This is a genomic window from Sphingobacterium sp. (genome assembly GCF_039596235.1).
Taxonomy (GTDB): Bacteria; Bacteroidota; Bacteroidia; order Sphingobacteriales; family Sphingobacteriaceae; genus Sphingobacterium.
Genome location: NZ_JBCNKE010000011.1, coordinates 230,686 through 288,356, shown reverse-complemented (window position 1 = coordinate 288,356; position 57,671 = coordinate 230,686). Strand labels below are relative to the sequence as shown.

53 protein-coding genes (2 of these 53 only partly in view) are annotated in these 57,671 nt (G+C 40.6%); 18 read left to right on the top strand and 35 right to left on the bottom strand.

The genetic code is table 11. The annotated features are described in order from the left end of the window. Positions 1–686: the 5' portion of an ABC-F family ATP-binding cassette domain-containing protein gene (locus tag ABDW32_RS21590; protein WP_343565908.1), read on the bottom strand. 1,234 nt of this gene lie to the left of the window's left edge; 686 of the gene's 1,920 nt are visible here — the first part of the coding sequence; its start codon is at positions 684–686; its stop codon lies off the left edge, out of view. 60 nt (positions 687–746) lie between these two features. Here ABDW32_RS21590 and ABDW32_RS21585 point away from each other — a divergent pair, with 60 nt between their 5' ends. Continuing rightward, positions 747–1,781 (top strand): quinone-dependent dihydroorotate dehydrogenase, encoded by a 1,035-nt coding sequence (locus ABDW32_RS21585; RefSeq protein WP_343565907.1) that lies wholly within the window; start codon positions 747–749, stop codon positions 1,779–1,781. Between the two features lie 7 nt (positions 1,782–1,788). Continuing rightward, entirely contained in the window at positions 1,789–2,568 is a 780-nt protein-coding gene (locus ABDW32_RS21580; protein WP_343565906.1) for a TIGR02757 family protein, read from the top strand. 439 nt (positions 2,569–3,007) lie between these two features. On the opposite strand, the gene gap is transcribed toward ABDW32_RS21580, so the two are convergent. From gap to ABDW32_RS21550, 6 genes are all read right to left on the bottom strand, one after another. Beyond that, positions 3,008–4,015: a type I glyceraldehyde-3-phosphate dehydrogenase gene (gene gap / locus ABDW32_RS21575; protein ID WP_343565905.1), complete on the bottom strand. Its 1,008-nt coding sequence runs from the start codon at positions 4,013–4,015 to the stop codon at positions 3,008–3,010. Positions 4,016–4,021: 6 nt separating this feature from the next. Beyond that, positions 4,022–4,642, bottom strand: coding sequence for a redoxin domain-containing protein (locus ABDW32_RS21570; protein WP_343565904.1), 621 nt, complete (start codon positions 4,640–4,642; stop codon positions 4,022–4,024). A gap of 235 nt (positions 4,643–4,877) precedes the next feature. Next, complete coding sequence (locus ABDW32_RS21565) at positions 4,878–5,972, bottom strand: AI-2E family transporter (protein ID WP_343565903.1); 1,095 nt, start codon at positions 5,970–5,972, stop codon at positions 4,878–4,880. 282 nt (positions 5,973–6,254) lie between these two features. Further along, positions 6,255–6,452 (bottom strand): hypothetical protein, encoded by a 198-nt coding sequence (locus tag ABDW32_RS21560; protein ID WP_343565902.1) that lies wholly within the window; start codon positions 6,450–6,452, stop codon positions 6,255–6,257. An 84-nt stretch (positions 6,453–6,536) separates the two neighbouring features. Continuing rightward, positions 6,537–9,575, bottom strand: a complete 3,039-nt coding sequence (locus tag ABDW32_RS21555; protein ID WP_343565901.1) for an SMC family ATPase — start codon at positions 9,573–9,575, stop codon at positions 6,537–6,539. Positions 9,576–9,579: 4 nt separating this feature from the next. Then, positions 9,580–10,785 (bottom strand): exonuclease SbcCD subunit D, encoded by a 1,206-nt coding sequence (locus ABDW32_RS21550; protein ID WP_343565900.1) that lies wholly within the window; start codon positions 10,783–10,785, stop codon positions 9,580–9,582. A 221-nt stretch (positions 10,786–11,006) separates the two neighbouring features. Here ABDW32_RS21550 and ABDW32_RS21545 point away from each other — a divergent pair, with 221 nt between their 5' ends. Further along, the gene (locus ABDW32_RS21545) at positions 11,007–11,705 is read left to right on the top strand and encodes a prolyl oligopeptidase family serine peptidase (RefSeq protein WP_077434274.1); all 699 of its coding nucleotides are present in this window, start codon (positions 11,007–11,009) and stop codon (positions 11,703–11,705) included. An 88-nt stretch (positions 11,706–11,793) separates the two neighbouring features. Here the strand turns inward: ABDW32_RS21545 and ABDW32_RS21540 are convergent, their stop codons facing one another. Beyond that, complete coding sequence (locus ABDW32_RS21540) at positions 11,794–12,555, bottom strand: murein L,D-transpeptidase catalytic domain family protein (RefSeq protein ID WP_343565899.1); 762 nt, start codon at positions 12,553–12,555, stop codon at positions 11,794–11,796. A gap of 82 nt (positions 12,556–12,637) precedes the next feature. Next, positions 12,638–13,657 (bottom strand): L,D-transpeptidase, encoded by a 1,020-nt coding sequence (locus tag ABDW32_RS21535; RefSeq protein ID WP_343565898.1) that lies wholly within the window; start codon positions 13,655–13,657, stop codon positions 12,638–12,640. A 102-nt stretch (positions 13,658–13,759) separates the two neighbouring features. Between ABDW32_RS21535 and ABDW32_RS21530 the strand changes: the two genes are divergently transcribed. Both ABDW32_RS21530 and ABDW32_RS21525 read left to right on the top strand, forming a co-directional pair. Beyond that, the gene (locus ABDW32_RS21530; protein WP_343565897.1) at positions 13,760–14,167 is read left to right on the top strand and encodes an NUDIX domain-containing protein; all 408 of its coding nucleotides are present in this window, start codon (positions 13,760–13,762) and stop codon (positions 14,165–14,167) included. 77 nt (positions 14,168–14,244) lie between these two features. Then, positions 14,245–15,621: an OmpA family protein gene (locus ABDW32_RS21525; protein WP_343565896.1), complete on the top strand. Its 1,377-nt coding sequence runs from the start codon at positions 14,245–14,247 to the stop codon at positions 15,619–15,621. Positions 15,622–15,826: 205 nt separating this feature from the next. Here the strand turns inward: ABDW32_RS21525 and ABDW32_RS21520 are convergent, their stop codons facing one another. Further along, the gene (locus tag ABDW32_RS21520; protein WP_343565895.1) at positions 15,827–16,879 is read right to left on the bottom strand and encodes an outer membrane beta-barrel protein; all 1,053 of its coding nucleotides are present in this window, start codon (positions 16,877–16,879) and stop codon (positions 15,827–15,829) included. A gap of 250 nt (positions 16,880–17,129) precedes the next feature. Between ABDW32_RS21520 and ABDW32_RS21515 the strand changes: the two genes are divergently transcribed. Beyond that, positions 17,130–18,434, top strand: a complete 1,305-nt coding sequence (locus tag ABDW32_RS21515; protein WP_343565894.1) for an ammonium transporter — start codon at positions 17,130–17,132, stop codon at positions 18,432–18,434. 114 nt (positions 18,435–18,548) lie between these two features. Continuing rightward, entirely contained in the window at positions 18,549–18,854 is a 306-nt protein-coding gene (locus tag ABDW32_RS21510; RefSeq protein ID WP_343565893.1) for a hypothetical protein, read from the top strand. Here ABDW32_RS21510 and ABDW32_RS21505 read toward each other — a convergent pair. Then, entirely contained in the window at positions 18,851–19,387 is a 537-nt protein-coding gene (locus ABDW32_RS21505) for a lipocalin family protein (protein WP_343565892.1), read from the bottom strand. The two genes, ABDW32_RS21510 and ABDW32_RS21505, sit on opposite strands and share 4 nt — an antisense overlap. Positions 19,388–19,487: 100 nt before the next feature. On the opposite strand from ABDW32_RS21505, the gene ABDW32_RS21500 reads away from it, so the two are divergent. From ABDW32_RS21500 to ABDW32_RS21490, 3 genes are all read left to right on the top strand, one after another. Next, positions 19,488–19,949, top strand: coding sequence for a DUF4268 domain-containing protein (locus ABDW32_RS21500; protein ID WP_343565891.1), 462 nt, complete (start codon positions 19,488–19,490; stop codon positions 19,947–19,949). A 22-nt stretch (positions 19,950–19,971) separates the two neighbouring features. Next, the gene (locus ABDW32_RS21495; protein ID WP_343565890.1) at positions 19,972–20,766 is read left to right on the top strand and encodes a S1/P1 nuclease; all 795 of its coding nucleotides are present in this window, start codon (positions 19,972–19,974) and stop codon (positions 20,764–20,766) included. Positions 20,767–20,926: 160 nt separating this feature from the next. Further along, entirely contained in the window at positions 20,927–22,717 is a 1,791-nt protein-coding gene (locus tag ABDW32_RS21490) for an ABC transporter ATP-binding protein (RefSeq protein WP_343565889.1), read from the top strand. Positions 22,718–22,736: 19 nt separating this feature from the next. On the opposite strand, the gene ABDW32_RS21485 is transcribed toward ABDW32_RS21490, so the two are convergent. Beyond that, complete coding sequence (locus tag ABDW32_RS21485; RefSeq protein ID WP_343565888.1) at positions 22,737–23,675, bottom strand: multidrug resistance efflux transporter family protein; 939 nt, start codon at positions 23,673–23,675, stop codon at positions 22,737–22,739. Between the two features lie 161 nt (positions 23,676–23,836). On the opposite strand from ABDW32_RS21485, the gene fabV reads away from it, so the two are divergent. Next, complete coding sequence (gene fabV / locus ABDW32_RS21480) at positions 23,837–25,039, top strand: enoyl-ACP reductase FabV (protein WP_343565887.1); 1,203 nt, start codon at positions 23,837–23,839, stop codon at positions 25,037–25,039. 121 nt (positions 25,040–25,160) lie between these two features. Here the strand turns inward: fabV and ABDW32_RS21475 are convergent, their stop codons facing one another. Beyond that, a complete protein-coding gene (locus tag ABDW32_RS21475) occupies positions 25,161–26,345 on the bottom strand; it encodes an MFS transporter (protein WP_343565886.1) in 1,185 nt (394 codons plus the stop codon). Positions 26,346–26,397: 52 nt separating this feature from the next. After that, complete coding sequence (locus tag ABDW32_RS21470; protein ID WP_343565885.1) at positions 26,398–26,646, bottom strand: hypothetical protein; 249 nt, start codon at positions 26,644–26,646, stop codon at positions 26,398–26,400. 195 nt (positions 26,647–26,841) lie between these two features. Between ABDW32_RS21470 and ABDW32_RS21465 the strand changes: the two genes are divergently transcribed. Continuing rightward, positions 26,842–27,252: an OsmC family protein gene (locus ABDW32_RS21465; protein ID WP_343565884.1), complete on the top strand. Its 411-nt coding sequence runs from the start codon at positions 26,842–26,844 to the stop codon at positions 27,250–27,252. Between the two features lie 155 nt (positions 27,253–27,407). Further along, entirely contained in the window at positions 27,408–27,899 is a 492-nt protein-coding gene (locus ABDW32_RS21460) for an FKBP-type peptidyl-prolyl cis-trans isomerase (protein ID WP_343565883.1), read from the top strand. Positions 27,900–28,027: 128 nt separating this feature from the next. Here ABDW32_RS21460 and ABDW32_RS21455 read toward each other — a convergent pair whose 3' ends face one another. The 4 genes from ABDW32_RS21455 to ABDW32_RS21440 form a co-directional block, all read right to left on the bottom strand. Next, on the bottom strand, positions 28,028–29,200 hold the full coding sequence (locus tag ABDW32_RS21455; RefSeq protein ID WP_343565882.1) for a tetratricopeptide repeat protein: 1,173 nt from the start codon (positions 29,198–29,200) through the stop codon (positions 28,028–28,030). A 2-nt stretch (positions 29,201–29,202) separates the two neighbouring features. Beyond that, on the bottom strand, positions 29,203–30,303 hold the full coding sequence (locus ABDW32_RS21450) for a tetratricopeptide repeat protein (RefSeq protein ID WP_343565881.1): 1,101 nt from the start codon (positions 30,301–30,303) through the stop codon (positions 29,203–29,205). A 5-nt stretch (positions 30,304–30,308) separates the two neighbouring features. Continuing rightward, positions 30,309–32,879 (bottom strand): DNA gyrase subunit A, encoded by a 2,571-nt coding sequence (gene gyrA, locus ABDW32_RS21445; RefSeq protein WP_343565880.1) that lies wholly within the window; start codon positions 32,877–32,879, stop codon positions 30,309–30,311. A gap of 163 nt (positions 32,880–33,042) precedes the next feature. After that, entirely contained in the window at positions 33,043–35,142 is a 2,100-nt protein-coding gene (locus ABDW32_RS21440) for a cation-translocating P-type ATPase (protein WP_343565879.1), read from the bottom strand. Between the two features lie 176 nt (positions 35,143–35,318). On the opposite strand from ABDW32_RS21440, the gene ABDW32_RS21435 reads away from it, so the two are divergent. Next, a complete protein-coding gene (locus ABDW32_RS21435) occupies positions 35,319–36,167 on the top strand; it encodes a mechanosensitive ion channel domain-containing protein (protein WP_343565878.1) in 849 nt (282 codons plus the stop codon). Here ABDW32_RS21435 and coaA read toward each other — a convergent pair. The 6 genes from coaA to lysS form a co-directional block, all read right to left on the bottom strand. Further along, positions 36,164–37,123 carry a type I pantothenate kinase gene (gene coaA / locus ABDW32_RS21430; protein WP_343565877.1) on the bottom strand — a complete coding sequence of 320 codons (960 nt, stop codon included), beginning with the start codon at positions 37,121–37,123 and terminating at the stop codon, positions 36,164–36,166. The two genes, ABDW32_RS21435 and coaA, sit on opposite strands and share 4 nt — an antisense overlap. 193 nt (positions 37,124–37,316) lie before the next feature. Further along, positions 37,317–37,718, bottom strand: coding sequence for an OsmC family protein (locus ABDW32_RS21425; RefSeq protein WP_343565876.1), 402 nt, complete (start codon positions 37,716–37,718; stop codon positions 37,317–37,319). Between the two features lie 24 nt (positions 37,719–37,742). Next, positions 37,743–38,123, bottom strand: a complete 381-nt coding sequence (locus ABDW32_RS21420; protein ID WP_343565875.1) for a methylglyoxal synthase — start codon at positions 38,121–38,123, stop codon at positions 37,743–37,745. A 175-nt stretch (positions 38,124–38,298) separates the two neighbouring features. Beyond that, complete coding sequence (locus tag ABDW32_RS21415) at positions 38,299–39,531, bottom strand: nucleoside recognition domain-containing protein (protein ID WP_343565874.1); 1,233 nt, start codon at positions 39,529–39,531, stop codon at positions 38,299–38,301. Positions 39,532–39,562: 31 nt separating this feature from the next. Beyond that, positions 39,563–40,618 carry a patatin-like phospholipase family protein gene (locus ABDW32_RS21410; RefSeq protein ID WP_343565873.1) on the bottom strand — a complete coding sequence of 352 codons (1,056 nt, stop codon included), beginning with the start codon at positions 40,616–40,618 and terminating at the stop codon, positions 39,563–39,565. 390 nt (positions 40,619–41,008) lie between these two features. Beyond that, positions 41,009–42,727, bottom strand: a complete 1,719-nt coding sequence (gene lysS, locus ABDW32_RS21405; RefSeq protein ID WP_343565872.1) for a lysine--tRNA ligase — start codon at positions 42,725–42,727, stop codon at positions 41,009–41,011. 226 nt (positions 42,728–42,953) lie between these two features. Here lysS and ABDW32_RS21400 point away from each other — a divergent pair, with 226 nt between their 5' ends. Together ABDW32_RS21400 and ABDW32_RS21395 are read left to right on the top strand one after the other, a co-directional pair. Next, positions 42,954–43,559, top strand: a complete 606-nt coding sequence (locus ABDW32_RS21400) for an RNA polymerase sigma factor (RefSeq protein ID WP_343565871.1) — start codon at positions 42,954–42,956, stop codon at positions 43,557–43,559. 13 nt (positions 43,560–43,572) lie between these two features. Next, the gene (locus ABDW32_RS21395; RefSeq protein WP_343565870.1) at positions 43,573–44,961 is read left to right on the top strand and encodes a hypothetical protein; all 1,389 of its coding nucleotides are present in this window, start codon (positions 43,573–43,575) and stop codon (positions 44,959–44,961) included. Between the two features lie 126 nt (positions 44,962–45,087). Here the strand turns inward: ABDW32_RS21395 and ABDW32_RS21390 are convergent, their stop codons facing one another. The 9 genes from ABDW32_RS21390 to ABDW32_RS21350 all read right to left on the bottom strand — a co-directional run bounded on the left by ABDW32_RS21390 (position 45,088) and on the right by ABDW32_RS21350 (position 54,490). Next, positions 45,088–45,699 (bottom strand): HAD-IA family hydrolase, encoded by a 612-nt coding sequence (locus tag ABDW32_RS21390; protein WP_343565869.1) that lies wholly within the window; start codon positions 45,697–45,699, stop codon positions 45,088–45,090. Positions 45,700–45,836: 137 nt separating this feature from the next. Beyond that, positions 45,837–49,007: a multidrug efflux RND transporter permease subunit gene (locus ABDW32_RS21385; protein ID WP_343565868.1), complete on the bottom strand. Its 3,171-nt coding sequence runs from the start codon at positions 49,005–49,007 to the stop codon at positions 45,837–45,839. Between the two features lie 38 nt (positions 49,008–49,045). Beyond that, positions 49,046–50,203: an efflux RND transporter periplasmic adaptor subunit gene (locus ABDW32_RS21380; RefSeq protein WP_343565867.1), complete on the bottom strand. Its 1,158-nt coding sequence runs from the start codon at positions 50,201–50,203 to the stop codon at positions 49,046–49,048. A 26-nt stretch (positions 50,204–50,229) separates the two neighbouring features. After that, positions 50,230–51,555 carry a TolC family protein gene (locus tag ABDW32_RS21375; protein ID WP_343565866.1) on the bottom strand — a complete coding sequence of 442 codons (1,326 nt, stop codon included), beginning with the start codon at positions 51,553–51,555 and terminating at the stop codon, positions 50,230–50,232. A gap of 8 nt (positions 51,556–51,563) precedes the next feature. After that, positions 51,564–52,151, bottom strand: a complete 588-nt coding sequence (locus ABDW32_RS21370; RefSeq protein ID WP_343565865.1) for a TetR/AcrR family transcriptional regulator — start codon at positions 52,149–52,151, stop codon at positions 51,564–51,566. Positions 52,152–52,385: 234 nt separating this feature from the next. After that, the gene (locus tag ABDW32_RS21365; protein WP_343565864.1) at positions 52,386–52,805 is read right to left on the bottom strand and encodes a cytochrome c; all 420 of its coding nucleotides are present in this window, start codon (positions 52,803–52,805) and stop codon (positions 52,386–52,388) included. A gap of 1 nt (position 52,806) precedes the next feature. Next, entirely contained in the window at positions 52,807–53,454 is a 648-nt protein-coding gene (locus tag ABDW32_RS21360) for an SCO family protein (protein WP_343565863.1), read from the bottom strand. A gap of 82 nt (positions 53,455–53,536) precedes the next feature. Continuing rightward, positions 53,537–53,953 carry a transposase gene (locus ABDW32_RS21355; protein ID WP_343565862.1) on the bottom strand — a complete coding sequence of 139 codons (417 nt, stop codon included), beginning with the start codon at positions 53,951–53,953 and terminating at the stop codon, positions 53,537–53,539. Between the two features lie 39 nt (positions 53,954–53,992). Continuing rightward, positions 53,993–54,490 (bottom strand): DUF4442 domain-containing protein, encoded by a 498-nt coding sequence (locus ABDW32_RS21350; RefSeq protein WP_343565861.1) that lies wholly within the window; start codon positions 54,488–54,490, stop codon positions 53,993–53,995. A 92-nt stretch (positions 54,491–54,582) separates the two neighbouring features. Here ABDW32_RS21350 and ABDW32_RS21345 point away from each other — a divergent pair, with 92 nt between their 5' ends. Continuing rightward, the gene (locus tag ABDW32_RS21345; protein ID WP_343565860.1) at positions 54,583–55,818 is read left to right on the top strand and encodes an MFS transporter; all 1,236 of its coding nucleotides are present in this window, start codon (positions 54,583–54,585) and stop codon (positions 55,816–55,818) included. A gap of 253 nt (positions 55,819–56,071) precedes the next feature. Here ABDW32_RS21345 and purN read toward each other — a convergent pair whose 3' ends face one another. Beyond that, entirely contained in the window at positions 56,072–56,644 is a 573-nt protein-coding gene (gene purN / locus ABDW32_RS21340) for a phosphoribosylglycinamide formyltransferase (protein ID WP_343565859.1), read from the bottom strand. Between the two features lie 157 nt (positions 56,645–56,801). Between purN and ABDW32_RS21335 the strand changes: the two genes are divergently transcribed. Continuing rightward, complete coding sequence (locus ABDW32_RS21335) at positions 56,802–57,296, top strand: redoxin domain-containing protein (protein WP_343565858.1); 495 nt, start codon at positions 56,802–56,804, stop codon at positions 57,294–57,296. A gap of 101 nt (positions 57,297–57,397) precedes the next feature. On the opposite strand, the gene clpB is transcribed toward ABDW32_RS21335, so the two are convergent. Beyond that, positions 57,398–57,671, bottom strand: partial view of an ATP-dependent chaperone ClpB gene (clpB, locus tag ABDW32_RS21330; RefSeq protein ID WP_343565857.1) — the end only. Its footprint extends 2,327 nt past the window's final position; only the last 274 of its 2,601 coding nucleotides appear in the window; the start codon falls outside the window, past its right edge; its stop codon occupies positions 57,398–57,400.

Here is a 57,671-nt window from a genome sequence, read left to right as displayed (position 1 = left end):
CGCGATTCCACGGTCTTTTTGATGATCCGGTCCAGAAAATATCTATCATGTGATACAATAACGATTGCTCCGTCAAATGCCTGCAAATAATTCTCAAGCCATTTGATAGATGGTAAGTCCATATGGTTGGTAGGCTCATCCAATAATAGAATATCTGGTGTCTGCAACAAGATTTTAGCAAGCATCACGCGCATACGCCAGCCTCCCGAGAATGTGGCCAATGGTCTTTTTTGTTCTTCTTCGGAAAAACCTAGACCAGCGAGGATCTCGTGTGCTTTGAATTCAAGATTATAACCATCCAGCGCTTCAAATTCCAGTTGTTTATCGCTTAGTTTATTAAGAATATCGTCCGAATAATCTGTTTCTAATTTCGCAAGTAAGTCTTCGATTTCGGCATGTAGTTGATTTTGGCGTTCGAACGCTTCCATAGCGACGTATAGAATACTTTTGTCCGAATGGTAGGATAATAAGTCCTGGTTTAAGTAACCGATCTTAAGATCCTTTGCCATGGAAATTGTACCCGAAGTTGGGGCATATTGTCCAACGATCAAACGCAATAAAGTCGATTTTCCAGCTCCATTGGCGCCAATTAAACCTACCTTATCACCTGGTTTGATGTGCCAGTTTGCCTCATCGTACAACGCTCGGGATCCTATTTCAAATGTTAAATTATTTATTGATATCATTTCAAATGCAAAAGTACAAAAGTAATGAATATTTCTTCTTGTTTGACTAACTTTGCGATTATGTATAAATTAGTCAAACCTATATTCTTTACAATGAATCCGGAGATGGCTCACCATAAGGTGACCAGCGGATTGAATGTCTTCTCAAAAATCTGGGGTGCCAAGCAACTATTGAACGCTATTTTTACGGTAGAAGATCCTCGCTTGGAACGTGAGGTCTTTGGGCTTAAATTTAAAAATCCCGTAGGGCTGGCGGCAGGCTTCGATAAAAATGCCGAATATATAGCGGATATGACTAATTTAGGTTTCGGTTTTATTGAAATCGGAACAGTTACACCAAAGCCTCAGCCCGGAAATGATAAACCCCGGATGTTTCGTCTGGTACCGGATGAAGCCCTGATCAACCGTATGGGGTTTAATAATCAGGGGGCGGATGTCGCTGCTAATCGTCTGAAGAACCTAAAAGACCGAAAAGGGCTTCTAATCGGGGGGAATATTGGAAAGAACAAGCTTACTCCGAATGAAGAAGCGGTAAATGACTATATCTACTGTTTCAATGCCCTTTTTGAGTATGTGGATTACTTTGTTGTCAATGTCAGTTCACCCAATACACCGGGCTTAAGGGATCTGCAGGAAAAGGAACCGCTAAAAAATATATTGCATACACTACAGGAGCTGAATAAAACGAAGTCAGCCCCCAAACCTATTTTGCTTAAGATTGCACCTGATCTCACCGATAGCCAACTGGATGATATTGTAGAAATCGTGATGGAGACACAAATTGCTGGGGTCATCGCAACAAACACGACGATTTCGAGAGAAGGGTTAAAGAGTCAACAGGAATTGATCCAGGAAGCAGGAGGGGTGAGTGGACGACCATTGACCAAGCGTTCAACAGAGGTAATCCGTTACCTAAGCCAGAAATCAAATAAAGCATTTCCGATCATTGGTGTCGGCGGTATTCATTCCGCGAAAGATGCGATTGAGAAACTGGATGCCGGGGCTAGCCTTATTCAGGTCTATACCGGATTTATATACGAGGGACCAGGGTTGATATCAAATATCTGTAAAGGGATATTACAGACAGGACGGTAGTAAAGCCATGGCTGTAGATTTTAATTTGAAAGATTTTTTGGATAAAAAGGTTGATGAATATAATCAACCTAATTTTATCCCCCATGATCCCATATCCATACCACATCAATTCTCGTCCAAAAATGATATTGAGATTACAGGCTTTCTAGCCGCAATTATGGCTTGGGGGCAACGTAAAACCATTATCAATAAATGTAATGAATTGATCAATAGAATGGACGGTGCTCCTTATGATTATATCATGAATCATAGTGACCAGGACCTCAAGAGCCTGCTTGGTTTTAAACACCGTACATTCAATGACACCGATATACTTTATTTCGTCACTTTTTTTCGGCATCATTACAGCCACTTCGCGTCTTTAGAAGATGCATTTTTGGTCGGACAGGAAAACCTAGTGGAGGTGGATCTGGAACAGGCACTCAATGCTTTTAAAACCTATTTCTTTTCTCTGCCGGATTATCCACAGCGAACGCGTAAACACATCAGTAGTCCCGCGCAAAAATCCACGGTAAAGCGCATCAATATGTTTTTACGCTGGATGGTTCGCAAAGATAATAGCGGAGTTGATTTTGGCATCTGGAACCGCCTGTCACCAAAAGATCTGATCTGTCCATGTGATGTCCATGTCGAACGGGTAGCGCGAAAATTTGGGTTGATTACCTTGGAAAAGGTCAACTGGAAGACTGCACAGGAGCTAACGGCCAATCTTAGATTGCTGGATTCCAATGATCCCGTAAAATATGATTTTGCGCTTTTTGGCTTGGGGGTAGAAGGGGAGCTCTAAAGTCCCTTCAAGTCCGTTAAACTCGGCTCAAGTCCCTTCAACTACCTTAGCCCGGCACAGACCTCACACCGATAACGCACGCATTCGGTGATATTATCCCACCAACGGCGCACAGGGCCAACGGGTATACCAACTAGCTGCAGCCTTGATACCATACCCATATCGTAGGTATCTAGGGGCGCTATCCTTACTGTGAGGCCTACGGCCTACGGATATGGTAGAGAGAGCACTGCAGGTTTAAAGGTTTTGGCAAGCCGAAAGAAACTGCAGTAAGACCGTAATGATTGACTGATATAGCACAAAGCGAAAGGTGCTTTTGAGGTGCCTCATCTGTGCTTCGTGCCTGTTGGTATATTTTCAGCAATGACGGTCAAAAGAGCAATAAAAAAGCCTGTATGCTAAAATACAGGCTTTTTCAATATTTTTGGCTACTGTAGCATTAGACGAGCTTGTCAATCTTGATCAAAAGGTCCACCAAGCGATTGGAATAGCCAAACTCATTGTCATACCAGCCTACAACTTTCACTAATCCACCCACAACCGAAGTCAATTGCGCATCAAAAACACAAGAGTAGGGATTGTTTATTATATCAACAGACACAATAGGGTCTTCGGTATAAAACAATACCTCCTTTAATTCATTTTCGGCTGCAGCTTTAAAGGCTTGATTGATTTCTTGGACCGTTGTTTCCTTTTCCAAAGTACAGGTAAAATCTGTTAAGGAACCATTCAGCACAGGAACGCGTATGCCTGCTCCACCCAATTTATTCTGTAAATGGGGAAAGACATTGGTAATCGCTTTGGCAGCACCTGTGGTCGTCGGTATGATTGCCGAGGAGGCCGCACGTGCCCGTCGCAGATCCTTGTGTGGTGCGTCATGCAGGTTTTGATCGCCGGTCATAGAGTGTACCGTGGTGATATATCCATCCTTTATCCCCCAATTGTCATCTAAGATTTTGACCAAAGGGGCGACATTGTTGGTCGTGCAGGAGGCATTGGACAAGATGGAAGCCGAGAGATCGACAGCACGATCGTTGATACCAAGTACAACCGTTGGAATATCTTTGTCCGTTGGCGGAGCAGAGATAATTACTTTTTTTGCACCTGCCGTCAGATGAAGGGCTGCTTTTTCACGGTTCGTAAAATGTCCCGTAGATTCAATGACAACATCGATATGTAAAGATTCCCAGGGCAGTAAAGACGGATCTTTTTCATTGCTCACCAAAATGGAATGGCCATTTACGATAATATGCTGTTCATCGTGCTTCACCGTTCCAGAGAAAGGACCGTGGACCGAATCATACTTAAATAAATGGGCCAAAGTCTTGGTGTCTGCCAGGTCATTGATAGCGACGACCTGCAATTGATCAAAAGCATTACGAAGAAAAATATTACGCAATGTGTTTCTTCCGATACGTCCAAATCCGTTTATCGCAATATTGAGCATTTCAGCTTATTTATGAAATTGACTTATCACCTCATTGATGTTTTTCTCACCTTCCCAATGTGCTTTGAGTTTTCCGTCACCTCCGTAGACATAATTTGCCGGGAACTGTGCTGGAACATGTATGTTTTGGATAAAGTTTTGATCCTTATCAATTAAGACTTCCACATTAGAAGATTTGGATAATTTTGGCGCAAAGCTATCAAAGAATCCTAATACCAGAGCCGGATCATTCATGGAAATATAGAAGATATTGACATCTTTTAGGCGATCAATATTTTTCTCAAGTTCGGTTGCTTCATGCTGACAATGGCTACATCCTGGATCAAATAGAATAAAAACCGTATTTTTATCTTTCGCAAGATTTTCATTGCTTACACGTATGCCTGATCGAAGCTGATAAAAAGTGAAATTAGGAAGAATTGCAGCAGGCCCAGAAGCTGGTGCAGGAGTAGTTTGGGCGTGATCATGGCCTGCGTGGTCGTGCCCGGCATGGTCATGATTTTCGGCCGTATTTTCCGTTGCGGTATTCTCTGTTTCAGCTGTCTTTTGATTGCCGTTGTTATTACATGAATAAAGCATGCCCGCTGTTAGCATTGCAGTTACTCCTAAAATTATTTTTTTGTTCATAAACTACCTTTGATTTTTAAACCAGTTTTAGTGATTTCCTATTCTTCTTTTGCGCCATGAAAGAATGGATATATGCCATCCAGCTTTAACTGGATATAGATCATTCCACAAGCTCGCCATTGAAGAGTCAAAACTATAAAAAAAAAGGGATTATACAGTGTCCAAACTCAAGTTATGACAGTTTGCTGGTTATACGCTATAAAGTTGGCCATGCTATTTGTCCTTCAATTTTTTACTATTCCGTTGTATCTGTTGTATTGCTTGGACTATTTGGTTCTATCAATGAGGTAGATTGTATAATTTCCGGCGTACTGCGACCAAACTCATTGCTATATACTTTGAGTAGAACTCCCACACAGGATAGGATAAGCGGACCAAATATTAGCCCCAACATACCAAAGAGATTTAAACCCAGCAACACTCCAAAAACAGTGATTAAGGGGTGGACATCTCCGAGTTTTTTCAAAATTGTAAACCGAAGAATATTGTCGATACTTCCGATGATAATGATGCCGTAAAGCGCTAGTCCGATCGCATTTCCGGACTGCCCATTCGCAAGAAGGAACACCGCGGCAGGAAGATAAACGACCATGGTACCTAAAATGGGGATTATGGTGGACACAGCAGTCAGAATACCCAAAAAAATAGGGCTTTCCAGACCAAAAAACCAATAACCCAGCCCTGCAACAACACCTTGACACATCGCAAGGATCGGAATGCCGATGGCATTGGATTTAACCATCATGTCAAATTCTTGCCATAACTCAGCCTTACTCGTTTTTGAGAACGGAATGGCATTATATAATGTTTTTTCTAATTCTTTGCTGCTGACCAGCATAAAGTAAAGTACAAATAACGCAACCAGTACATTGACACCCACCTCAGCCACGGAATTCAGAATATTGGGAATAAACTTAGCCGCTCGTTGGAGAGCACCCATCAATGCGCTATCGGATAGATCGATGTTGCTAAGATAGGGGCTGTCTTTGAAATAGGTTTTAATGGAATCGAATTTTTCCATAATCTCCTCTTTGTTATTAATCGCCTCAGTCACTTGTGGTACCATATAATTGATCAATAAATAGAGGGGACCGACTAAAAACACAATGGTAACAAGGATCAATAAAAGACTGGCAATAGATTTCTTCCATCCCCTTTCTTCTGTCAGTTTAAAATTGATCTTGCGAAATAGGACGTAGAGCGTGATAGCCCCCAAAAAGCCGGGGAGATAATAGAATAAGTTTGTAAAGATCAAAATGCATATCAACAAAATAATGATGATAAGCATAATCTGGTTAATGGAATTGTTGTTTATTTGTTTGTATTTCATGTGTCTTGAATATGTGCCGCTTTAATTTCTATTTACCAAATGACAATATTTTTTTTAAAATGTTTTATATTGTTAAATTAAACTTACTTTTTTGGAATTTCAATGATTTTTTTAATTTCTTTTTTTGGAGATAACCGTGGAAAATAGCGCTGTGAAAATCAATGGAGTAATAGGAAGCTGAGGTATATATGGCCTGATCAGAAATTTCAGGTAGGGAGATAGACATACACCGCTTCCCCGATGCGAATCGGAAAAGATTGTACTAAGGGGAGGATGCAAAAATTAATTTTGGTTCTGCGGCATTAATATCTCCTTTAAGATAGTCATGATATCATATTGCTTGATAAAGAGCATGGATGATGTCGTCCTAGCTGTTGTGGATTGATTGGTATTTGCTGTGGTCAATTGCGCTGATTTAGCTGATTTATGAAAAAAAGGATGAGACCCTTTTCCTTTTCTATTATTTGAAAATAAGCCCATAATCTTTTGTTTTTTGGTTATAGCGACAGCTTTTTTGACTTCTGTCGCTATAACTAATCTACTAATTTACTTTGGGATTTACAATTAATTTACAAAAATTTGGCTTCCATGTTCTTCATTCTTTTCGATCGAAAGCGATATTGGAATCCGTTCTTTCAATTCTTCAACATGTGAAATTATACCAACTATGCGATTTTCTTTCTGTAGGTCTAGCAAAGTTTCGAAGACGATATTGACCGAGGTGATGTCCTGGGTACCAAAGCCTTCATCAATAAAAAAGAAGTTTTTTGCAGCCTTGGTATTGGACTGTACGCTTTCGGCCAAGGCCAGCGCCAGACTTAATGATACCTGAAACGCCTGCCCCCCAGACAGCGTTTTAACACTTCTGCTTTTACCTTCATTCAGATAGTCTATAATTTCAAACTCATTATTCTCATTAATCTGTAAGCTCAGCTGGTTCCGTGTCATCCGGTGAAAGCGGATATTGGCATGGTCACAGAGCTGCCGTAAATAGATGGATGAAACGTACTGGACAAATCCCGCCCCCTTAAACAGGTTAAAGAGCTGTTTAAGATCATCGTTACGCAGGTTTAGCTTCGCCTGTTGTTGAAGTAAAACTTCTTTTTTTGCATAGGCAGTCTCCAATTGGTTTAACTCCTGTTCATATTTAGCGACGTTCTCAGTCAGAGTTTTTAACTGATGGGAACTTTCCGCTAAAGCTGCTTCCTGTAGTAGAAAAGCTGCTTCATCGTAGACTTTATCTGCTAACTTTTTGTCGAGTTGTGTGATTTGTGCTTTCAACGTCTCAAACTGGATCTGAAATTGTTCCAGTTCCGCCCGGATTTTCTGAACGGGCAAATTCTCCGCCAAGGTATCCCTTACCTCATCTATTGTCTCAAAGGGGGAACTATGGAGCAGTTGTGCGATCGTTGTTTCAGTTTGTAGGATTTCAGCCTGTATGCTATTGATGCGGTTGTGGATAGATTGAACTAGACTTTCCTGGGCTGCAAACTGGCTGTTTAATCCATGGAGCTGTTCTGTCAACGTTGTATAGTTTTGTTCTATCCGTAGGTTCTCAGCTTTTAATGTCTTATACTCGATTTCAATAGCTGCCTGGTCCGAAGATTGATAATCTGCCCACTTCAAATGTTTTAAATGACCTATGTTCTGATTGATTTGCGTTTGTTTGCGCGCTTCCTCGAGCTCAAGTTCATTTAGCCTTCTGTTTGCTTTATCCAGCTTTTTCTCAATCTCAATCAATAGCAGCTGTTCATTGCTTAAAAGTTGTTCCAACGCTGTGATCTGGCTTTCGATACTGGAAAGGGCTGCTTTCTTCTGTGTATAGATTGATTCGTCGGTGCTGCTGTAATTAGCCCATGTAAATTGACTCAGGTGACTGGATTTGTGCGATTGGTTAAGCTGTATTTTCGCTGTCAGATCCTTTTTTTGCGTGTTCAGGGTCTGTAGTTGGAGCATGAGTTTCTCGATCTCAAATTTTTGATCGGTCCTGAATTTAATACGTGAATGAATTGCCGCAATTGATTCTTGGTTGTCTGCGAGTTCCTGGCTAATATCCGTTCCTTCGGCAATAGCCGGATGTTCCAGTGCTCCGCATAGGGGGCAGGGAGAACCCTCGTCCAAATTTGCGGCAAACTGTGTGAGCTTTTGCTGTAACAACAGATGTGCTTTCTCGTCATTTAATTTAGCAAGTTTGGTTTCAAGCTCCAGCAATTCGCTGGCATAATCGGCGTCAAATTCAGCCGCATCAAAGTTGTAATGTTTTAGGTCAAGTTGTAAGGCGCTTATTGCGGAGTTTAATGCCAAAAGCTGTTGTTGGAGCTCATTCTCCTGTTGTTGTATAACTTGCTGTCTCGTGTACCATTGCCCTAGTTCCATCAGTTCATTTGCGGATGGTTTTGATTGCTTAAGCTGCTGCAGCGAAGCTTCTGTTTTTTGGATTCTGATTTTACCTTGTGCCTGTTGTTCCTTCGTTTCCTCCACAAAAAGCCGTCCTTTTTGAGCACTTTCATTTACACGCTTTATCTCTATCGTAAACGTGATCAACTGCAAAATTAGCTCCAGATCCAATTCACTTGTTCGTCGTTGGGTTAAACGTTCGTATTGCGGTCTAATCTGCTGCAGCTGTAAGGACAACTGTTGTGTCATCTGCTGTATTTCGGTGGATTTTTCTTTTTCCCGCTGTAACCGCTCTTGTTCCTGCGAATTTTCCTGTTTCGACTTTTCCTGTACCTGGAGGATATGATAGAAGTTTGCATACGCTTCTTCAAAGCGGATCAAACGTTGGCGTATTTGCTCTTTCTCCTGCTGCTGTTTCGACAGATCCTGAAAAAGGGACTTCATTTTGTGCAATTCCAGAAAATCCTCTTTCAGATTTTTCAGTTCCTGAAATTTCTCCTGGAGCAGCTTGTTGGCATCCTGGGCCTTAAAGAAAAATTCACGTTCCGCCATCAGCTTTTCCCGTACTGTTTGAATACGCTCGGTGCTAATCTCTTCAAACCCCATTAATTGGCCATTGAGCTGATCCAGCTCGGACTGATTTTTTTTATAAAGCGCGGTAACCTTATCCTGTAGATCGAAACGATGGAGCTGAAAAATTTCCTTCATCATATCCGTACGCTCTTTCGCTCCCAGTTCAATGAACTCTTTAAATTGCCCTTGTGGGATAATAATTGTTCTTTTAAAGTTTTCGTAGCTTAAACCGATGATAGGTTGTGTGTTACTGCTTTCCTGCGGAAGCCATTGTTCATCTATTTTTTCATATAAGACAACCGTTGGTGATTTGACGTCCTCAAAATTTTTGGAGTTTCGTTTAAATTCCCGGGTGACCCTAAACGTTCGGTTTTCAAAATTGATGAAATCCAGTTCGATATACGAGCGGTTTGATTTCAGATTCATCATATTATAAGCACGTCTGTCCCGCGCATTTAACCTTTCGGTTTCTCCATACAAGACATAAGTGATTGCTTCGAGTATAGAGGATTTACCTGATCCTACCGTACCAAAAATGCCAAAAAGTCCTGCTTCTGTCAGTGCCGTAAAATCTATTGTCTGCCGTTCCTTATAGGAATATATGCCTTCTACAGTTAGCTTTAAAGGGATCATGGATTTAAGAATTTAGTATTTCGCGAAAAAGGTTGAGAATATCATCGTTGGGTGCCTGATTGGCATTTTTGGATTTAAAATATTCACTGAAAAGTGTAGAAATATCTTGGGTCAGATTAATTTCTTTTGTATCCATGATATCTTCATTGTCCTGTTGAACGACAGGGATTAAATAAACGATGCCGGAGTGAGTCTGATAAATCAATTTACGGTCTTCGGCTTTCAGGAATGTGTCGGACTTGAGGGTTAATTCCACCAACGTGTCGGGATTTTCAGAAAGCCAGGCAATACAGGGGTCAATAGCTGCAAAAGATTTTCGGACCAATGGCTTTCCCTGACGCAGTGGGACGCGTTCGAATGTGGCATGTGCATCCGGTAGGGTATTGACAATATTGACATATTTGGTTTGACCGGCTTCAGCAAAACTATAGCAAAGGGGAGAGGAGGCATAGACCACAGGTTGTTCTGGGGAGCCAATATTTTTGAAACCATGAATATGTCCCAAAGCGGTATATTGAATCTGTGCTGGGATAGATTCCGAATAGATCAGGTCAGCATTACCGATTTTAATCGGCTTTTCACCATCCGGTTCCTCAATTAGCGGTGAGCCAATCTTATTCATATACAGGTGTGCGGTCAAGATGTTGACACCTTTACTGTCGCAATAGGTTTCAGCCAATCTTCGCCAATTTTCCGCAAGGGCCTTGTTGAGTTGGACTTCTTTGTCCTCGCCGAGGTACTGCTTGAGCCGGATTTCATTGGCATAGGCCGTGTGGAGTATCCGGATCGGATAATCATATCCTTGAAGGCTCAACTCGATAAATCCATTGTCGGAACGCAGGACGGAGAAACCCTCGGTTGAAAATGGGGTAACAAGTGCATTGGGATGACCGATGAGAATTATGCCAGAAGCGCGGGCCAAAGGGTCCGGAGCATCGATTAAATTGGGTGAATCGTGGTTTCCAGCTATAGCGATAACTGGTCGCATGCCATTTTTTGCCAGTCGTTTGATGGTTTTGTAAAATAGTTCAATGGCCTCAACACCCGGATTGAATGAGTCAAAAAGATCACCAGCGATCAATACCAGGTCAACCTCCTGTTGGTCGGCGACCTGAATAATCTCCTCCATGACCAATTGCTGTTCATCCATTCGGGAAAAGCTGTCCAATCGTTTCCCTAAATGCCAGTCAGCAGTATGCAGTATTTTCATGATGAGCCCTCGTTTTTTTGCTTATAGTACAAACTAAGACAAATTTGGTCTGATATGCAATTATAATTACATATCGGACCAAATTCGAGCTGTGTAAGTTTAGATAGCAGCTAAGCGTCCGTCTAAATGTTAAAAGTTGTTAAATGCGACATACCAAAATCATATAGTTGTATTTTTAGTCCTCCAAAATTAAGCTAAGTATATCGATATAATTTAAATTTATGCGTAAAGTATATCTCTGTCTGTGTGCTATCTTTCTGTTTTTGATGAAGATAAATGCACAGGAAATAAAAGCAATCAAAGGGGAAACGGCTTATCCTTTTTTATTGAAAGATGTTGATCATGAAACCACGGAATCTGAAAAGCAACCTGTTTTCGTATTTTTGCATGGTCGCAGTTTATCGGGGACGAATCTGGACAGAGTGAAACGTTATGGTGTGTTGTATGCCATTAATAAAGGGCAGGAGGTGCCAGGAATTATTGTTGCTCCTCAATCCCGTGGGGGTTGGGATCCCGACAAAGTGATCGAGATCGTGGACTATGTTATCGCGCATTATGATGCTGATCCTGACCGTGTATACGTATGTGGGATGAGTATGGGCGGTTACGGTACCATGGATGTTGCTGGCAAATATCCGGAACGGATTGCAGCAGCAGTAGCGATTTGTGGCGGTGGATCAAGTCAATATGCTTCCAACCTCACGCAGGTTCCAATTTGGCTGCATCATGGGACAAGAGATCGTGCAGTGCCCATTTCAGAGTCGAGAAAAATTATGAATGCCATAAAGAAGGCAGACCCTGATGCTGAGGTACGTTTAAATGTCATAAAAGGTGGGACGCATGGTAGTGTAGAACGCCTATTTCATGACGATGCAATCTATGACTGGATGCTAAAATTTAAGAAAAAACAAAAATCATAAGGTTTAAAAAAAGATTTCGATAGATAGTCCGGTTTGGGATACCGAACATTATAAAAAATAAAAAGGCTGATACAATCAGCCTTTTTTGTTAACCTTCATTTGTACTTTCAAGTTGCTGTTTTCGGTTGAATTGTGCCATCAATACACTTGGCTGATGGATCAAATGCGTTTTCGCAAGATAATCCTGATTGTCTGCGTAAATAAACAGTAGTGTTCCATCCTTAATGGTATTGATTATAGGGACAGCATATTCCCGGGGCACTGCGGGGCAGCCATAGCTTTTGCCGAGTCTTCCCAAGCTTGATATGGTTCCTGTGCTGCAATAATCGGCACCGTGCATGACTACATACCGTGCTTTGGCATTGTCGTTTATTCCCTCCTCGAGGCCATTCAATACCAAAGAGTAACCATTCTCTCCATTATAGGTATTTTCGGTAACAAAAAATCCCAAAGAGCTCTTTAAAGACTCCTGCTGATTTGAGAAATGTGTCGCGTAGTTTTCACCGCTATTTTTACCATGCGACACTAAAGTGTTAAAAAGCACCTTTTTGTGTTCGAGGTCAAGCACAACAAGTCGTTTTTCCGTGGAAGCCAAGGAAAAATCAATGATCGTCATAATGTCTTTGTTGTGCGAGGAAAGCTGTTTTCTGCCTTCCATTGCTTGTCGGAATGCCTCGTATTTCAATACTGGACTTAGATTCATTTCATCATATAAAGAATCAACTTCTGTACGTTGACGTTCTACATTTATATGATGGGTACCGGTTTGTTGATCTAATGTTTTTAAATCCTCTTTTGATGATAATGCCGTGTTGAGTGCCATCAAAAGAAACATAAAAGTATTTCCCATTCTCCTCCCTTTTCTGTGTAGATGTTTACAAAAATAATAATTAAAGTTAATACATATTTGATTTACAGAATGTTAAATATTGTTAATCAATAACGATTACCAATGAAGAGAGGTCTTTTGACCGTTTATAAACAAATTGGGCATGAGATGACGCATTTCTGACACACATATGGGACTTTGGTGTTGTGCCTAAACTTTCGCTATATTCGATGATTTTGCCGTTCGGATTATTGACCGGTACGCCGTGAAGATAGGCGCCGGCGGTAAATCGGGTGGCGTAAGGAGCAAAGCCACCATAGGTTCGTGTTCCGTCTTCAAAATAGAACATCTTTGATTTGTGTTCCTGAACGACAAAAAGACCGGTTGGTGTTTCCTGGGCATGTGGTGGTTTGTGCCGGCCACTGGTGATGGGATTCATGCTACGTATAAGCCATTCTTTCCCTACTTTTTCCAGTGTACAGATGTTTTGGTTCCTAACGTCAACAACGTTAATAATGTTAAATTGCACCGTATCGCTTATTAGGCGCAGATAGCGCTTAGGGACGGTATACTCGCCTTCAAATGAAACACCTGCAATAGGTACTCTGGCTAGGGTGTCTGGGCCCTTTACACGGACCAGCCACCCATCCCGTCCATAGCGGACAGGCTTGTTTGTTGTGGGGTCGTATAAAGGTGCGGCCTGATAGCGCGCCACATTAAAACTATCGGCTACACGTTTGTATGAATCCCGTTTGAAATCTTTAATGGTGGGTGCTTCACCTTTTTCATTTTGATAATTCTGAAGAACAGCATATGGTGAAGGTGTCTGCTGAAAATTTTCGACATAAGCCAGACGTTCCTTTATTTTGTCCCATTGAAACCCACGGGTGGTATCCTTATAAGGATAAGAATCTTCCAATGTGTATTTTTTGTAAAGCAGATCTTTTCTGATGACAATATCATCAGCGGTAAATACTTTTGGCTTTTCTTGCTGTTTTTTAGGTGGAACAGCTTCCTGACGTTTAATTGGCTGTTCCTTTTGTGCTGTACTTTTTTTTTCCTGTTGGCATCCCAACGTCAGAAATAATAGGCTAAATAAGAGGCATGTCAATCTATTATTCATATATGGACTATATAAATTATTGTTTTATTTTCTAAATATAAGAATAAAACACATTTTTTAAATAATGAACAAAAGGTAGTTTTGTAATTTCAAGAAAAAAATATGCATAAGATTGTAATTTGTTCAGCAATGATGATCGCTCCTGGGGGAGCTTTATTAATGGTTAGAAAAAAAGGATCTCCCTATTTTCAATTGCCTGGAGGTAAGATAGCCGCAGGAGAAAGCGATCTGGAAGCTTTGGTCCGGGAGCTGAGGGAAGAACTGCAGTTTGATGCAGATGATAAGACTTTTGAGTTTCTTGGCCAGCACGAGACGCTGGCTGTGAACGAGCCGGATACCTTAGTGGAAGGACATATTTATTTGATAAAACTCAGTGAAGAGCGTTGTTTTTCGGCAGAAGCTGAATTGGAGGAAGTGCAGTGGATCACAAGAGATAACTGGCAAAATTATCAACTGGCACATCTTGCCGAAGAGTTTGTTATTCCGAAATGGCTTTCGGGAACGATTTGATCCCAGTGTGCTTGATGTGAACATTTTAAGCCTTTGTTTGTTAATGTTTTATATATAAACAAAAATAAACTAAGGTTATGGAAAATCAGCTTTTAAAATCAGCTAAAGATTTTTTTGATCAAGAGGCGCTTACTCGGGTGGGAGAAACAGTAAACCAGGATAGCGAACAGGTAAAGCAGGGCTTAAATGTTGTTGTCCCCGCTATGTTTTTGGGCTTAAGTCAACAGGCGGATACAAACGGGGGGATTGCTACCATTTTGGAGCAGGCGAAGCAGCGTTTTTCGAATTTTGATCTTAGCCAATTGCTGGGTGGACAGACAAGGGCTGTAGATTCGGAAGCCCAGCAGGCATCGCCCGAAAGCCCTGGAGAGGGTAATATGCTAAGTTCAATATTTGGCGGTGGTCTGGAAACTGTACTTGGTACCGTTGCGGGCTATCTAGGTTTTAGCGCCGATTCGGTGCGTAAGCTGATGGGGCTGTCCTTACCAGCTATATTTTCGAGCTTAACGGATAAAGGTAAGCATTGGGATTTAAATACCATCAGCCAAACATTAAAAGACAATAAGACTGCATTTGCAGCAGCTATCCCTGCAGGTCTTGGTTTGGGAGCTTTTGGTAAGCTATTTGACGGAGGCCATTTTTCCGCTCCAGAGGAAGCTGCAGCCCCGTTGGAAGAAGCTGCAGAAAACAAGGAAATGCATCAAAGTATTCCTGTCATCAATCCCGCTTCCGAACTTGAGGCGCACAAGGAACCTTTGGCATTACCCCGGGTGGAGCAGGCGAAAGCTGCCGCCGTGCCAGCAAGTTCCTCGGGTGGGAACTGGTGGAAGATTTTAATTGTGTTGATTGTTATTGCACTGCTTTGGTTTTTGTTTGGAAAAGGCTGTAGTGGCAGTAAAAATGGTAGCGCTACGGATACAAGTGTCAATCCGGTCGAGATTGATTCAGGAAATGCAATTGGGGGTAATGGGACCGGTGCAATAGACCGGGAACGCTTGGATGTGCCATTGCCCAATGGAGGAAAGCTTGCGGCCTTTAAAAGCGGGATAGAAGATCAGCTCGTACAATTTTTAAAATCTGACTATAAGTCTTTGGGCGAAGATTCGTTGAAAAACACCTGGTTTGATTTTGATAACCTGAATTTTGAAACCGGTACGGCGAAAGTTTTGCCCGAAAGCCAGGTGCAGCTTAGTAATCTAGCGGAGATTTTAAAAGCTTTTCCTGAAGCTAATGTAAAAATTGGCGGATATACCGATAAAACTGGCAATGAGGATTTCAATAAAAAGCTATCATTAGATCGCGCAAATGCGGTAAAGGACTATCTGGATAAAGCAGGTTTGTCTAAGCAGGTTGTAGGGGCAGAGGGCTATGGTTCCCAATTTGCGAAGTTTCCGGCCGATGCGCCAGAAGCTGACCGTATTTTAGACCGTCACGTTGCGGTTAGCGTCCGATAATTGTGTTTTGAGAGAAGCAAAGGGGTGTGGAAATGGTGATTTGGGTTTAAAGAACTTCAGTGTTAAATTAGGAATAATAAAATAGAAAAGCGGATCCTGTGGATCCGCTTTTCGTTTAACGGGCTTTTTTAGTCATTCTAGTGATTTTAGGCTGCTTGAAATCATTTTGTAGTTTTTGCTGTTGGAACAATACTGCATAGCGTATCTAGAAACTATATACACAGGCCAATAGGAATTGTCCTGCTGATTTTGTTGGAGAAAGATCGTTCTTGATGAACTTTTCGGTATTGCTTTTATCAATTCTTATTTCGGGAATAAATTTGAAGCCGTGATAATTATATTCGGCAGTCAATGTTGTTGCTAATATATTGGAGCTTGGGGTACCATTGGTTTCTTCTTTGTGGGTTTGGAAGAACTCTTCACGCAGGCCTATGCCAAAATGTTCTGAGAGATGAACTCTTGGATATAGTGCTATCCCAGTATATCCACCTTCGGCTCTTCGCTTATAATGCGTAGCATTCACACCAAGGAAGAATTGGGGCGTGAAGTCGTAATTGCCTACAAAATCTACTAACGTTCCTGAGCTGTAATTTGATTTGCCGCCGGCGGAAGAGCCTGTCAGAAAGTTGAGGTAAAAGCTGCCTTTTTCGTTAGGTCTGTAAGTTAGTTGGGAGCCAAGGTGCGACACACCATTTATATCCTGATATACATTCCAGTCATTAAATATACCGACCATCAGCGCAAATTTATCCGAGAAACTATAGGTTGCTTTCAATCCGGCATCTTGAAAGGGACCAGCGCCGAATAAATAAGAGGTTGAATAGTGGAAATTATAGGTAGGTGAGATAACCTCAAACCCAACAAATGTGCCCATAAACCCGGCAGTAAGATTGAGTTTATCGGTCAGATTATAACCTACGTACAAGTTTTGAATATGAAAGCTGTTCTTGTCATCGCCAGGTTGGCCGTCTCCGTTTACAATAGATTTATATTGTCCCCGCGGTCCGAAAGACAATTCTCCGACAAAGGATGCTTTTTTAAAGTTCTTCTTTAGCGCCAGATCGACCATACCAATGGAAACTGAGTTGTTGTCTTCCGTAAAATAAGTATTAATGTTTGGCTTGTTTTGGAAGTCATATTTCCAATATGTGTCGACTGATCCTGATATTTCTACTGTTTTTTCTTTGTTTTCTTCCTGTGATTTTGATTTGTTGATGAAAAATATTGAAAAAATGAATATTGTTATGATTTTTTTCATGTTTTTGAGGTTTTAAGTTTGATTTGTTTGAGTTTTTAGCTGATTTTTAAATAGGTTTTTGTGGTTTTGATTTTGTTTTATGTGAAATTATGTAAAAAAAATTATAAAAAATAATATTTGATAGTAATTTTTTAATAAAAACACTTTATATTTGTCAAAACAATAAGAATAAATAGGGTTTTGTTTTGTTTTTTTGTATTCTATTTAACAATTTATTGATGTATTAATAAACACTAATCAGTTTAAACAAATGAAAAAAATTATTCCACTCTTTGTTCTGGTACTTTTGGGCGTATTGGGACTAGTATTTCCATCTATAGATTTGTCTGCATTGGACAAAGCAGAATTTGATACCGGAGATACGGCCTGGTTATTGACTTCTTCAGCGCTAGTGTTGATTATGACGCCCGGCCTTGCATTTTTTTATGGCGGAATGGTCAGTAAAAAGAATGTGATTTCGACGATGATGCAAAGTTTTATCTGTATGTGTTTGATGACAATCCTTTGGGTGATCGTCGGATTTAGCCTAGCCTTTGGTGACGATATCGGTGGGATTATAGGTGATCCACGTACCTTCTTTATGATGAAAGGAACCTTGGGTAATATTGCCTGGGGGGCATTGCCAACCATTCCGTTGGTCTTATTCGCAATGTTTCAGTTGAAATTTGCGATCATTACACCGGCATTGATTACGGGCGCTTTTGCCGAACGTATCCGATTCAATTCTTATATGCTGTTTATTATCCTGTTCGGTATCTTTATCTACATGCCATTGGCTCACGCGACATGGCATCCAGAAGGGATTCTGGCAAAATTTGGTGTACTTGATTTTGCTGGTGGTACCGTTGTACATATGTCAGCAGGTTGGGCAGCTCTAGCAGCAGCAATTTATTTGAAAGGCCGAAAATCTCAGACACATAATCCAGCTCGTATAAGTTATGTGATCTTGGGTACAGCTTTATTATGGTTTGGGTGGTTTGGATTTAATGCGGGTTCGGCTGGAGGTGCCAATACACTGGCAGCTTACGCATTTGCTACGACAACGACCGCTTCAGCGATGGCGGCAATGGCTTGGATTTTTGTCGATATTATCCGCGGCAAAAAGCCATCAGCAATGGGTGCGTGTATCGGTGCGGTAGTGGGATTGGTCGCGATCACACCAGCGGCAGGTTTTGTCAGTATTCCGCATGCCATGATTATTGGTTTGGTTGCTGCATTGATCAGTAATCTAGTTGTGTACTTGAGAAGTAAAACAAGTATCGATGATACCTTGGATGTATTCCCTTGTCATGGCGTCGGCGGTATGGTAGGTATGGTGCTGACGGGTGTATTTGCTCATCATAATGTTAATCCTCTAGTTGTTGACAATGGCTTGTTCTTTGGAGAAACTAAATTATTCTTTGTGCATACTGTTGCCCTCTTTGCGGTGTCTTTCTTTGCCTTTGTTGGCTCTTTGGTACTCTTAAAAGTAACGGATCTGATTTCTCCACTTCGTGTAGAGGAAACTGATGAGGAACTTGGTCTGGATGTGTCTCAACACGCGGAGGCTCTTTAATCCGATAGATCAGAAAATACCATCCCAAACAATGCTTTTCCTTACAGCATTGTTTGGGATTTTTTTTGCACCTTTGCCAAAGGTTAAATAGACTGAAATATTTGAGTTTATACTATGAAAGATACTACAAAAGATACCTTACGTTCGGATTTTGAGAAAATGATGCGCTATTCCTTACAAAAAAATGGCGATTTTGGCTTTAATATATTTGGCGATTATGCCACATCTGTTCTCAATTTCTATGTTGGAAGTTCTATCTTAGCACTAACTGAAAAGCGTGATGCTGCGTTATTTCTTGCAAATCTATACAATGCGGGGATCAAACATGCTATCGATCAACAGGATCTTCAGGAGATTGCTGATGTTCTAGCGCAGGATCCCACCCTCAATTATCAGGTACTGGCACCTATTTTCGACTAATGTTTTGTCCATACAAGGTTGCCTGTTTCATATCCGCATTGCAATGCATACGTTAGAAACTCATTTCTGACCTTTTCGGGAATAGCTGTATCCCTACCCAAAATCCACATATAATCTAGATTGTCTCCGAATATAAGGGCATATTTATAATCCGGGGTTATTTTCACAATATTATAACCATTGTAAAATGGACCGAAGAAGGATACTTTCAACGCGCCTTCGTGCGGGCCATTGACAAATTTGGCTTTTCCAATAGACTGTTTCCATTGTTCTTTTTCTTCTGAATAGCCTTGGTTATTCACACGGATCGTTCCATTTTTATTTTTACTGTATTCCGCCGAAACCTGACTGAGCCCTCGTTCCCAACGGAAGTCCAGCCGGGCGATTTCAAACCACTTTCCAAGGTATTTATCTAAGTCAAAAGGGTCCACTACATCTGGGCGCGATATCACCGGTTTTAATGCATTGTATGCCACAGTTCCCAAAGCCACAGCGGCCAGCAGTAAGAGCGATTTTTTCTTGTCTATATTCATCTTTTGAATTTATTTGTTGATAAAACAACAATTTTAATACCAATATGGTTTAGGCATACCGAGCTATTTTCTTAATTTTGTTGACTTAAAAATTGTATTTGTGTATTCTAGAGAAGAGGTCAAACAATTAAAACAGCTATTCTGGACCAAGTTTGGACAATTCATGTCCCTGCATTCATCTGCTGATGGCGACAAGGTAAATTGGGTCAACTATAAAACAGGGATCAAACACCTGTATTTCAAAATGGATGCCGATAAGAAGTCTGCAAAAATTGCGATCATCTGGTCGCATACAGATGCGGGGATCCGTGCACTGATGGCAGAGCAATTTCTGCAGTATAAAAGTTTGCTTCATGATATTTTAGGTGAGGAGTGGGACTGGGATATGGATGGATACGATGAGTATGGCAAGCCGATCTGTCAAATCTACAAAACATTGGAAGGCCACAGTATTTTTAAGGAAGAAGCGTGGGGAGAGCTGATCGCTTTCTTTAAACCACGAATGGTCGCCCTCGACGAGTTTTGGTCCTCCGCAAAATATGCATTCGATATTTTTAAATAATTATAATTAAATAAATACAACAATGAAAAAAATGATTAAGGGTTTGCTGGCTGTGGCTTTGTGTTTTCAACTTTCATCGGTATTTGCCTGGGGAACTATTGGGCATCGCGTTGTCGCAGAGATAGCCGAACGTCATTTGAGCAAGAAAGCGAAAAAGAATATTGGAAAAATCATTGGACAGCAAAAGTTGGCGTATTGGGCAAACTGGGGGGACTTTATCAAGTCGGATCCTAATCCGGACTTTAAGAAGCTAGGTAATTCCCATTTTATAAATTTAAATTCAAATCTGCCTTGGGCTGAATTTCAACAGGGACTTGAAAATTCGGATGATGAAAATTTGTACAAAACAGCAATCCGTATTGAGCAATCTTTTGCAGATAAAAATATTTCACTGGATCAAAAGAAGCAGAACCTTTATTTCTTGATCCATATCTTGGGGGATGCACATCAACCAATGCATGTCAGCCGTGCAGAAGATCAGGGTGGAAATAAAATAGAAGTGAGTTGGTTTGGAAAAAAATCGAATATTCACCGCGTATGGGACAGTGATCTAGTAGATAATGAGAAGTATAGTTATACAGAATATGCAACGGTCTTAGACGTCAATGGTAAGAAGGAAAACGAACAATTGGCTGCTGGTGAATTGTCTAACTGGTTGTATGAGTCGAATCAGCTTGCCGAAAAGATTTATGCCGATGTAGCTAATAATGCGAATCTATCTTATTCCTATGTTTATCAAAATAAAGATACCATGGAGCAATGTCTGCTAAAAGGCGGTCTGCGTCTGGCAAAAGTGTTGAACCGTATTTTTGGATAAGCTATTTTTAGTATTTTATAGTAAGTCGTATCATATCCTATGGTACGATTTTTTTTGTCTTGATAATTTAATTTTGCTGGATAGAATTTATATAATTTTCTATTTACTTTTAAACAAAGCGTACTGCTTACTTGTTCCATGCGTATCATAAACTTTCTCCATGACTATTCCACAGCTGTTTAAAAAAATTGTTCCCTTTGCGCGGCCTTATCGAAAGCTAATTGTATACACTTTACTTTTGACCGTGGTGGGGTCATTTGCTGCTCAAATCAACGCATTTATTCTGCGGTATACAGTAGATACCATCAATGCTATGATGGTGGCCAATGAGCCATTGTCTAAGGGGCTGTATATCGTCGGGATCATCAGTGCGGTATTGTTGCTGAAAGAAATTATCTATGCCTTGGTGCAGTTTGGCCAAAAATTCTATGGGGAAAAACTCCGAATTTATATTGCACGTGATTTTTCGCAGTCTATTGTGAGCCGCATTTTGACTTATAAACTTGCTTTTTATACTTCAGCAGATAATGAAAGTGGAAAATTAGCTACGCGTATCGATGCAGGCATCAGCTCACTTACACGTTTGGTGCAAAATTTTTTCATTGATATTTTGCCCTTATTTGCCAACGCAGTCATTGCGTTGGTCTGTATGTTCTATGCCAATATATACGTTGGGCTGGTGGGAGTTGCTGTTATTCCGCTATACCTCTACATCAGCCAGACGCAGGCTTCAAAACTAACAGGCTTTAGGCGACAAATGCGTAATTATCGTGAATCTAAAAATAATCGAATTATCAGTCTTATTGAATCAATACTCGTGATCAAATCGTTTGTGCGGGAGCCTGAAGAAGCAAAACGACATGAGAAGATTCAATTTGAGATGACTGAGAATCAGATGGAAACCCGAAAGACGAGCTTCTTTTACGATAGCATAAAGAATTTTGTGGAACAGATTGCAGTTGTTATCATTATTGTATTGACAGCTTATTTGGTGCTATCTGGACAAATTACAATTGGGGCCATTATGTTCCATATCATGCTGTTTAACAATGTCTCGGCACCAATTCGCCAATTGCACCGCATTTATGATGAGGTCAATGATGCCCTGATCTATTCAGAGTCTTTTTTTGAGATCCTGGAATCGGATGATCAGATTGAATCAAAAGGAATTTATCGGCCGGAAAAAATTCAGGGTCATTTGGAATTGCGTCAGGTTTCCTTTGCGTATCCCAATGGGACACAAGCCCTAAAAGATGTCAGTTTTGCTATTAAACCCAATGAAATTACAGCCTTGGTTGGATTAAGTGGTGCCGGGAAAAGTACAATTATCAACTTGTTGGATAAATTCTATGAACCGACAGGTGGGCAGATTTTATTGGATGGTGTTGATTTGGCAGATTATGATACTGCATTCCTCCGGCAACATATTGGTATGGTGCTGCAGCGTAACCATATTTTTAAAGGGACAATATTTGAGAATATTGAATATGGCAAGATGGGAAGTTCACGGGAAGAAATCGTGGAAGCAGCAAAAAAAGCCTATATCCATCAACAGATTATGGAGTTGCCAAACGGTTACGATTCTGATGCACAATTACTTTCTGGTGGACAGCAGCAGCGTATTGCGATTGCACGATTGTTTCTGAAAAATCCGCCCATTATTTTTCTGGATGAGCCCACAGCAAATTTAGACGCCATTGCTACGGAGCAGATTAAAAATAGCCTTGATGCGATCAAGAAAGATCGTACTGTAATTATTGTATCACACAGCATCTCCCAGATTATTGATTCAAATGCAATTGTCGTTATGGAGAAAGGCCATGTTGTTGAGCAGGGACAACATGAGGAGCTTTATATGCATAAAGGTATTTATTATGAGATTTTTTCCGCTATGGCCAATAGCCTGAATTTAAGTAAGATCAGCAAGACCTTACAGGCGGATGAAAATTGATGTCCTATGCTTCCAATCCTTAATTGGCGCGACTATGGAGTATCATGCCAATAACAACGAGCGCAATCCCTACACAGGAGTAACTAGTTGGAAAAGTGGCTTGTAATAGTATTATTTCGCCCAATAATGTAAAGATCACTTCCATGGCTTGTGTTGCTTCTACCGCTGCGAGGGCCTTGTGGTCGGTGCGCACCAGATCTGTTGCTGTAAAGAAGAGGAGTGTGGCGATTACCCCCGAAAAGATCGCAATCATGAAGGTTTGCAACATTTGACCCTCTGTTGGTAATCCACTGTCCATATAGCCGAAGATGCTGATCAGAATCCAAAAAGGCATGCTGCATAAGGTCATGCCCAGTGTGCGTTGGAAGGCATCCAATTTACTTCCCGCTATTTGCATCATTTTACGATTTCCTAAAGGATAGGCAATGGCCCCGATTAATACGGGGACAGTTCCTAATAACATGGATTTGATGGAACTTGTACGTGCTTCGGAAATTTGCATCAATATGATGCCTAAAAAGATAATGATAGAGAACAGGAGTGAAGCTTTGGAAATTCCTTTACGATGTCCTTTTTTTTCCAGCAATGGGCCGATAAACATGCCTGCAATAATGGTAAATTCAAAGGTGCTGGCAACCAACCAAGAAGGGCCAAAACTAGCACCAAATGTAAGGCTAGCATAGAATATCCCAAAACCTATTGTACTCCATAGTATCCACTGCAATAGATTGGATTTAATGGCTTGAAAGAGCGGCGATAAATTACCTCTAACGCCTACGATAACAAACAGGATAGGAAGCATCCAGAGGAAACGTAGGGATGCTGTCCATTGCCAGCTTCCGCCAGAGACAGCCATAACCCGGTTGAGGACAAAGGTACTTGCGAAAAATAATGCAGCAACCATTCCTAAAAAAAGTGCCGTATTTTTATTGTTTTTTATTGTAAATTGGCCTGGCATAAATAAAATAAATGTGCGGTTTATTTAATACAGTGAAAGTAAGGAAATGGCCGTTTAATCGGAAATGAAACAAAAAGTAATTGATTTTTATGGCGATTTTCTCATTTAAAATTCCTTATTTTGCCTAATCAATAAAACAAGTAGTAAGAAAATTCATCAAGATGATTATACAACCAAGAACTAGAGGTTTTATTTGTTTAACCTCGCATCCAGTAGGGGCTGCGCAAAACATTAAAAATCAAATTGAATACGTGAAATCGAAAGGAGAGATCGCGAATGGTCCGAAGAAGGTATTGGTAATCGGTGCTTCAACAGGATTTGGTATCGCGTCCCGGATTTCTGCAGCGTTTGGTTCTGGAGCTGCTACAATCGGTGTATTTTTTGAAAAACCTGCGGCAGAGGGTAAACCGGGAACCGCTGGTTGGTACAATTCTGCAGCTTTTGAAAAAGAAGCCCATGAAGCCGGACTATATGCCAAAAGTATTAATGGTGATGCCTTTTCGGATGATATAAAAAAACAGACTATTGACTTGATCAAAAAAGATCTTGGACAGGTAGATTTGGTGGTTTACAGTTTGGCGTCTCCGCGTCGTACACACCCGAAAACAGGTGTTGCATACGCTTCTGTTTTAAAACCTATACAGGAGCCTTTCACCAATAAAACGGTAGATTTCCATACAGGTGTTGTTTCGGATATTACGATCCAACCTGTGGAAAATAACGAAGATATTGCGAACACGGTTGCGGTAATGGGTGGGGAAGACTGGAAATTTTGGATCGAAGATCTGAAAGCCGCCGGAGTTTTGGCAGATGGCGCAAAGACTGTAGCCTACTCTTATATTGGCCCAGAATTGACTTATCCAATCTACCGCAATGGAACGATTGGCCGTGCGAAGGATGATTTGGAAGGTACTGTACCGGCAATCAATGCGATTTTAAGTGATTTGCATGGTGTAGCTTATGTTTCTGTAAACAAAGCGTTAGTAACTCAATCTAGTTCTGCGATTCCAGTTGTGCCTTTGTACATTTCCTTATTGTACAAAGTCATGAAAGAAAAAGGAATTCACGAAGGGACGATCGAACAGATGCAACGTTTGTTTGCCGAGCGTCTTTATACTGCTGATGGCAATGTATTGCTTGATGACAAAGGCAGAATACGCGTTGATGACCTTGAGATGCGGGAAGATGTGCAGGCAGAAGTTGCTGCACTGTGGGAGAAAGCAAATACGGAGAATTTAGCCGAGATCTCTGACATCGAAGGTTACCGTAATGAGTTTTTCAATTTATTTGGTTTTAATTTTGATGGTATAGATTACAACGCTGACACCAATGAGGTCGTTCCTGTGCCGAGCATCGAAAACTAACATAACGTAGCAATACGAGTGATATGGAAAAGGCTAACGCTATGTTAGCCTTTTTTGTTATTTGATCATTTTATATACATATCCTTTTTGCTTATGTATATTCAATGCATATGAAAGAGCTTCAGGCTAGCTTTGGTTTCTGATTATATAATAAATTGCCCACAATCGCGAAACCTATACCCACAATAATGGCACTGAAAGGGTAGATACTTGTCATGCCAACATTGTTTGCTACAAAGCCGATCAAGGGACCTGTAATTCCAAGTGAAATATCAATAAATAAGCCATAGGCAGCTAATGCCGATCCTTGCTGACTTTGATCCACCTTTTTGATGGCTTCTACACCCAGGGCAGGAAAAACGAGTGAAAATCCCAGTCCAGTCAATGCTGCTCCAAGAAGTGTCCAAAGGGGATGGAGGGCGAGGGCGATAACCAATAAGCCTAATGATTCTACGAAAAGACTGACCAGGGCGACTTTCAAGCCTCCATATTGATCAATAGCCTTATTGAATATAAGTCTTGTTAAAATAAAGAAAATACCAAAAATAGTCAAACATGCAGCACCATTCTGCCAGCTAAAATGCTCGTAATACAGCGTCATAAAAGTAGATATACTTCCAAAACCAAGACCACCCAGCGCTAGACAGGTCCCAAATGGAGTCACAGTCAATAGTACACGCTTAAAACTTACGGCGCTTGCCTTTTTTGCGATCACCCGAAAAGGAATTTTTGACTTGCCGTAAAGATAGCCCAGGATACCAATGGCGCAGGTCAGCAGTCCCAATGACTGATAATTGATATGGTCGGCCATTAATACCCCCAGTGGTGCTCCGAGCGCAAGTGCGCCATAACTTGCGATACCATTAAAGGAGATCGCTTTGGCCGCATGTTCATCGCCGAGCTCCATTAAAGCCCAGTTGATCGGGCTGGCACCGACCAGACCCTCAGCAATTCCGGTAAATAATCTGGTGATCAACAGCAAACTGAGACTGATAAGAGGCTGCGATCTGAATAAGAATACAAATAGGAGTAAGATCCCTGAAAGGGTAAAAAAAAGCATGCTGCGCAATACAGATACTTTTGGACCTTTGGTATCTACGATTTTTCCGGCGTACCCCCGAAGTAAAAAGGTCGCTATATATTGTACACTGATGACCAATCCGGCGATAATTGTATTAAAACCTAATATCTGATGGATGAAAATGGGTAAGGTCGCAAGTGATAAGCCAATTGTGAAATAACCGAGGAAAGTTAAAGAAACATAGCCTAAAATCTTTTTGTTGACCTCTCGAGGAGAAATTGTCATTTTAAAAATTTTAGGCAAAAGTACGTGTTTAGACTTGTTTTTAAAAATAAAATTAGTAGACGACTGTCTCCTTAACCTCACAGTTTTTTTCCAGCCAGGCTTGATCAAATTGTTTCGGAGACACTTTTTTCCCTTGGTAGATATAGTAGACTTTTTCAGATTCTCCCTTTACGGGTGGCCCAGGAATTTTATTGACAATTTTTTCTTCGGGACAATCCTGAATTAGGGACTGTTGCGTATTTTGACGGGTTTTACAGGAAGTGAATGTTGCTAAGATAAGGAGGTACGCTAATTTATTCATGAGTTTAGTTTTATTGTAGTGAATAACGAGACTTTCTTCAACAGTGCGACAGGATTTTATAGAAAAAATGCAACTTTTTAGAAGCAGGTTTGTTGTTATCATGATACGTATCTAATGGACCGAGCGCGTGATTTCTCGGAAAGATTTGCGCAGCCTACAGAGCGATAATAACTATACAATATCAAAAATATAATCATGAGAAGAAAAGCAACAGCCCTATGGAATGGGAATCTAAAAGAAGGTAAGGGAAATCTGACTACAGATAGTACGGTTTTGGACCATACACAGTATTCCTTTTCGACACGGTTTGAAGATGGCGTCGGAACCAATCCCGAAGAGTTATTGGCCGCCGCCCATGCCGGATGTTTTACCATGCAGCTGAGCGCATTTTTAACAGAAGCTGGATTTATACCTGATGAGCTTAAAACGGTAGCTACTATCCTGTTTGAAAATGGTGCAATTGTACGCTCGGAGCTGGAACTATCCGCAAAAGTACCTGCTATTGAGGAATCGGAATTTCAAGCGCTTGCTCATAAGGCAAAAGAAAATTGTCCCGTCAGTAAAGCATTTAGTTTTGAAAAAACGCTACATGCTACTTTGCTGTAGTATTTTGGCGTATAAAAAATACTGTAATCTTCAAATAAATGCGGTGATATTTTAGGATACTTTAAAATATCACCGCATTTTTTCGTAAAAAAGATAAAAAGCTGTTACTTTGAGCATCAGTATGCCGTATTTCCGAATAGGCAGAACTTATAGTGTTGGAAGCTGTATATGCTGTATCGACAAGCGGGTTACGGCATTTAAATAAGATTACTTTGGTACAGAAAAAGAAAAATAAATTGAGCGCTACGGCGTTATTGGAAAAGAATAGGGAAGCAGGCATCGCATTCCTGACGGAGTACGCTACACAGCCGGGAGTGACAGTTTGTCCTTCAGGCTTACAATATAAAATATTGACTGAAGGTGCCGGCAAAATTCCGACAAAGACATCCAAAGTAATCTGTCATTATAAAGGGGAATTATTGGACGGAACAGTCTTTGATAGTTCTTATAAACGTAAGCGGCCAGAAACATTTTATATCAATGAACTTATCCGTGGCTGGCAGGAAGCCATGTGTATGATGTCCGTCGGATCAATATGGCAAGTTGTTCTCCCTCCGCATTTAGCTTATGGAAAGGAAGAGCTATTGCCCCGAAAAGGTGGCGAATGTACCCTGATTTTTCAGATCGAGCTGATTGCTGTTTTATAATAGCGAGTAGGAAATATCTTTTTCAGACGGTAGAGACTAATCTTCTGCGAAAATTATAATGGTTCAAGCATAAAAAACTCCCCAGCAAACGCTGGGGAGTTTTTTATTGGTTTTAGAAAATATAAAACTTATTCTAATTCTTTAATTTTAGCATTGACTTCAGTTGTTTTCGCCTCATCCTGCATAAAAACATAGTAGTTTTTCAGATTCGTTAACGCATCTATGTTTTTAGGTTGTAGAGCAACAGCTTTCTCTAAATAAGGTAAAACAGGTTTTAATTCTGCTTTAATCTTGTCTACCTCTGTATTATATTGCGCTTGCGTCAATTTTCTGTTGTTGTTTACAACATTTAATTTTTCACGGACTTTATTCATCAGCGTAATCGCTAAATTCGTATTTGCCTCAAAGAAATTAGGATCGATTTCTAGCGCTTTTTTGTATGCAGCAATTGCAGCTTCATCATTTTTTGCTGATGCTTGTGCAATACCTAAATAATAGTTTAAGCTTTTGTTTGAAGGATCTTTAGCCAATTGAGAAGTGATCGCATCAATTGTTTCTTTCTCGTGACCTGTGATCAGATTCAACTCGATGTTTTGTGTCATTGCTGCATTGTCATCAGGATAAGCTTCTGCAGCTTTCTTTGCATATTCAAGAGCAGATGTGGTGTCTTGTAACGTTAAATACAATTTAGGCAAATCTACCATAATTGTTTTATGCGAAGAGAAATCTTTTCTAGGGATCAACTCTTTGTAACGTTCGATCGCATTTTTATAATCCTTGTTGGACAATGCCGCTACACCGCTGTAATAAGTCACTAGCGTATCCCCGGGAAGATAAGTCAATGCTTTGGTGAATGAATTATAGGAGTCGGCATATTTTTGTGCCTGGTATTCTTCCGCACCAATATTGAAGTTGTATTGTCCAAGAATTTGCTCAGCCACAGTGATGTTCGCTTTATTAGCGCCATCGGTATCCAATTGTTTTGCCTTAGCAATACCATCTTCTGCAAGTTTTGCCAATTCAGCGGATTTATCTATAGTTGAAAGGTTTGCGTTCACTAAAGCGTATACGGTCCAAGCTTCTGCGTTATCTTTCGTCTTTTCATGAATAACAGCAGCATCAATAGCCTCTTTTGCTGATTTTAGATTTGGTAAGCCTAATTGTGCAGTACCGGCATCTTTTAATTCCTGAAACTTTGCAAGACCAGTTTTTGCCTTTTTTACGTTACCCGTTTGGGCGAAAGAAACTGATGTAGATACAGTACCTATTGCCGCTAATAATAATAGAGATTTTAAATTCATATCTATTTAACTGTTAATTGATTCAATAATAAATTCACCCTGTCCAATTGCAACGCATCATCTATAAGCGTATAATACTTTGCCAATGCTTTTAAGGCATTCACATCATAAGGTTTGATCTCGTTTGCTTTTAATAAATATTCGATTGTCAACTCCTTTATATCTTGGTTTGTCGGATCTTTTAATAACGTTTCGAGATTAATTAAGCCTAATGCAAGATTAGATTGATAGTTATTCGGATCCAATCGTAAGACATTATTATAGTATTCTTTTGCTTTTTTTAGATCATTTGCATTTTCGTAAGAATAACCAGCAATGTAATTCAATTCAACATTTTCAGGTTCCAGACGAATTGCATCAGCGATCACATTTAATATTGCATCATACGAATTATTGGCTGAATACACATCTATTAATCTAAAAAGTATTTGCTTATTCTCAGGGAATATAGCACGTCCTTTCTCTAGAACGTTTAAAACATCCTGTTTAGTACCTCCTAAGCTATAAATTTGTGCCAATTCCAAAAAGTAATTTGGCTTTGGATCTTCAGCTTTAATGAGCTGCTCATAGTAATTAATGGAATTCATATAATCTTTGTTTTTTCCGGCGAGTACGGCAAGATTATATTTCAGATCACGATTTTTAAAACCTAGCGAGTCTATGCGAAGGTAAGCTTTATATGCTTTATCAAATTTCTCATCTTTTAGGGCGACACTGCCTTGATAGGAGATTGCACCGGCAAGATTCTGACGTACATAGTCCATCTCGGCAGGAAAATTCCGTCGCGCTTTTTTGGCATCCAGTAATTTTAACGATTTGATGGATATATCGATAGGGTCTAGTTTATACTGTTGTTTTCGAGTTGAATCCGCAACTGCCAGGGAACTATATACCAAAGCCCTTAACAGGTTATTGTTGACAGAAGTTGTGTCTTTTTTTGTTTGGAATGCAGCGTCAGCAAACTTTCGGGCGTTTTCAAGGTGCTTGAAATCCCCCGTTTTGGTATATAAAGCAAAACTGTTGCTGCCCTCTTTCAGATTTGATTGGGCAGCAACAGTTAAACTACTTGCAGATATTAACAATGATATCAGTAAGTTTTTCATGCAGTTTATTCTTCGTTTGAATCTATGTTTTCTTCAGAAGCTGATCCTTCGTTATCTATTTCTGTTGAATTCTCGATATCGCCGGTCTCTTCATCTGATTCTTCCTCACGATCTACTTTAGTAATGGAAGCAATCTCATCGTTATCTTTCAGATTAATGAGTCTTACGCCTTGTGTCGCACGGCCCATGACGCGTAATTCCTCTACGGCAATCCGGATAACAATACCTGACTTATTGATGATCATCAGATCTTCGGCATCGGTAACACCTTTTATAGCAACCAATTCACCCGTTTTATCGGTTACGTTGATAGTTTTGACCCCCTTGCCACCACGATTTGTGACGCGGTAGTCTTCGATATCGGTACGTTTTCCATAGCCTTTTTCCGAAACCACCAATACGGTCGTTTCTGAATCATTGACACTAATCATGCCAATCACCTCATCACTTTCGGAAGATAGGGTAATACCACGAACGCCAGTTGCTGTACGGCCCATTGGACGAACTGTAGATTCATTAAAGCGGATGGCGCGACCTGAACGCAATGCCATGACAATCTCACTGCTTCCTGTAGTCAAACATGCTTCGATTAATTGATCGCCATCGTTGATGTTGATCGCATTGATACCATTTGCCCGAGGGCGGGAATAAGCTTCCAAAGACGTTTTCTTAATGGTACCTTTTTTAGTACACATGATAATGAAGTTGTTCTCTAAGTATTCCTGGTCTTTCAGGTTCTTTACTAAGATAAAGGCTTTGATTTTCTCTTCTTTCGGAACATTAATGATATTCTGAAGCGCACGGCCACGAGAAGTCCGGCTACCTTCAGGGATCTCAAATGCACGTAACCAGAAACAACGACCCGCTTCGGTGAATAGAAGCATATAATTGTGTGCCGAAGCTGTAATGATATGTTCTGTAAAATCCTCTTCGCGAGTATTGGTTCCGATTGAACCACGGCCACCACGACCCTGACGTTTATATTCAGATAACGGCGTACGTTTAACATAACTGTTGTGGGAGATGGTGATTACGATTTCTTCGTCATCAATAAAATCTTCCATACGCATATCTTCAGCAGAATGTACAATCTGTGAGCGGCGTTCGTCACCATATTTTTCTTTGATCTCAATTAACTCATCCTTGATGATCTTCATCCGAAGATCTTCATCTGCCAGAACAGATTTCAAGTAGTCGATTGTTTTCATCAATTCAGCATACTCTTCTTTGATCTTATCGCGTTCCAGTCCTGTCAGTCGACGCAGGGTCATATCAAGGATCGCACGTGCCTGAAGATCAGATAAACCAAATTTTTCCATTAATCCAATACGCGCATCTTCTGGTGTATCGGAGTTACGGATTAATTTAATGACTTCATCCAAATGATCCAGCGCGATCAGATAACCTTCTAGGATATGGGCACGTTTTTCAGCTTCTGCCAATTCATAACGCGTACGTCTGACAATAACATCATGTCTATGTTCCACAAACTCGTGAATCATATCTTTCAGATTCAGAAGCACAGGTCTTCCTTTAACTAAAGCAATGTTATTGACTGAAAAGGAGGTTTGTAGTGCTGTGTATTTAAATAGGTTGTTTAACACTACATTGGCATTGGCATCACGTTTAATATCGTACACGATACGCATACCCGTACGGTCAGACTCATCACGAATAGCCGAAATACCTTCCAATTTCTTTTCGTTAACCAAATCAGCAGTACGTTCAATCATGTTGGCCTTATTCACCTGATAGGGGATCTCGGTCACAATAATCTGTTCTTTTCCGGATTTGGTCGTTTCTATTTCTGCTTTAGCGCGCATGACAATACGGCCACGACCGGTATTACAAGCATCCTGAACGCCAGCATAGCCATAGATTAATGCCCCAGTTGGGAAGTCAGGCCCTTTAATATGCTGCATCAATTCCGGAACTTCAATATCACGGTTGTCGATGAACGCTATAGTACCGTCAATGACCTCCGAGAGGTTATGTGGTGCCATATTTGTTGCCATACCTACGGCGATACCAGAAGCACCATTAACCAAAAGGTTAGGGATACGTGTTGGTAATACGGTAGGTTCCTGTAGGGAGTCGTCAAAGTTATTTTGGAAATCAACAGTATCTTTGTTGATATCGGATAGCATTTCTTCAGCGATTTTCTTTAATCTCGCCTCAGTATAACGCATTGCCGCAGGAGGGTCACCGTCAATGGAACCGTAGTTACCTTGACCATCCACCAACGGATAGCGTAAACTCCAATCTTGAGCCATACGAACCATGGTGTCGTAAACGGAGGAATCACCATGTGGGTGATATTTACCTAATACGTCACCAACGATACGGGCAGACTTTTTATAAGGTTTACCACTGGTAACCCCTAAGTCCAACATACCATAAAGAACACGTCTGTGTACAGGCTTCATGCCATCACGTGCATCAGGAAGAGCCCGGGATACAATGACCGACATGGAATAGTCAATGTAAGCAGACTTCATCTGATCCTCGATATTGATTGGGATAATCCGGTCGTTTGCCGGAACAAGATTGTTGTCGTTTTCTGTTTCTTCAGCCATATGAATTTGGTTTCAATAAAACTAGTAAGCAAGCCTTTTTACTTGGCTTGCTACGCATGCGAAGTTACAAAAATTTAACCTCAAAAGCGAATGAATTGAACCCTAATATACACAAAAAAGACAATCTTTTATGGATTGTCTTGGTACTTACGCCGTATTGTTTTTATTTCAATTTTTTAAAGCGCAGGCGGATCGAGTTGCCGATGACAATGAGGTCGGAGAAGGCCATGCTTAAAGCGGCGAGCATAGGCCCCAAGAAGCCTACTGCGGCTAATGGGATTGCGATAATATTATACGCGAATGCCCAAAAGAGATTTTGTTTAATGGTCAGCAGCGTGTGATGTCCCACCTGAAGAAGCTTTTCAATTGATTTCAGATCATTGTTCAATAGAATGACTTTTGCGGACTGAATGGCGACATGGGTCGCATCCCCTAGAGAAATGCCGACATCAGCCGCCGTAAGGGCAGGAGCATCGTTGATGCCGTCACCGACCATAGCTGTCGGAGCAGCCTTTCTCAGGTCGGAGAGGATCGCAAGTTTTTCGCTAGGCGATTTTTCCCAATATACATCCGCTATGCCTAGTTTTTGCGCCGTACGTTCGCATTTACTTTGTCGGTCACCACTTAATAAAATTGGTCTGATACCTTTATCTTTTAAATATTGAACAAGCTCCTTTGCATAGGGCTTGATCTGGTCTTCGAGAACGATACCCGCAATGACGACTTCATTGATGGTCAGTGTCAGATCGTATCGGTTGGAATAATCTTTTTTACCAATCTTTGCATTACAGATCGAGTAGCTGTTGCCATTGGTGTCCGTAGCAAATATTCCCTGTCCCTTTATTTCATTGACTTCTTTGAAAATAATGCGGTAAGACTTTATTTCCTTGAGCTGCCTGCGGATGGATTGGGCAATCGGGTGACTGGAATAACTTTCCAGTTGCGCTATAATAGACTCCACCTGGGATTGTTCGATACCAAAGGTCTGAATAGCCTTAATGTTAAAATCGCCGGTTGTCAACGTTCCCGTTTTGTCAAAAACCATCTGTTTGAGCTCGGACAACTCTTCGATTATGCTGCCGCCTTTGATGAGAATCCCTTGTTTGGCAGCCCGACCAAGTCCTACCATCACTGCTGTTGGTGTAGCCAGACCCATCGCACAAGGACAGGACACAACAAGCGTTGCGATAGCATTCATCAGTGCTTGTTGCAAAGGTAGCTGGGCAATAAAATAAACAATAAAAAAGGTGAAAAAGGCGATCGTAACAACAATAGGAACAAAATAAGCGGCTACTTTATCACCAAATTTTTGAATGGGTGGTTTCTTATGCTGTGCATCCTTGATCAACTGAATGATCTGATACAAAACACTTTTAGACCCCACTTTGGTCGCTGTGATTCTGATATTGCCAGCAGTAAGCAGTGTGCCCCCAATAACGGTTTCATATTTTGTTTTTTCGATGGGCAGGCTCTCGCCCGTGATCATGGATTCATCAATCCAACCATGTCCGTCGAGAATATCGCCATCTGCAGGAACCAGGCTGCCTGTATTTACTTTCAGGATATCTCCGAATTTGATCTCTTTCGCGGTGATTTCAATCTCCTGATCATCTACGATTTTAATCGCCTTAATGTCTTGATATTTAACCAGATCTTTGATCGCGGATGTGGTTTTGGTAACAGCGCGTCTTTCGAGTACATTCCCCATAAAAACAAGGGTAATAATGGTCGCACAGGTCTCGTAAAATTGATAATCATGTCCAAGTTTATAATATGTGCCAATAGTACTATAAACAAATGCCGCAGTGGATCCCACGAAGATGAGCACATCCATATTAGGCATTTTATTCCATAGCGAGCGTAGGGCACTATGACCAAAATAAAAACAACCGACTAGATAGACAGGCGTGCAAAAAGCCAGTTGTATATAAGGATCATGTAACAACGGGTGGTTCACAAACATATGACTCCATAATGGAATGGTAAAGAGCAGACAGATCAGGAATTTAAATTCAACTGACTTCCAGAAGCTGACTTTGCTGTCTTTGTCCCTGACGACTCTATAACCCAATGATTCTATTCCTTTAACAAGTGCCGGCACCTGATCCGGAGGAATATCGGAAAATTTCACTTCATCTGAAGCAAAATCAACGTAGATCTCCTTAGCTCCATTATCTTCCAGGTATTTATGGATTGAAATAGCACAATTTGTACAGTGCATTCCGGTTACGTTGAGTTCAGTTTGCACGTTGGATTCCTTCATTTAATAGCATGTAATGTCTTTAAGCAAAGATAGGTATTTCCTGATAATGCTTTTTATCTAAACTAAAATTGTTTAGCTATGCAACATTTTAGTTCCTCCATAGCACAAAAAAATCTTTGGCCACCGTGAAGAAAACGATAAATTTGTTTTTATTTGCACATCATCAATGTTTAAAAATGACGAAAGCGATTTCCATTTCCTTTATTGCCCGGATTATCCTGTTGATTGCGTTGACCGCTTCATTTGTGCAATTCGAGGCTTTTTATAAGCAACGGGAGGTCATCCGCAATATGGCCTACGGACTGAATACTTTTCTGACAGCCAGTGTACTGATTTCGATCGGTCATTTTATCCTCGTGAAGCTTTACAATAGCAGAAATGAACATCAGGTTGTCCGTGGTAACTTTGTGCTGGGAATTACGCGTGTGGCGACCGTGGGAAATGTATTTTTTATCATCGTTAGTTTGATGATTGCTGTCGGTATAAACCCGAAGGATTTTATAACCAGCATGACTATTGTGGCGATGGCGATTGCTGTTATTTTTAGAGAGTATATTACTAATATGATATCGGGACTGATTATTATGTTCTCCGATCAGTTTTCTGTGGGCGATCGCATTAAAATTGGTGAGTATCAGGGCAAAATCGTCGATATTACATTGGCCAATCTGGTAGTCAGGGACGAGGATGATGATGCAGTAATGATTCCGAATAACCTGGTGTTTACAGCAACTTTGGTTAATAAAACTTCACAGAAATCCAATAAAATTGTTGTCAAATTTGAGTTACCCGTGGATCGTGCGGTCGCTGTAGAGGAACTAGAGCGATATTTTAATCCTTTATTTGAAAATAATCCCAATTTGGATCACGGACAGGGATTTTTAGTGAAGATAGCCGACCTCGGCAAAGACTATGTCAAATATAAAGTTGAAGTTAGTACCATATCGTCAAGTAACCGAATTCACCAACAGGTGCAGAGCAAAATTCTCAATGAAGTGCTACAGTTTAAGGAAAGTATCGATTAAATTTTTCTGACCTTCACATTCTTAACAAAATGGTGACTTCCTTTTTCGAGGATCAGATCGGCCCGATAACGGGTTGGTAATATATTCTTGATCAGGTTGGGTTTGTTGATCTCGTTCCAAATATTCACGGCCATGGCATGACTTTCTTCGGGAGACATATCTGCATATTTATGGAAAAATGAAGCCGGATTCTGAAAGGCTGTTGCACGTAGGGATTCAAAACGATTGGTATACCATTCGATAAGGTTTTTCTCACTCGCGTGTACATAGATGGAGTAATCGAAGAAATCCGAAACGAAGACACTATGCCCTTTTCGGGGGCGTTGTGAATTAACCTGCAATACGTTTATACCCTCTACAATAAGGATGTCCGGTTGTTCAATAATTTGCTGCTGGTCGTCAGGCAAGACATCATACACGAGATGACTATAGACTGGAACAGTGATCTTAGGTGCTCCGGACTTGACTGCGGAGAGGAAGTGTATCAATCGTTTTGCGTCGTAGCTTTCCGGAAAACCTTTGCGGTTGAGAATACCCCTTTCGATCAATTGTTGATTGGGGTAGAGGAAGCCATCTGTTGTGACCAGATCAACCTTCGGTTTGGAAGGTAACATACTCAGTACACGTTGCAATACTCTCGCCGTTGTACTCTTTCCTACCGCAACAGATCCTGCGATGCCAATGATATAGGGTAATTTACTCTCTTCTTTGCTAAAAAAACGATTTGTTCGCTGATGCAGGCTCTGGAAACGATCAATGTGAATTTCTAGCAGATGGCTCAAAGGAACGTAAACTTCTTCAATTTCCTGATTGGTCAATGGCTCATTGAGTGCATGTAGATTTTCAAGATCTTCAGCGCTGAAATTGTGCAACATCTTTCCATTTAGATTTTTCCAGTCTTCCCGTTTAATTGATCTAAAGGGAGAGTCTATTGCTATTTGTGGATCCAATTGCATCGCTTTGCTATTTTTATTGAACGTGTAAGTATTCTTGATTCCTGCCTATTCTTTCATCCCTGAGTCCTTTCTGCTCTATTTAAAAGCCAATAAGAACCTTCGGTATCCTTTTGCCGCAATAGCATGGATGCTGATATGAAGATTTTTTGTGCGGACAAATATAAATAGTGTTGTCCGTTATCCCAAGAAACAATTACAAATGATTTGAAGTTATTACAATAGGATTAGCCAAGATTTTATGCACGGGACACTTTTCAGCAATCTTAAATAGTCTCTTTTTTTGTTCGTCATCGAGCTCACCTTTAAAACTAATGTGGCATTGTATATAAGTAGTCTGTTGCTGTTCACTGGTTTGAATTTCATGAGAAAGACGGATTATAACTTCTTCCAGAGGCCAATTTTTTCGGTCAGCGTACATTTTTACTGTGATCGCTTTGCAAGTTCCTAGGGAAGAAAGCAAAAGCGGTGTAGGGTTTATTCCCTGGTCTTGGCCTCCCAAATCCTCGGGTTCATCAGCAATAATTTGGTGTTTACCATATTGCACGGTTGTGGTATAAGGTGTTTCACCTATGGTGACAATAACTTCATTTTCCATTGTCTTGAATAAAATAGTTTTTCTTTAGTCAACGAGATCTTCCAATAAGCCTTCAATAATTAAACTTCCAGTGGCGGGATTTGTGGCCAAAGGAACATTGTAAAGGTCGCACACACGCATTAACATCTGTATATCGGGTTCGTGTGCATGCTTGCCGAGTGGATCGCGAAAAAAGATAATACCATCAACTTTCCCCTCAGCGGCCAATGCGGCGATCTGTGCGTCACCCCCCATAGGGCCACTTAATTTTAATTCCACAGGTAATCCTGTTTGTCGTACATAAGAACCGGTTGTTCCTGTTGCGATGATATTGGCATGTTTCAACAGGTCCTGATGGTCTTTGACAAAAGCAACCATTTCTGGTTTTTTACCATCGTGGGCGATCAATGCAATTGTTTTTTTCATCCGTATCTAATATTTGTTTGTACTTTTTTCGATGTATTTTTTTTCAAAGATCTTAATCCCTGCTTCAACCAATGATAGGCAGTTGATTCTCACTTTGGATCGTTCAAAAGCTGTGAGTTTCATCCGTTTTTATTGCTTACCATGGTTTGTGATCGAATGCTGATGATCGGAAAAGCTATTTGAAAAAGATATAAGAGATAATAATAGCTGCAACAACACCTGCTAATTCAGCTAAAAGCGCACATGGTAGTGCATGTCTTGTCCGTTTTATACCTACAGCACCAAAATAGACAGCAAGTACATAAAATGTTGTTTCGGTGGAACCTTGGATAACACAGGCAACCCGAGCGGCAAAGTCCATCGGACCTTTGGCATTCATCAGGTCAACCATTAGTCCACGGGCACCCGAACCACTTAATGGTTTCATAAATGCAACCGGAAGTGCATCGACAAAAGACGTGTCCAAACCACATAGCGCTATACCTTTGGATATTCCAGCCACCATATAATCCATCGTCCCTGAGGCTCTGAAGACTGCAATGCCGACCAGCATAGCCACTAAGTAGGGGATAATTTTGACTGAAACCTCAAAACCTTCTTTAGCTCCCTCAATAAAGGAATCGTAGACGTTCACTTTGCGGAATAGGGCCAAACCTATAAACGAAGTAAACAGGCTAAATAGGATTACATTACCAAATACCTTACTAAAAACTTCAATTTCAGTCTGCTGTAAACCCGAGAAATAGTATAACAGGCCCCCTATAAATATACACATGGCACTCAAGTAGCCTAAAACGACCCGGTTGAACAAGTTTATTTTTTGGTAGATAGCGACTAGAATCAGCGCGACCAACGTGGAAAAGAATGTCGCAATCAAAATCGGCAGAAAGACATCCGAAGGATCCGGCGCTCCGGCTTCCTTGCGGTAAGCCATAATAGAGATGGGCAATAAGGTTAGACTGGAGGCATTGAGCACAATAAACATAATCTGTGCATTTGTTGCTGTGTCCTTATTGGGATTCAGCTCCTGCAGTTCCTTCATGGCTTTAAGTCCCAGTGGGGTGGCGGCATTATCCAAACCAAGTGCATTTGCTGAGAAATTCATCAGGATAGAGCCTAGAGCAGGGTGGTTTTTCGGGATTTCGGGAAATAATTTATGGAAGAAAGGTCCTACAAGTTTTGCAAAGATATTGATCATGCCACCCTTTTCACCAATTTTCATTATTCCTAAAGCGAAACTCATCATACCAATCAATCCCAGGGAGATTTCAGCTCCGTTTTTAGCACTGTCAAAGATAGAGTTAACAATTTTTTGGAAGATTTCAGTATCTCCAAAAAAGATAAGTTTTACCAGGGCTACGGCAAATGTGATCAAAAAAAATGCAACCCAAACGTAGTTTAATGCCATAATAGATTTAAATATGCGTAAAAGTAACCTTTTAGAACTTATCCATCAACTTGCTCCATGGATTTTTCTTCTTATTCTGGTTCTTTTCTTTAATGAGGTGCTCAACGATATAATCCAATGTGTCTTCATGTTCACTGATCAGCTTGTCGGACAGGGATATGAGCTTCTGGATATTATTTGGCGATGCAGCATCCAGGGAGGCATTGATACTTGACAGGTTTGCCGGTTCCATGCGGATATAGTTCTGCTGTTTACCATTGTTCCTGAATAATTGCTTGATAAAAAATTCGGTGCTTTCAGAGGAAGCACTTGTCATGATATCGACCAGAGCGGGTCCGATTTGGATTGCGAGTTTTTTCTTGAAATGTTCATAGTTGTAGGCGGTCTTTGATACTCCGGTACCCAAAGAAACCATAAACACATCGTTGATCTGTGTACTGTTAAACGCTTTTAACACTTCCAGAAGACCACAGATCGAAGGATTTTGTGCAAATACACCACCATCAATGAGCGGATATCGGGTATTTGATATCGAATATATTTCGGCGACGGGGAAAAAGGTCGGAGCTGCTGAAGTCGCCTTACAGACATCTTTCAGATAAAAGTCGCGTGCTTCACCATGCGTGATGGCCTTTTGCTGCCTGAAAAAATGATTTTTGCGTAGTTCGATATTGTAAGCCGTAATAATACACGGTTTGATGAGATGGCTTAAGCGTGCATTTTGAAAATATTTGTCCAGTACATTTGACAGGGGAACCGAAGAATATAGCTCACTGACCAACCCAAATCCCCCCAGAAAGCGCCTCCATTTAGAGGTGTTGAAAATTTCCGTTCCGTGATTAACAAAAAGGTTTAAGGCGTCGCGCGCTGAAAACTTCGGATGGGTGGGGTTTCCTTCTTCGGGGTAGAGCAAGATGCTTGTCAGAATACCGCCACTGCTCGTGCCCGCAATAAAATCAAAATAGGAGGCAATCCGCGCATTGGGATCCATTGTCTTTTTTTGTAATTTTTCCTCCAGAGCCACCAGTATCATAGCTGGAATAATTCCCCGAATACCACCACCGTCAAGGGCAAGTATGCTCTTCATACGCTAAAGCTATTTTAATTCAAGATACGTAAATATAGAAAATGTTCTCTATTTAGCACATCCATTTGTAGACTGGGTTTTTGTAATAAAATCATCATACTATCGGAAGTGTTAACTGATATATATGTCGACCGTGGGTCTTTTTTGCCTACCATATAAAATGGCAATAACAATTTATTTTTAACCGTCGATGTTGAGTTCTGCAATATTTGGATATGCTGTTTTTGAGCGGGATATTATAAATGTGGGCTAGGGGAGCCGAAATATGAGTTAGTTAAGGAATGATTGAAAGTGAATTGATAGCGAAGTGTATAATCAAAAAAGAGTAGGGGATACAACAAAAAAAGCGTGTCCGAAAAGACCGGACACGCTTCTGATGATTATATTCAATTAGTTAAACCAAGCAAGTACTTCCTCTTTACTTGGCATTGTTATTTCTAGTTTCAATTTTTTACGCATACCGCCCAGGTCATTAAAAACTTTATTTGGGTTAGCGTCTTTCAATGCTTCGATGGTTGTAAAGCCCATTTTTTGCAATGCTGGCACCCACGCTGCCGGAATACCTTGTTCTTCATAATCTTTGACATCAGCAACTTTTGCCACTTTCTCTGGACGCATCTGTGGGAAGAACAATACCTCCTGAATAGAAGCATTATTTGTCAGAAACATAATCAGGCGGTCCATGCCTATTCCCAAACCAGAGGTAGGAGGCATACCATATTCCAATGAACGCAAGAAATCCTGGTCAATGAACATGGCTTCGTCATCACCCTTTTCTGATAGTTTCAACTGATCTTCAAAACGTTCGCGTTGATCAATAGGATCATTTAATTCAGAGTATGCATTGGCAATCTCTTTCCCACAGACCATCAACTCGAAACGTTCCGTTAAGTCTGGATTGTCTCTATGTTTCTTTGTCAACGGAGACATTTCTTTTGGATAGTCCGTGATGAATGTGGGTTGTATATAGTTTCCCTCACATTTAGCACCGAAAATCTCATCAATCAGCTTGCCTTTACCCATTGTTTCGTTGACATCGATTCCCATGCCTTTTGCAGCAATGCGAATTTCTTCTTCAGATTTGCCTGTAATATCAAATCCTGTAAATTCTTTAATGGAATCGGTCATTGAAATGCGCTTGTATGGTGCCCTGAAATCAATCTTATGCTCACCGAATGTGGCCTCAGTAGTACCGTTTACAGCGAGTGCACAGTGTTCCAAAAGGCGTTCCGTGAAATCCATCATCCAGTTATAATCTTTGTAAGCGACATAAATTTCCATCGCTGTAAACTCTGGATTATGCGTACGGTCCATTCCTTCGTTACGGAAGTTTTTGGAAAATTCGTACACGCCATCAAAACCACCTACGATCAGTCTTTTTAAATAAAGTTCGTTCGCAATACGAAGGTATAATGGAATATCCAGCGCATTGTGATGCGTGATAAATGGACGTGCTGCAGCCCCGCCTGGGATTGATTGTAAGACTGGCGTTTCTACTTCCATATAACCAGCGTCATTGAAGAATTGACGCATAGCATTAAAAAGTTTGGTGCGTTTTACGAAGATATCTTTATTGGCTGGATTCACGATCAGATCCACATAACGCATTCTGTAACGTTGCTCAGGATCCGTAAAAGCATCGAATGTTTTGCCATCAGCGGATTTAACCACAGGAAGCGGACGCAAGGATTTGGACAATACGGTAAGTTCCTCCACGTGTATAGCGATAGCTTCGGTTTGTGTGGTGAACACATATCCTTTGACACCTACAATATCACCGATATCCAATAGTTTTTTGAAAACAACATTGTAGAGATCTTTATTTTCATCAGGACATACGTCATCACGCTTTATATAGGCCTGGATACGTCCGGTAGAGTCCTGAATTTCAAAAAAAGACGCACTTCCCATGACACGACGGCTCATGATACGTCCGGCAATGGTGATGTTCTTATAATTCAATTTATCTCTATCGTAGTTTTTTAAAATATCGGCAGCGTGTGCGTTGACGACAAATTCATTTGCTGGAAAAGGCTCGATTCCCATATCCAACAACGATTGCATCGCCTGTCTTCTAAGTTGTTCCTGTTCGGATAATACAGTACTCATTCGATCTGAATAATATTTAAAATGTGAAAATCATGCAAAAATAGCCATTTTTTTCTATTCTTTTTATTGATTTTTTTTGAAAAACCCTGTAGCGAAATACAAGCAGTAACCGTTAGGAAAATAAAAATAGTTAAATAGTGATATTAAGCGGGGACATTCGACTATTTGATTTTAAGTTTTATAATTTTATTTTCGTTATTTGAAGCTTAATATTTAAATAGTTTAAGTGGGAATTATTCAGTCATATTTTTATAACAAGAAGCTATCATCTTTACATGATGCCCTGGAGCGTTGCTTGCGAAATCGTGAGGACGGAAAGGCTTTTGTCTATAAAAAATATTATGGCTATCTCATGGCAATCATTATCCGTTATGTTAAACAAGATGTGGATGCGGAGGAACTTGTGAATGAGAGCTTTGTGCGGATTTTTCGAAAATTGGAATCCTTCAACATGGATATCGATGCAGAGAACCTCGAAAAATCATTTAGGGCTTGGATCGGTCGAATCGCTGCGAATATCTCTATCGATTTTCTGAGAAGTAAAAAACAGGTTTATTCCGTTGAAGATATGGCCGAGGGAGATATGCATACGCCGTCGGTTCAATTGGAGAGCCGATTGGAGGTTAATGAAATTTTAAGTCTGTTGGATCAGCTTCCTGAAATTCAAAAAACTATTTTTAATCTCTATGAAATAGAAGGGTATTCGCATGATGAAATTGCCCAGATGTTAAATATACCTGATAGTACGTCACGTACTTATCTAACAAGGGCAAAACAAAAACTGAGAAAATTATACCTGGACTATACAGGTGTCGTTCAGGAAATAAGATAAATATTGTTGTTACATGGAAGGCAATAAGAAAAAAGAATTGATAGAAGAAATCATTGGGCAATTGAAAGACCATGAGCTACCTTATCGGGAAGGCTCCTGGGAAAAGTTTGCTTCAAAGCATGGGGTAGCAGCACCGCCTTCTTCCACCTGGAAATATTGGAGTGCGGCAGCCGCTGTACTCTTATGTTTTGGTGTGGGCTATTGGGGGTTGAAAAATAATTCTTCGGTAGCTCCGTCTTCTGCAGTTTTAATACAAAATGATAAAAATAGCGAGGTTATCGCCGATAATAAAGATTTAAAAGAATCTATTCAGCGCTCGTTGTCTGAGGTCACCGGAGAGCAGGGGCTAAGTGAAAAGGAGCTATTGCGGGATAGACCTTTTACCTATTCGAAAGCCGATAGCCAGCCCGCTGATAACAGTCAGCAACAACAGTTTGTTTTATTTGGTGGAAAAGCAGTCTCCGGAAACACCATCAATGTATCAAATAATTTTGCTGCTCTAGGTGGGCGGACTATGCAATTGCGGAATAACACATTATCCGCAGAGATCAATCTGGATGATCCTACGGTTACTGCTTCGGTAGATATCAGGACTGGGACACAGGTTCCCACAACGCATTCAAATGTGACATCAGCAAACTCGAAAGCTGCGCTTTCTTCTTCTACTTCTACACAGACCCAGCGTGAAGCTGCCCGTCTTGCTGCGCTATATGCTGGACAACAGGACAACCGGAGGGGGAGTGTGATGATGAAATCCAACGACCTTGATAGGAAGTGGGAAATGGGCGCATTTGTGTCTCCAGCTTCCACTGCTGAAAGTATCACGCTTGGCGGAGGAGTTGCCCTGGCCTATAATGTTTCGAGTAAGATCAGTATTCGATCGGGGGCTTCCATCCAACATTATGGTGCTGTTTCGGGAAATACGCCTATTACACCGGCTATGGCTTCCAATTCATTTGAAAAAGTGAATGCGCCAAGTTATCTATCGCAACCTAACGGTTTGAATAACGCTTTTATGAAGGGTTTAGCAGATGCAACAGAAGCCAAAAGCAATGAACGGGTCTCCGGTAAAATCCTGACGGTAGATATCCCTGTCGATGTACGTTATGCGATTAACAAGAATTTTTATACTTCTGTTGGCGTTTCTTATGTTGGTGTACTGGATCAGGAACGTGCTACAATATATGAAACAAACAATACGGAGTATAAGCAAAAATCCACGGAGAAAAACGTTGATGATAAAGGTGTGAATGGTTTTGTGAATTTTTCGGTTGGTCGAAAACAGAAAGTTGGGAAGCTTTCCATTTCTGTGGAGCCCTATTATAAAATTCCGGTCGGCGGGCTCAGATCATCGGACCTCAATTATAGTAACGGTGGGGTGAAAATTATTACGAGCTTCTAATAAAAAAATATTCAAGAAAATAGAAATGAACCCTTTCCCCAGCTACCCAGAAATGGAGCGGGCATACATAAAAAAGCCCACGAATTTTCTATTCGTGGGCTTTTTATATTATTTTGTTTAACTTGTTTATAGTTCATCTACACGTACCCAACCCATTCCAGCAGCCTTAGCACCTTCAACTCCTGGAATCCCGTCTTCGTAGACCAGGCATTTTTCGGGCGCAATGTTTAACTGTGAAGCAGCCAGTAGGAATGGTTGTGGAGAGGGTTTCCCTTCTGGGGTATCGCCGGCGCAGACCAATGTTTCCAGGTCATCCCATACGCCTATTGTATTTAGCGTCATCGACAAGGTTGTTCTTGTGCCACCTGATACAGCAGCAATATGTTTTTTACCTTTTTGATACTTTAAATGTTCGACAACATAGTCTACGGGTTTTGTTTTAAAAACATACTCATCCCGAAATATCGTAGATTTCAGTGTTGAGAACTCCTGATAGTCGAAGTCCACGTCATAGCGTTTACTGATTTCTTCTGCGACAGCTACTGTCGGCCAACCGGCTGTTTCATCGATAAGATTAACATCCAGCTCAACACCATAATGTTTGGCTGCGGCTTTATAGGCTTGTTTATGGGCATCCATATTGTCGGCCAATGTACCATCGACATCAAATAATAAGGCATCATAGGACGCGGCGAGAAGGTTTAGCAGTTCAAATTTACGTTGCGATTCAGGTGACATATCTTTTTAATAGTGTGTTGTAAAATTAAAAATTATATTTGGAAGCACAAAAAACAAGACGCCTTTCCTTCATCAGAAGGAAAGGCGTCTTATCAACTACAAGATGCTTTTAGCATCTACAACAAAGGCTTATTTGATTAGTGTGCACTTAAGTTCTTCGCTTTTTCTTCATCAAAATTAGCTTCCAATTCAGCCAATTTTTTCTTACCGTAAGCCATTCGCGTGATCACGACGAATAAAACCGGAACGATAAAGATTGCCAAAAGTGTTGCCGCAGTCATACCACCGAATACGGTCCACCCGATTGTCTGGCGGGATATGGCACCGGCACCGTGTGATAACATGAGTGGAATAATACCGAGGATGAAGGCAAAAGAGGTCATGATAATCGGCCGTAAACGCAATTTTACAGCATCTAAGGTTGCTTCATAGAGATTCATCCCGATATCAACACGCTCTTTGGCAAATTCCACAATCAGGATCGCATTCTTGGCGGCAAGACCAATGATGGTGACCAAACCGATCTGTGCATAGATATTATTATCTAAAGATGGTATCAAAGTTAAGGTCAGGATTGCTCCAAATACCCCTAAAGGAACCGATAGGAGGATAGAGAATGGTACGGACCAACTTTCGTACAATGCTGCTAAAAGCAAGAACACAAATAGGATACACAAGGCAAAGATCTGAACAGTTTTTGATCCGGACTGCATTTCTTGCAGCGAAAGACCGGAGAACTGATAATCAAATCCTTCAGGCAATGTTTGCGCAGCAACTTCTTGCAAGGCTTTCAATGCATCTCCGGAGGAATAACCCGGTGCAGAGCTACCATTGATCTCAACACTTCTAAAGATATTGTAGTGGTTGATGATTGAAGGCATAGTCATCAATTCATACTTGACCAGGGTACCCATCGGTACAGGGTTTCCTGAAACATTGTTTACATATAGTTTGTTGATGTCCTCAATATTCATGCGGTACGGAATATCAGCTTGTGTCACGACACGGTAACTACGACCATATTTCGTAAAATCATTAACGTAGCTACTACCCAAATAGGATGATATTGTCGAATAAATACTTGAGATAGGCACGCCCATACGTTTTGCCTGTTCACGGTTTACTTCCAATTTGTAGTTTGGAGAGTTGGTGTTAAATAGGGTATAAGCCATTCCGATTTCTGGACGTTGGTTAGCAGCCATCAAGAATTTGCCGACTGTCGCTTCGAAATCTTTGATATTTACAGTCTGTAAATCCTGTACCTGCAACGAGAAACCTCCTGACGTACCTAGGCCTGGAATTGCTGGCGGTGTAACAGCCAATACCCTAGCTTTGGTATAGCCTTGGTATTTGCCCATAATCATACCAGCAATATCATTTGCCGTGCGTGTACGGGTTTCCCAAGGTTTAAGAGAGACGAACACTGTTGCACCATTGGATTTAAACGCGCGGTTCAGAATATTGATACCCGAAATTGCGGTGACATACTTGATTTCTGGAAAGGTCTTATGTAGATCGGCCTCAATCTCTTTAAGAACTTCATTTGTACGTGCAGAGGAAGAACCTTCTGGTAAAGTTATCCCTGCAAAAAATGCTCCACCATCTTCAGAAGGAATAAATCCTGTTGGTTTGGTTGTAAACATCCAACCTGTTCCGATAAAAATACATAACAAAATGATCAAAACAAGTGGTGCTTTTTTGATGGCCTGTTTTACACCTCTTGAATACTTAATCGTTACTTTTTCAAACCATACGTTGAATTTGTAGAAGAATTTGTTCAACCCTTTTGCGCCTTCATGAACTGCTGTTGGTTTCAATAAAAGGGAACATAAGGCTGGAGTAAGCGAAAGGGCAATAAATGCCGACAACATTACGGATACGGCAATTGTGATTGCAAATTGTTGATACAATTTCCCCACCATTCCTGGAATAAAGCCTACCGGAACGAATACCGCTGCCAAGATAAGGGCAATTGCGATAACGGGAGCGGTGATGTCGCCCATGGCACGACGTGTTGCTTCTTTGGCATCCAGTTTATAATGGTCGATATAGTGCTGTACAGCTTCCACGACAACGATGGCATCATCCACCACAATACCGATGGCCAATACAAAGGCAAGCATGGTCAGGTTGTTGACCGAAAAACCAAAGATCAGGAAGAATATGAAGGTACCGATGATGGATACGGGGATTGCAAGTACAGGGATTAATGTTGCCCGCCAGCTTTGAAGGAAGAAAAATACCACCACTGTCACTAATATCAATGCTTCAACCAAGGTGTGGATAACCGAAGAAATAGAAGCATTTACAACTGACACAGTCTCGTAACTGATCGTATAATCTACATCCGTTGGAAAAGATTTCTTTAATTTTTCCAAAGCATCGACAATTCCTTTTGCAGATTCTACGGCATTTCCGCCAGGGGTTTGATTGATCATCATGGCAGATGAGGTCATGCCATTTACGGTAGACGATGTACCATAATTGAATTGACCCAATTCAACACGAGCAACATCCTTCAAAAGTACGATAGATCCATCTCTGTTGGTTTTTACAACGATGTTTTCAAAGTCCTCGGGATTAGAAAGGTCACTATCGGTAATGATTGGATATTCAAATACCGTAGAAGATTCTTGTGGACGTCCACCAACGCTACCGCCAGGTATGCGGGAGTTTTGTTCCGCAATTGCTGTGGATACATCAGCAGGGGTCATGCTCAGATTGGCTAATTTGTTTGCATCTAGCCATACGCGCATAGAGAAGGGTTGCCCAAAAGCGGTTACATCACCGACGCCTTTAACACGTAATAATGCATCTTTAACATATAAGTTGTTGTAATTTGCCAAGAAATTTTCACTTCTTGTTCCTTTTGGTGAAGTTAAAGCAACCAACATCAAGATATCGTTATTGGCTTTACGGGTTGTAATTCCTAAACGTCTTACCGCTTCCGGAAGGGCTGGTTCCGCAATTCCTACGCGGTTTTGTACGTCTAAGGTCGCTATATCGATATCCGTTCCTACTTCAAATGTCACAGTAATTGTTGCTTGACCATTTGAAGTACTATTGGACGACATATAAATCATGCCTGGTGTACCATTGATCTGACTCTCAATAAGAGTCGTAACGGTTTGTTCAACCGTCTGTGCATCTGCTCCTGTATAGTTTGCTGTAACTGTAACGGTTGGCGGCGCAATAGAAGGATACTGGCTAATTGGCAACGTAGAAACTGCAATAATCCCGATAATTGAAATCAATATCGAAATAACAATTGCGGTAACTGGCCTCTTAATAAATACTTCTGAAATCATGCTATATCTTTTAGATTCTCTTTAAAAAATTAATGGTGTTATTTTCCTTGAGGCGCGCCTTTCGCAGCCTGTTGGGCAGCGACAGCAGCATCAATTACTTTAACTCCATTTTGGACATTCATGGTACCGTCGACGATAATCTTTTCGCCGTCTTTGACACCTTCTTTAATCACGATTTTATCACCGGCTTTAATACCCAGTTTTACTTGACGTATTTCGGCCTTACTGCTGTCGTTGACGGTATATAGGTTGAAGACACCTAACTGTTCAAAGACAGCTTTGTAAGGTACGACAACTTCTTCTGTAGCCGATGTCGTTGATACATTCATCGTAATATTCATACCAGCCCGCAGTTCATTGGCATTGTTCGGGAACGTAGCGCGCACTTTGATTGTTCCGGTTGCCGGATCTACTGCACGGTCGATCGTTGTGATCGTTCCTTTTCCTTCGTAAGTACTTCCATTTGGTAGCAAAAGGGAAAGATCCGAAGAAGAGTGGCTGCTTTGTAATTGGATAAATTTGCTAATGTCCTTTTCGTTTACCTGAAACTCAACAGCAATTGGGCTAGTTGAAGACAAGGTATTCAACAAGGTCGTACCTGGATTAACCAAAGCACCCAAACGTACCTGTGATATTCCGATTGTACCGCCAAATGGAGCCCGAATGGTCGAACGCGATAAGTTTGTATTCGCAGTGACCAATGCTGCACGAGCAGACTCTACCTGTGCCTGAGAAGCCGCTACATTTGATACTGCATTGTCATAAACCTGCTTTGCAATCGCATCCTTATCTGCCAATGTTTGGTAACGCGCCAAATCTCTTTTTTGTCGGTCCAAATCAGTCTGTGCTACCTGTAGGCTAGCTTTAGCCTGTTGTACTGCCGCATTGTAGCGTGTTCCATCAATTTCGTATAAGGCCTGACCTTTAGAGACCACAGCACCATCTGAAACATATATTTTGGTAATATAACCGCTTACTTCTGCAAATAGGTCTGCTTCGTTCAACGGTTTGACTGTTGCCGGATAGCTGATTGTACCTGTAACAGTCTCATGAGATGCAACACCAAAGCTCACTGGAACAACTTTTTCAGCCTGGGCCTGTCCTGCACCTTGCTTTTTTGCATCTTTATTTCCACAAGAGGTCCATACTAAAGCTGTCCCAAGGAAGAAAGCGAATAATAATTGTCTTTTATTCATGATTTGTATTAGTTTCCGTTTATTGATTAATTTGTGTGGATTGCCCCAACTGCTTTCTGAACATCCAATTTGCTTGATAATAGCGCATAGAGAGAGTTCAGATAATTAAGCTGTGTGGTTTTGAGATCAGTCTCTGCGGTCATTAAATCGAGGTAAGTTTTGATACCTTCGTCATATTGCAATTTGATTGTCTCGTATACTTCTTTGGAGAGCTCCACATTTTCTTTAGCTGTTTTCCAGTCATTTAAATTCGCATTATAGGTTGCTTTTGCCAACGAATATTCAGTGTTAATACTGTTTTCTAAATTTTTGATGTCCCAGTCAATTCTCTCCTCCTGTAATCTGGATTTATTGATTTGTTTTTTGCGTTTAAACCCATCGAAAATCGAAAAAGAAAGATTTAGGCCAGCAACTGAACCAGGGAAGTTATCGGAATAAAGTTTGCTGAATTTATCATTTCTATAGTTGAATGCATAATTATAAAAAGCACTTACGCTTGGTAAATACGTCCATTTATAATACTGCGTGCTCAACTGTTGAATCTTTTTCGAGGTCTCCAATTGTTGGAATTCAATTCGATTAGAGACATTTATTCCGGCGGTCGTGTCTAGTAGAACCTCCGATTCCATGCTACTATTGTCAAATGAAAGCGTCAGATTTTTGCTTTTATCCAATGCTAGCAACTGTTTGAGGTATTCGTATTTATATTTGCGAAGTTCAACCGTTCTTTTCTCGTCTGCATTTGAATTTGCCAAAGCAATTTGCGCTCTCTTATAGTCGGTTTTATCAACCAGTCCTACATCATATTGTGACTTTGCATCTTTCAATTGTTTTTGGAGACGAGCGATATTTTCCCGTACAATCTTGATCTGCTCTTCCGAGGTTAGAATATCATAGTAAGCCTTACTCACCTCTACAACTGCAGTTATTTTTTTGTTCTCCGTATTTTGTTTATTACCGAGACGCACCAGCTCAGCTGCTTTTTTCGCCTGCATGAGCTCAGGGTTGAGGATCTGTTGATCTACTTGAAGTGTTAATGCACTTGCATTATTCTGTCCCATTTTGATATTATTTCCGCCAATATTTGCTAGTGGAACAATGACGTTATAATTGTAACTTCCTTTTAGGCCCAATTGAGGATACCAACCTGAAAGGGAAATATCGATATCCTTTTCACCGATGGTTTCGTCCAATTGTGCTTGTTTTACAGAAATTTGATTACGCAAGGCATAGTCAATCAGCTGCTGAAGTGTTGCATTTGCCGGCAAGCTTTCAGATTGCTGTTGTGCAAATCCTGTATTACTCAAAAGCGACAGAGCCGCCAAGGAATAAACGATTTTATTAAACTTCATATATGTAATTAATTATTTTTTTCTCTATTAATCGCACCGTCCCAAATAATGCCAGTCAATTCCTCAATATTCTGTTCCGAAAATTGGAGGCCTTTGAATTTGATACTATGGACTGTTGCAAGCGCCACGCCAATATAACTTGCTACTAAAAGATGAACATCGACCTGCTTTAAAATTTTTTGATCAATGCCTGCTTGTAGAAAGTCCAATACTTTATTTTGTCCACCGACAGGCTCTTGTATTTCAGCTTTATTCTTTTCATGATATGGAGAGGAGAAAAACTGTTCAAAAAAACTGAAGATCGTTTCGTTTTCCAGATAAAACTTAACGAAGTTGCGCCATACATGAACAAAAGAAGCCCTGTAATCCAAGTCATCTGCCATGCCATTAAAAACAAAATCGTTCAATAGTGAGCGACAGTGTTTGAATAGCGCAAAGATCAGATCATCTTTTGAGGGGAAATAGTGGTAGATAGTTCCTATCGCTACATCGGATTCCTGTGCAATTTTACTCATTGGCGTCCCGTGGAAACCATTGGTGTGTATCAGTTTGAGTGTGGCAGCAAAGACAGCTGCTATTTTTTCATTTGTGTGCATCAATCGAACGTTCATTCGGTTGCAAAATTAGTGATTAATTTGACGCCAAACTGTCAAATTATTGTTATAAATCAATAAAAACCAAAACAAATTGGTCCAATAATACAATAAGGAAAAAAGATTTAAATTGTTTTGGTTAGGGGCGATTATTTTTTTGCCGACCAGATATAGCCTGCATTTTCTATAGCGGAGGCTCAAAAAGAGAAAGGAACTTGATAGCAGTTCCTTTCTCTTTTATTGACAATTTTTTAATTGTTTTTCCACTTCATTTAGGGGAAATATTTCTTTGCCTTTGTTGATCTTTGTGTTGATATAGGTCAGGACATAAGCGATATCAACTGCCGAAAGATTTGAAGCCGGCATGGTATTATTGAATTTCCTACCTGCAACTTCGAGTTCGCCCGCTGTTCCATATTTAACAATACAGGCGAGCTTTTGCTGATTGTCTTTCAGAAACTTGGTGTCTGTGAGTGGGGGATATAGGTTCCCCAATCCTTCTCCTTTTTCGCCATGACAATTTTGACAATGGGTTAGGTAGACTTTCTGCCCATTTACAGTATACTGCGCTGTCCGGATGTCAACTTCATTCTGACAACCGATCAGAGCCAATAGCAGGCTACCAATGATAAGACAGGCTTTAAGGAGCGGATGCATATTAGTTTTTGTTTTCGTTTAATAGCTTTGGCAGGTCATTCAATAGCTTTTGAACCTGCTCATCATTTGTCCCATCATATGCGCCGCGGATGCGTTTATCCTGGTCAATTAGGACAAGATAGCCCTGATGGTCATAACCTCCAGGGGCATTTTTATCTTCCGCCGTATACACAAGATATTGGTTGGCGATACCGTATATATCGGCTTTTGTGCCTGAAACAAATTGCCAATGATCATTGCTCACGCCCAGCTTATTTGCATAATCTTTCAATACGTGGGGCTGATCATATTTAAAATCTATGCTATGGGATAAAAAGCGAACAGCATCGTTGTCTTTATATTGGGTGTAGATTTTTAGTAGATTACGGTTCATTGTTGGGCAGATGCTCGGACAATGGGTAAAAAAGAAATTTGCAATATATACTTTTCCTTCGAAATTCTTTTCCGAGATCATTACACTATCCTGATTCAAAAACTTAAATGCCGGTATGGTATGATAAACCGTATCTATCACTTGCTTTCCATCTACTGTTTTTGCAACGGCTTCCCGTTCGCCATAAATGGGCAAATTCGACTGACTTGTGTTTTTACAAGAAAATAAACCAAGCAATATGCTCGTTGCACAACAAAGTTTAATTATAGATTTCATCTGTTTCTATTCTTTCATTATAAATTTGCCTGTCGGCCTTTCTGTCCTGCTCTTAGGCAGTTATTAAGTGTTGCAAAGCTGTTTAGAACTTCTTTAATTTATCTTGGCTTTCTTTCGAAACAGCATCAAATATTTTCTTCATATCCGATACTTTTTGCAGTTCAGTTTCAAAATATTTAATATCCGTGCTGTCGGGTTTGTATTCCTTCATCCAGTCCATCATATGGTCTGTCGCACTTTCCAGATTGGCTTTTAATATACCAAGTTCTTTTTTTGTCACTGTGGTATCCAAGTCCGGCTTAGCTGCTTTAAGTGATTTTAGATTATTTAAGATAGAGTCTATTTTAACAGCATCGCGGTCAAAATGAGCGATCTGGGGCATGATTTCATCATGGATTTTGATTGTTGAATCTTGTAAAACTTTTACATTGTTTGTGCCAGTGGTTCCACATGCCGCTATTGCCAAGGATGCGATAGCCATGAAAGCGATTTTGTTCATGTTTCTATTTTTTGGTAATTGGACAAAGATATCAAATTCTTATTGCTCAATCTTTCGATTTCTATCCGGGAATGTAAAATTCAGGTCACGAATGTAGGTTTCGCAATGCACTACAGCACATAGCTCGTCATTTTTATCCTTTATTTCCAGGCTCAGGTTTTTGACAATTTTACCTTTCGTAAGGATATTCTGGGTGCACTCAGCCAACAACTCGTCTGAAAGCTGAACGGCATAGCGCAAACTGGTTTTTCCAGGTTTCTTAAAATCAATCCGTGATGATTTGAGCCAGGCAACAGTCTTTTTAAAGCCTGCTTTTTGAAGGTATTGATCAATCAGTATCGGGAATATGGGATCAGCGGCAGCGAAGATCGTACCGCCAAACAAGGTTTTGTTGGTATTGATATTGAATGGGGTTTTGTAAATTTTTACCTCAGCTCCTTTGAAGCCTGGGTTGATCTTTTTGACCCAGATTCCCTGAAATAGAAAGGGTGGGTAAAAGCGCAATAGCCATGTTAATGCACGCGGACTGTATCTCATGATACAAAAATAGAACAATGTGTGGGATTATTTTTCGAAATCTTGGTTTTATTCATTCACTGTGGTATTTTTATGGCATCAAAAAACCTAAAATGTCAACATTAAAAGATAAGCAGACCGAAAACAAAAAAATATGGTTATTGGTGACAATAGCTTCACTGGGATATTTTGTCGATATCTACGACCTTATTATTTTCTCTATTGTCCGTATTCAATCCTTTACAGATATTGGTGTACCGGTAGCGCAGATGCGGGTAAAAGGTGAGTTTGTCCTGAACATGCAAATGGGCGGCTTATTATTGGGAGGAATTATCTGGGGGATTATCGGTGATAAATACGGGCGTTTAAAAGTCCTGTTCGGTTCTATTCTTCTTTATTCTTTGGCGAATATTGCCAATGGCTTTGTGCAGGATGTGTGGCAATATGGGATTATCCGTTTTATAGCTGGCATCGGATTGGCTGGCGAATTGGGTGCGGGGATCACTTTGGTCTCGGAAAGTATGCACAAGTCAAAGCGCGGTTATGGCACAATGCTGGTCGCTAGTGTGGGGGTATTAGGGGCTATTCTTGCCTATTTCGTGTCTGAGGAATTCAATTGGCGTACGGCTTATTTTGTCGGTGGTGGAATGGGCTTATTGTTGTTGCTTTTACGTGTTGGTTCTTTTGAGTCGGGTCTTTTTAAAGAGCAGGATAAAAAGGATGTTACCAAAGGTGATTTCAGGATGCTTTTTACAGATAAAGGTCGGTTGAAACGTTATATTAATTGCCTCTGTATTGGTTTGCCAATCTGGTTTGTTGTTGGGGTATTAGTGACACAGGCTCCGGAAATCGGGAAAGCGTTGGGTGCATCCGAAACCCTAAGTGCAGGGAAAGGGGTGATGTTTGCTTATATTGGAATTTCCATTGGGGATGTGCTTGCCGGTATCTTTGCGCAGCTGTTAAAATCCCGGAAAAAGGTTGTTTTTATCTGTCAGCTGATTATTATCGGTAGTTCGCTATGGTATCTTTTGAGTGTAGGAATTACGGCTAACAAATTTTTGATTTTAGCTTTTATTATGGGTTTAGGAGTAGGGTATTGGGCAACATTTGTGACAATTTCAGCGGAGCAATTTGGTACCAACCTTCGGGCAACTGTGGCTACGACGGCACCTAATTTTGTACGTGGTGCCCTAATACCGTCCACAATGGTTTATGGACTTTTGGTGAATTCTTTTGGCATTGTCCCAGCGGCAATTACAATGGTCTTGTTGCTTTCTGGTATCGCGATATATTCTTTGTCCCAACTCGAAGAGAGCTTCGATAAGGATCTGAATTATCTCGAAGAGTAAAGCGAGGTGGTTGACAGAAACTATTTTTTTCGGCCGGGACACTTTTTGCAACGTTTTCCTTCTTTGTATTTTTTACAGCATTTTTTGAAACAAACACAGGAAAAATCAGAAAAAGGATTCATAGCGACACTTCTAAATTGAAATATGCTTGCTCTGCTTTCGCTCTCACACTTTCCCACAAAGGATTCAATAACTTCGTTCATGCGACAAAGTTACAATTTGTTTAAAATAATTCTAAATAAAAATGTTGTTTTTACATTTTCTTGATTAGGTTCTCGATTACTTTCGGGAAATGCTGGTGTTCCAATTGCTGCCCTTTGAACTTAATGATATCCAAGGTATCACCGGCATCTACCTTAAATTTCGCCTGATAAATAATCTCGCCCTCATCAAAGTGCTCATTGGCAAAATGAATGGTAATACCATGTTCCTCTTCTTTGTTGGCCAAAACCGCTTTATGCACGTGATCACCATACATGCCTTTGCCTCCATATTTAGGTAGGAGAGCAGGATGGATATTGATGATCTGGTTTGGATAGGCTTTTAAAAGATTGTTTGGTACAAGCCACAGGAAGCCGGCTAGGACAATCAGGTCTATATTCAGATTTTTAAGGATGTTAACGATATTGTCCGTGTTGTAAAATTCATTGCGATCAAATATATGGGCAGGGATTTCAAAATTGTCAGCGCGCTGAATAACATAAGCATCAGGATTGTTGGACAGGATCAGCGCAACCTCAGCTTCATCTGAGTATTTGAAATGTTCCATTATTTTTTGAGCATTGGATCCTGAACCTGAAGCAAAAATGGCAATTCGTTTTTTCACGATTAATGAGTATTAATAGATTTGATCGATTTAAAAATTAGTCCAAACTTACGCATTTTTTGTAAAAAAAATAAAATATTGGCGAATAGAGCCGCATTTTTAATTATTATTGGTTATAATTAATTGAATATTCATTATCAGTTTAAAATTCTTTAACATGAAGTTACGCTGTTCTCTATTTTTTGTTTGCACATTTTTCCTTTTACAATCCTTGTTTGCCCAGGCGCCCAAAACAATTCCAGCATTTGCATTTGATGAGGTCTATCAATCGGGTAAATTCAATGCTGACAAGTTACCCAAGACGGGTTATATTGTGTTGGACTTCTACGATCCGGGTTGTGGTCATTGTCAGAAAATGGGAGCGGGAATTGCGCAGAATTTGCAGAAGCTCAAACACGTAAACTTTTATTTTATATCCATGAACGATAAAGTCTATGTGGACGGATTTATTAATATGCATGCCAAAGCACTGAAGAATGCGGCCAATGTGAAATTTTTATTTGATTCCGGAACACAGTTTATTGAAAAATTTAAACCCAGTAATTATCCTTCACTGTATGTTTATGATGCTAAAACGAAAACTTTGCTGCAGCATCTGGACGGGGAGGATGACGTGAAAAAATTATTGAAAGCCGTAGGGATCTCGAATTAGAATTGCGCATTAAAGTAATAGCGGGATGACAGACTATCCTCCTGCAAAATAAAAGCCCCGCATGATTGGCGGGGCTTTTATACTTATTAAACATGCTATGATTAATTTTCCTGTTTATTGATAAAGACGAATTTTCCATCGAATACATCCAGCCGGATAATGGAATCGCGACTGACTCTGCCAGATAAAATTTCTTTGGAAAGCTCATTCAGAATACGTTTTTGAATGACACGTTTCAACGGTCTGGCGCCATAGATTGGATCGTATCCGAGCTGTGCCAACCAATCCATTGCCTCATCTGAGGCTGTGATAAAGATATTTTGCTCAGCCAGTTGTTTTTGGACATGCGAAAACTGAAGTCGCACAATATCACCA

What these genes read in the sequence shown, in the direction of transcription:
- ABDW32_RS21585 (WP_343565907.1), top strand. Translation starts at nt 747, where the DNA reads ATGTATAAATTAGTCAAACCTATATTCTTTACAATGAATCCGGAGATG.
- ABDW32_RS21580 (WP_343565906.1), top strand. Translation starts at nt 1,789, where the DNA reads ATGGCTGTAGATTTTAATTTGAAAGATTTTTTGGATAAAAAGGTTGAT.
- gap (WP_343565905.1), bottom strand. Translation starts at nt 4,015, where the DNA reads ATGCTCAATATTGCGATAAACGGATTTGGACGTATCGGAAGAAACACA.
- ABDW32_RS21570 (WP_343565904.1), bottom strand. Translation starts at nt 4,642, where the DNA reads ATGAACAAAAAAATAATTTTAGGAGTAACTGCAATGCTAACAGCGGGC.
- ABDW32_RS21565 (WP_343565903.1), bottom strand. Translation starts at nt 5,972, where the DNA reads ATGAAATACAAACAAATAAACAACAATTCCATTAACCAGATTATGCTT.
- ABDW32_RS21560 (WP_343565902.1), bottom strand. Translation starts at nt 6,452, where the DNA reads ATGGGCTTATTTTCAAATAATAGAAAAGGAAAAGGGTCTCATCCTTTT.
- ABDW32_RS21555 (WP_343565901.1), bottom strand. Translation starts at nt 9,575, where the DNA reads ATGATCCCTTTAAAGCTAACTGTAGAAGGCATATATTCCTATAAGGAA.
- ABDW32_RS21550 (WP_343565900.1), bottom strand. Translation starts at nt 10,785, where the DNA reads ATGAAAATACTGCATACTGCTGACTGGCATTTAGGGAAACGATTGGAC.
- ABDW32_RS21545 (WP_077434274.1), top strand. Translation starts at nt 11,007, where the DNA reads ATGCGTAAAGTATATCTCTGTCTGTGTGCTATCTTTCTGTTTTTGATG.
- ABDW32_RS21540 (WP_343565899.1), bottom strand. Translation starts at nt 12,555, where the DNA reads ATGGGAAATACTTTTATGTTTCTTTTGATGGCACTCAACACGGCATTA.
- ABDW32_RS21535 (WP_343565898.1), bottom strand. Translation starts at nt 13,657, where the DNA reads ATGAATAATAGATTGACATGCCTCTTATTTAGCCTATTATTTCTGACG.
- ABDW32_RS21530 (WP_343565897.1), top strand. Translation starts at nt 13,760, where the DNA reads ATGCATAAGATTGTAATTTGTTCAGCAATGATGATCGCTCCTGGGGGA.
- ABDW32_RS21525 (WP_343565896.1), top strand. Translation starts at nt 14,245, where the DNA reads ATGGAAAATCAGCTTTTAAAATCAGCTAAAGATTTTTTTGATCAAGAG.
- ABDW32_RS21520 (WP_343565895.1), bottom strand. Translation starts at nt 16,879, where the DNA reads ATGAAAAAAATCATAACAATATTCATTTTTTCAATATTTTTCATCAAC.
- ABDW32_RS21515 (WP_343565894.1), top strand. Translation starts at nt 17,130, where the DNA reads ATGAAAAAAATTATTCCACTCTTTGTTCTGGTACTTTTGGGCGTATTG.
- ABDW32_RS21510 (WP_343565893.1), top strand. Translation starts at nt 18,549, where the DNA reads ATGAAAGATACTACAAAAGATACCTTACGTTCGGATTTTGAGAAAATG.
- ABDW32_RS21505 (WP_343565892.1), bottom strand. Translation starts at nt 19,387, where the DNA reads ATGAATATAGACAAGAAAAAATCGCTCTTACTGCTGGCCGCTGTGGCT.
- ABDW32_RS21495 (WP_343565890.1), top strand. Translation starts at nt 19,972, where the DNA reads ATGAAAAAAATGATTAAGGGTTTGCTGGCTGTGGCTTTGTGTTTTCAA.
- ABDW32_RS21490 (WP_343565889.1), top strand. Translation starts at nt 20,927, where the DNA reads ATGACTATTCCACAGCTGTTTAAAAAAATTGTTCCCTTTGCGCGGCCT.
- ABDW32_RS21485 (WP_343565888.1), bottom strand. Translation starts at nt 23,675, where the DNA reads ATGCCAGGCCAATTTACAATAAAAAACAATAAAAATACGGCACTTTTT.
- fabV (WP_343565887.1), top strand. Translation starts at nt 23,837, where the DNA reads ATGATTATACAACCAAGAACTAGAGGTTTTATTTGTTTAACCTCGCAT.
- ABDW32_RS21475 (WP_343565886.1), bottom strand. Translation starts at nt 26,345, where the DNA reads ATGACAATTTCTCCTCGAGAGGTCAACAAAAAGATTTTAGGCTATGTT.
- ABDW32_RS21470 (WP_343565885.1), bottom strand. Translation starts at nt 26,646, where the DNA reads ATGAATAAATTAGCGTACCTCCTTATCTTAGCAACATTCACTTCCTGT.
- ABDW32_RS21465 (WP_343565884.1), top strand. Translation starts at nt 26,842, where the DNA reads ATGAGAAGAAAAGCAACAGCCCTATGGAATGGGAATCTAAAAGAAGGT.
- ABDW32_RS21455 (WP_343565882.1), bottom strand. Translation starts at nt 29,200, where the DNA reads ATGAATTTAAAATCTCTATTATTATTAGCGGCAATAGGTACTGTATCT.
- ABDW32_RS21450 (WP_343565881.1), bottom strand. Translation starts at nt 30,303, where the DNA reads ATGAAAAACTTACTGATATCATTGTTAATATCTGCAAGTAGTTTAACT.
- gyrA (WP_343565880.1), bottom strand. Translation starts at nt 32,879, where the DNA reads ATGGCTGAAGAAACAGAAAACGACAACAATCTTGTTCCGGCAAACGAC.
- ABDW32_RS21440 (WP_343565879.1), bottom strand. Translation starts at nt 35,142, where the DNA reads ATGAAGGAATCCAACGTGCAAACTGAACTCAACGTAACCGGAATGCAC.
- ABDW32_RS21435 (WP_343565878.1), top strand. Translation starts at nt 35,319, where the DNA reads ATGACGAAAGCGATTTCCATTTCCTTTATTGCCCGGATTATCCTGTTG.
- coaA (WP_343565877.1), bottom strand. Translation starts at nt 37,123, where the DNA reads ATGCAATTGGATCCACAAATAGCAATAGACTCTCCCTTTAGATCAATT.
- ABDW32_RS21425 (WP_343565876.1), bottom strand. Translation starts at nt 37,718, where the DNA reads ATGGAAAATGAAGTTATTGTCACCATAGGTGAAACACCTTATACCACA.
- ABDW32_RS21420 (WP_343565875.1), bottom strand. Translation starts at nt 38,123, where the DNA reads ATGAAAAAAACAATTGCATTGATCGCCCACGATGGTAAAAAACCAGAA.
- ABDW32_RS21415 (WP_343565874.1), bottom strand. Translation starts at nt 39,531, where the DNA reads ATGGCATTAAACTACGTTTGGGTTGCATTTTTTTTGATCACATTTGCC.
- ABDW32_RS21410 (WP_343565873.1), bottom strand. Translation starts at nt 40,618, where the DNA reads ATGAAGAGCATACTTGCCCTTGACGGTGGTGGTATTCGGGGAATTATT.
- lysS (WP_343565872.1), bottom strand. Translation starts at nt 42,727, where the DNA reads ATGAGTACTGTATTATCCGAACAGGAACAACTTAGAAGACAGGCGATG.
- ABDW32_RS21395 (WP_343565870.1), top strand. Translation starts at nt 43,573, where the DNA reads ATGGAAGGCAATAAGAAAAAAGAATTGATAGAAGAAATCATTGGGCAA.
- ABDW32_RS21390 (WP_343565869.1), bottom strand. Translation starts at nt 45,699, where the DNA reads ATGTCACCTGAATCGCAACGTAAATTTGAACTGCTAAACCTTCTCGCC.
- ABDW32_RS21385 (WP_343565868.1), bottom strand. Translation starts at nt 49,007, where the DNA reads ATGATTTCAGAAGTATTTATTAAGAGGCCAGTTACCGCAATTGTTATT.
- ABDW32_RS21380 (WP_343565867.1), bottom strand. Translation starts at nt 50,203, where the DNA reads ATGAATAAAAGACAATTATTATTCGCTTTCTTCCTTGGGACAGCTTTA.
- ABDW32_RS21375 (WP_343565866.1), bottom strand. Translation starts at nt 51,555, where the DNA reads ATGAAGTTTAATAAAATCGTTTATTCCTTGGCGGCTCTGTCGCTTTTG.
- ABDW32_RS21370 (WP_343565865.1), bottom strand. Translation starts at nt 52,151, where the DNA reads ATGCACACAAATGAAAAAATAGCAGCTGTCTTTGCTGCCACACTCAAA.
- ABDW32_RS21365 (WP_343565864.1), bottom strand. Translation starts at nt 52,805, where the DNA reads ATGCATCCGCTCCTTAAAGCCTGTCTTATCATTGGTAGCCTGCTATTG.
- ABDW32_RS21360 (WP_343565863.1), bottom strand. Translation starts at nt 53,454, where the DNA reads ATGAAATCTATAATTAAACTTTGTTGTGCAACGAGCATATTGCTTGGT.
- ABDW32_RS21355 (WP_343565862.1), bottom strand. Translation starts at nt 53,953, where the DNA reads ATGAACAAAATCGCTTTCATGGCTATCGCATCCTTGGCAATAGCGGCA.
- ABDW32_RS21350 (WP_343565861.1), bottom strand. Translation starts at nt 54,490, where the DNA reads ATGAGATACAGTCCGCGTGCATTAACATGGCTATTGCGCTTTTACCCA.
- ABDW32_RS21345 (WP_343565860.1), top strand. Translation starts at nt 54,583, where the DNA reads ATGTCAACATTAAAAGATAAGCAGACCGAAAACAAAAAAATATGGTTA.
- ABDW32_RS21335 (WP_343565858.1), top strand. Translation starts at nt 56,802, where the DNA reads ATGAAGTTACGCTGTTCTCTATTTTTTGTTTGCACATTTTTCCTTTTA.